This window comes from Streptomyces sp. RK62 (assembly GCF_018070255.1).
In the GTDB taxonomy this organism is placed as follows: domain Bacteria; phylum Actinomycetota; class Actinomycetes; order Streptomycetales; family Streptomycetaceae; genus Streptomyces; species Streptomyces nigra.
This window is the reverse complement of sequence record NZ_JAGPYD010000001.1, coordinates 229955-287007: the sequence shown is the minus strand read 5'-3', so window position 1 is coordinate 287007 and position 57053 is coordinate 229955. Positions and strand designations below refer to the sequence as shown.

Here is a 57053-nt window from a genome sequence, read left to right as displayed (position 1 = left end):
CCACGCCTCGACCGGCACATCCCCCGCCGGCTCGAACGGCTGACCGGGCCGTGGGAACGCCACCGTCTGGCCGACGTCGTCACCGGCGTCCTTCATCCACTCCCCCGGCTCCGCCCACGGGTGCGGCGCGAGGTTGAACGTCCCCCAGTGGATGGGCAGCAGCACCCCGCCCGGGACGCCCTTCTGCAGATCCAGATGGGTCCGCACGCCCTGTGCGGGCGTCATATGGATGTCCGGCCAGAAGTCGGAATAGGCCCCGACCTGGATCATCGTGGCGTCGAACGGCCCGTGCGCGGCGCCGATGTCCTTGAAGCCGTCGAAGTAGCCGGTGTCGCCGCTGTGGTAGATCCGGTGCTCCTGCGAGGCGACCACCCAGGAGGCCCAGAGCGTGTGCTGGGTGTTGCGCAGACCACGGCCGCAGAAGTGGCGGGCCGGGGTGGCGGTGAGGGTGAGGCCGCCGATCTTCGTCGTCTCGTGCCAGTCAAGTTCGCGCAGCCGGTCGGCGGGGACGCCCCAGTGTTCGAGGTGGGCGCCGACGCCGAGCGGGACGGCGAACAGCGTGTCGGTGCCGGCCAGCGCCTTGATCGTGGGGAGGTCGAGGTGGTCGTAGTGGTCGTGCGAGATGACGACGACGTCGACCGGGCCGAGCGCGGCGAGCGGCAGCGGCGCGGGGTGCAGCCGCTTGGGCCCGGCGAACGGGAACGGTGAGCAGCGCTCGCCCCAGACGGGGTCGAAGAGCACCCGGTGGCCGTCGATCTCGGCGAGGACGCTGGAGTGCCCCATCCAGGTCAGGCGCAGTCCGGTGGCCGGCGGTTTCGCCAGGTCGGCGTAGGTGGTGGGGTGGACCGGAACAGTGCCCCTCGGCACCCGGAGGGGCCGGGTGTCCTTGTCGAAGAAGACCTTGGCGAACTCCAGCATCGAGCCGGACGGTCTGGTCCGCGCGGCTCCTCCTGGGTTCTGGAACAATCCGTCGCCGAAGTGCGGCGATCTGCGGATGCGCTCCATGCGCTCACCGCTGGGGTCCACGCCGAACGCCGTGGGCCGCAGGACGTTCAGCCCGGCGCTCGGGAAGCGGGAACCGGCCACGGTACCTCCAGATGGAGTCGGTGAGGCTTCCATTATGGGCGGCCCCACCGACAGTCCCCGGCGGTGCGGGCCGACAGCCCCTGTCCTTGCGAACGCCGGGTCCGCGATGTTCGTTCCCGTGTCCCGGTGAGTGCGCGTGCCGTTCCCGTTGACATGTCCGTGCCTTCCTCGTGATACTGACCCGTCGTTCAGGAGCGATGCGGCTCTCCCGGCCCGGGCGCCTCCGCCACCTCGCGGACGACCGCCCCAGCCCTCGCCGACCCCGGAGTTCCGCATGCCCTCGCCCTTCCTGTCGCTCACCTGGACCGACGACGTCACGGGCCGCCAGGGCTTCCTGGTCGTGGACCGGCTGGTGCGCGGCGTCTCCAGCGGCGGGCTGCGCATGCGGCCGGGCTGCACGCTGGAGGAGATCGCGGGGCTGGCCGCGGGCATGACGCTCAAGGAGGCGCTGCACTACGACCCGGACGCCCGTTACGTCCCGCTGGGCGGCGCCAAGGGCGGTATCGACTGCGATCCGCGGGACCCGGAGGCGTACGGGGTCCTGGTGCGCTACCTGCGGGCGATGCGGCCGTACATCGAGACCATGTGGACCACGGGCGAGGACCTGGGGCTCAGCCAGGACGTGGTGGACCGGGCCGCCCGCGAGGTCGGGCTCGTCTCGTCCGTGCAGGCGGTCTATCCGCTGCTGGACGACGAGGCGGCGGCCCGCCGTCGGCTTGCGGAGGCCTTCGAGGTGGGCGTCGACGGCATCGGGCTCGACGAGCTGGTGGGCGGCTGCGGCGTGGCCGAGTCGGTGCTCACCGCACTGGACCGGGCCGGGGCGCCGCGCTGGCGGACCCGTGTCGCACTGCAGGGCCTGGGCACGATGGGCGGGGCGACGGCGCGGTTCCTCGCGCGCGCGGGGCTCACCGTGGTGGCCGTCGCCGACATCAAGGGGACCGTCGCCAACCCCGCGGGTCTCGACGTCGAGGCGCTGCTGGCGGCGCGGGACGCCTACGGGACGGTGGACCGCGCGGCGCTGCGCCCCGGGGACCGTGAGCTGCCGGGGGACGCCTGGCTGGCGACGGAGGCGGAGGTGCTGGTGCCGGCGGCCGTGTCGTACGCGGTGGACACCGCCAACCAGGGGCGGATCACCGCCCGCTGGATCGCGGAGGCCGCGAACATGCCCGTCCGTCCGGAGGCGGAGGCGCTCCTGGCCGCGCGCGGCGTCACCGTGCTGCCGGACGTCGTCGTCAACTCCGCCACGAACGCCTGGTGGTGGTGGACGCTGTTCGGGGACATCGGCCCGGACGCGGAGGAGGCTTTCGCGTACACGCGGCGCGCCATGCGGGCGCTGACCGACCTGACGCTGGCCCGCGCGGAGGCCGACGGGACGACACCGAGGGCCGCCGCCCACGCGCTGGCCGCCGACCGGCTCCCGGTGATCGCCGAACGGTTCGGCCGGCACCACTGACCTCCGGGCGACCGGAGGCCACGGGCCGGGTCGGCGCGGGCCGTTAGGGTGACGGCGTGGCGAGGGCGAGAGTGCGGTTGAGCGTGGCGGAGCGGCGGACGGACCTGCTGCGGGCCGCCGTGGAGCAGATAGAGGCGCGGGGCGTGGCGGCGGTCAGGATCGCCGACGTGGCCTCGGCGCTCGGGGTGAGCAACGCCCTGGTGCTCTATCACTTCGACACCAAGGAGAAGCTGGTCGCCGCCGCGTTCGCCCACGCGGCCGAGGGCGACCTGGCGCGGCTGCGCGGCATCCTGGGCCGCCGTACGACGGCGGTACGGCGGCTGCGGGCGGCCGTGCGCTGGTACGCGCCGACCGGCCAGGCCAAGGGCTGGCGGCTGTGGATCGAGGGCTGGGCGGCCGCGTTGCGCGAGCCCGCCCTGCGGGAGGTCACCCGTGAGCTGGACCGGCAGTGGAAGAGCGCCCTCGCCGGGGTCCTCGCCGAGGGTGCGGAGGCGGGCGAGTTCGCGTGCCCGGACCCGGCGGCCGCCGCGCTGCGCCTGAGCGCCCTCCTGGACGGGCTCGCCGTCCAGCTGACGTCGTACCCCGGGTCGCTGTCCCGCGCGCGGGCGCAGGAGTGGGTGGACGAGGCGCTGGCCCGGGAACTGGGCCTGGACCGGACGGCGTTGACGGCCTCGCCGCGCTGAGCGGCCGCCGCCCGCGACCGGCAGGGTCCCCGGGCGGCACCGCGCTCCCCCGTCCGTCCCCCCGGGTCAGGCCACCGATTCGATCCGCATCTTGATGTCGTACGCCGAGAGCGCGCCCTTGGCCGTCACATGGTCGCCGGACGACTGGCCGCGCAGCCGCCGTCCGATCCACGGCACCAGGTACTCGCGCGCCCACTGGACGTCGTCGCGGCGGATCTCCAGCGTCCCCCGGGGCGGCAGCGGCGGCCAGGGCTGGTCCGGGTCGGCCGGGATCTCCAGGCCCAGGACCTGGCCCGCGCGCAGCGCCACGCGCGTGTGCCCCTCGGGAGAGAGGTGGAGCCGGTCGCTGTCCCAGGCCCGGCGGTCCTGGACGGTCCTCAGGGACCACAGGTCGAGCACCGGGCAGCCGTAGCGGTCGGCGATGGCGCGGACGTGCCCGTTGTAGGTGGCGATCTTGCCGCGCAGGTGCTTCAGCACGGGGACGCCACGGGTGTCGAAGCCGGTCGTCACCATCACGGTGCCGGCGGCCGAGGTGAGCCGGACGACGGCCCGCTCGAACCGTTCGGCGACCTCGTCGGGGTCGGTGCCGGGCCGCAGGATGTCGTTGCCGCCCGCGCAGAACGACACCAGGTCCGGGGCGAGTTCGACGGCCTTGGGGACCTGTTCCGCCACGATCTGGTCCAGCAGTCGCCCGCGCACGGCGAGGTTGGCGTACCGGAAGTCGCCCTCGGGGCGCCGGTCGGCCAGAAGGACCGCGAACCGGTCGGCCCAGCCGACGAACGACCCGTCGGGGCCGGGGTCGCCGACGCCCTCGGTGAAGCTGTCCCCCACCGCGACGTACGACCCGATCACTGCTCTGCTGTCACTCTTCGAATCGTCTGTCACGTCGGGACATGATTCACCTTCCGATGTGACCTACGCGACCGTAGGAAGGGGTTGACGAGCGGTGAGATAAGCCACTGCCAAAGCCTTCGCCAAGTCCGGAATACGGCTCCGGACAGGGGCGTTGACCGCCGAAACGCTCGCGCGTGCGCCCGCGGGCGCACGACGACGACAGGCCGAAGGCCGGACCCGGGGGTGGGGTCCGGCCTTCGGCGTGCGTGTCAGGCAGGTGGTGCGCATGCGTGTCAGGGAGGTGGTGCGCGCCGTGTGCGGGGGTCAGCCGATGGCGACGCCCTTGGAGCGGAGGTAGGCCACCGGGTCCACGTCGGAGCCGTAGCCCGGCGCGGTGCGGATCTCGAAGTGCAGGTGCGGGCCGGTCACGTTGCCGGTCGCGCCGGAGAGGCCGATCTGCTGGCCCGCGGTCACCGTCTGGCCGCTGGAGACGGACAGCGAGGACAGGTGGGCGTACTGGGCGTAGTAGCCGTCGGCGAGCCGGATGACGACCTGGTTGCCGTAGGCGCCGCCCCAGCCGGCGGAGACGACGGTGCCGGCGCCGACCGCCTTCAGGGGGGTGCCGGTGGGGGCGGAGAAGTCCACACCGGTGTGGTAGCCGCTGGACCACATGCTGCCCGCGACCTTGTACGAGGTGCCGACGGCGGCGGCGGAGACCGGGGCGCTGAAGCCGTTGACGGTGCTCGCCTCGTCGGCGCTCTGGGCGGCCGGGGCGGCCTTCTGCGGCGCGGCGGGCTTGGCGGCGGGCTTCGCCGAGGACTTCGACGCGGACGGGGCCGGGGCGGACGCCTTCGGGGCGGCGCTCTCGGCCTTGGTGCCGATCGACAGCTTCAGACCCGGGTGGATGAGCGACGGGTCGGCGCCGACGGCCTCGCGGTTGTCGGCGTAGAGCTTCTTCCAGCCGCCGCGGACGTCCTGCTGGTCGGCGATCTTCGCGAGGTAGTCGCCGCGCTTCACCTCGTAGGTGCGCGTCTTCTGGGCGGAGGTCTTCTGCGCCGGCGCCTTCTTGGCCGCGACCTGGACGGACTGGACCGCCTTCTCCGGGACGGACTGGCCGGTCGCGGCGTTTGCGCCGGTGGCCCCGATCAGCGGCAGCGCGAGAGCGGCGCCACCGGTTCCGGCGACGGCGATCGTCCGGGTGAAGCGCAGGGACTTGGGACGGCGGTGCTTACCCTTCGCGGGCATGACGAATTCCTCTCCGGCGCCTACGAGGTGAGCTGTCGGGTGCGGGCTGGAGATGCCCGGTCGCGTCGGGACGCGACTTGACCCCAAGCCTGTTCCGGAGACCGGAACAGGCGAAGTACCTGTGGGTCCCCCGCTCCTGCCGTGTACGGGTGGGTGTGCGCGGATTCCGGTCGGCGGCAGGATTAGGCGTCCGTCCGGATTGGTGGCGAACGTAAGCGAGAGAGACGCAAGGGAACAAGTGAGGGGTTCCGCCCGAATGCGCTCACCTTGATCCCTTACGGCATTCAACGGTCACCCTGCGTGCATTTCGAAGGGGCCTGATTGCTCGAAGTCCCGGGAAAAGCATGATGATTACGTGGACATGACGGGCGACACACCGTCACGGATATGACGCTCCTCACGTGACGCTGCTCCAGCTTTCCTTATTACGGAGCGAGTTGGAATGAAGGCATCAATTCGGACAGAAACCCTAGATGCGACGCCGGTGGATATCCGACCCATTGAACCTTCCCGTCGATTCCGATCCGAATACGACATGAGGTGCGCGCAAAACCGGACGAAGCACCCGCTCGCAAAGATGACATCAGACGACTTTCGCCCGTTTCGACCCATTGCCACCGAGTCATCCCCTGTGGACAACTGAATGGCGCACGCAGCCATGTCGTATCGTCGGAGTCGCACCTCGCCGGCCTCATCGCCGAGCCGCGCCGGCGGGGCCGACCGGGAGGAGCCCCCGTGACGCAGCAGATCCCGTCGACCGAGCCCGAACTGGCCGGTGTGCGCAACTTCCGCGACGTGGGCGGCCTGCCCACCGTGGACGGACGACGGGTGCGGCACGGCGTGCTGTTCCGCAGCGGCCACCTCGCCCACGCCACCCCCGAGGACGCCGCCTTCCTCGACTCGCTGGGCCTGCACACGATCTTCGACTTCCGCAATGCGGCGGACCAGAAGCTGGAGGGTCCCGACGTCGAGCTGCCGGGCGTCCGCAATGTGAATCTGCCGCTGTCGGACCCGGCGGACGGCGCGGAGTTCTGGAAGATGGTCCGGGACGGCGACCTCGACCAGCTGCGGGGGATCCTGGCCGACGGCAAGGGCGCCGACCGGATGATCGCCTCCTACCGCTCGATGGTCACGGACCGGACCGCCGAGCACTCCCGGATCCTGCACTCCCTGGTGGAGGACAGCGTCCCGGCCCTGATGCACTGCGCGGCCGGCAAGGACCGGGCTGGCCTGTCGGTCGCGGTGACGCTGCTCGCCGTCGGCGTCGAGCGCGAGGCGATCGTCACCGACTACCTGAAGTCCAACGAGAAGCACCGCCGCTACAAGGTGCGGCGCAGCGGCAGCAACCCCTCGGCCTACTCGCCCGAGGTCATGGAGCTGCTGAGCCCGCTGTTCGACGCGCGGGCGGAGTACCTGACGGCGGCCTTCGACACGATCGACGCGACCTGGGGCGACGTCGACACCTACCTGGAGCAGGGCCTGCGGCTCACGCCGGAGGCCCGGGAGCGCCTGCGGGAGCGCCTGCTCGACTGAGGGACGCGGGATACGACCCTAGGGACACGGGGTACGTCTACTGCCCGCCGCCCGCCTCGAAGAGGAAGTAGATGAAGGCGGCGAAGACGTGCCCCACCGCGATGTAGATGATGAGCCGCACCCACAGGGCGCGCGGGAACTTCTCCTCCATGTCTCTCATGGCGTCACTCCAGGGGTCGGGCCCAGGCACAGGGTGGCCGTGGGGCTCTGCAACAGGGTGTGGACGAACAGCAGCTCGACCCCGCCGTCGTCCTCGGCGGCGATGCGGTGCGGGGTGAGCGAGTCGAAGTGCGCGCTGTCCCCGGGGGCGAGCCGGTGGATGGTGTCGCCGAGGCGCAGCCGCAGCCGCCCCTTGAGGACGTGGAGCCACTCCTCGCCGGGATGCACCCGCACGATGTCGCCCTGCGACCCGTACGGCACATGGACCCGCAGGGCCTGCATGGCGCGGCCGGAGACCCCGGCCTGCCAGTAGGTCCAGCCGCCGGCGGCGGTGGGTTCCATGTCGGCGGCGCGCACGACGGCGTCCCGGTCGGGGACCCTCTCGCCCAGCAGCTCGCCGACCGTCGTACCGTAGACACGGGCAAGCGCGAGCAGCATCGGCAGCGACGGCTGCCGCTGACCGGTCTCCAGCCGGGAGAGATGCGCGGGCGACAGCCCGGCGGCACGGGCCGCGCTCTCCAGGGTGAGGGCCGCCTGGCGGCGCAGCGCCCGCAGCTGCGGCGCGACGGCCGGCAGGGCGGCCTCGGCCGGTCCGGCCGCCCCGTGACCGGGCGGGTTCTCGGAGGAGCTCATGCTCCCATTCAGCCGCAGCCTTACCTCAGGGGCAAATTTGTTGCCTCAGAGGCAAAGCGCGGCGAGGCCCCTCACCGGTTGGCGACCGCCTGCTTGATCAGTGTCTTGCCGAAGTCCCACATCAGGCCTCCGCCGCTGTGCGCGTCGTCCATGACGTCCGTGAAGGCGTCGACGAACCGGTCCACCTCCCGTTCCCCGATGATCAGCGGCGGGATCAGCTTGATGACCTCCAGATGGTCCCCGGAGACCTGGGTGAGGATCCTGTGCCGCCGCAGCAGCGGCACCACGACCATCTGGGCGAACAGACCCTTGCGGGCGGCCTGGAGCATCGTCCAGCGGCTGCGCAGCTTCAGCGAGTCGGGGCGGCCGAACTCGATGCCGATCATCAGGCCGCGCCCGCGTACGTCGGCGAGCAGCTCGTACTTGTCGGTGAGGGCGGCCAGCCGTGACTTCAGCAGCTCGCCGGTGGCCCGTACGCCCGCGACGATCTGCTCGTCCTCCATGACGGACAGCACGGCGAGCCCGGCCGCCATGGCCTGCGCGTTGGAGCCGAAGCTCGCCGAATGGACGAGCACCCGGTCCATGGACGAGTAGACCTTCTTGAAGATCCAGTCCTTGCCGAGGGTGGCGCCGACCGGCACATAACCGCCGGACAGGGCCTTCGCCACACAGACCAGGTCCGGCTCTACGCCCTCCTCGTGCTGGTAGGCGTAGAAGTCGCCGGTCCGGCCGAGGCCGGTCTGCACCTCGTCGGCGATGAGCAGCGCCTTGTGCCGGTGCAGCAGCTCCTGGGCGGCCCGCAGATAGCCGGGCGGGGCCTCGTGCACGCCCTTGCCCTGGATCGGTTCGACGATCAGCGCGGCGACGTCGCCCTTCCTCAGCTCGCGTGCCAGGGCGTCGAGGTCGCCGAGCGGGACGGCCGTGTCGGGCAGCAGCGGCGCGAAGCCGTCCCGGAAGCCGGACTCGCCGTTGACGGACAGGGAGCCGGTGGTCAGCCCGTGGAAGGCGTGGTCGCAGTACAGCACCCTGGGCCGGCCGGTGACGAACCGCGCGAACTTCAGCGCGGTCTCCACGGCCTCCGTGCCGCTGTTTCCGAAGAACACCCGGTCCAGATGAGGGCTGTGGGCGAGCAGCTTCTCCGCCAGCAGCCCGGGCAGCGGCTGGCAGTCGAAGCGGGTGAGGTCGGCGAGCTGGGCGTCCAGGACGTCGTGCAGCGCCTTGCGGACGACGGGGTGATGGCGGCCCAGGCCCATCACCCCGAACCCGGCGAGCATGTCGAGGTAGTCCTCGCCGTCGGTGTCCCAGAAGTAGGCGCCCTCGGCCCGCTCGTACACCTTGTCGAAGCCGATGGTGTGCAGCATGCGCGGGAGCTGGTGGTTGAGGTACCGCGTGTGCAGCTCGTAGCGCTCGGCTCCGCGCTCGGCGAGCAGCCGCCCGAGGTCGAACTCGGTGGTCATTCAGCCTTCTCCTTGACTGACGCGACGGAACGGCCCGTGGGGCGGCCGGTGTTCGCCGGGCCGCCGGACGCCCCGTCGCCGTCGGACGGGTCGGACGAGCCGGCCGCGGCTTCCTTCAGCGCCAGGCTGGCGCTGATCCGGCCGGCGACCTCGACGGGTGTGAGCCCGATGTCGGCCAGCACCTCGCCCCGCTTGGCGTGCGCGAGGAACTGCTCCGGGATGCCGAACCGCCGTACGGGCACGTCGACATCGGCGTCGCCGAGCGCGAGCGCCACGGCGCTTCCGACCCCGGCCGAGCGGCTGTTGTCCTCGACGACGGCCACCAGCCGGTGCTGCGCGGCCAGCGGGGCGAGCGCCGGGTCGACGGGCTTGACCCAGCGGGGGTCGACGACGGTGCAGCCGATACCGCGCGAGGCGAGCAGGTCGGCCGCCTGGAGGCACACGGGGGCCATCACGCCGACGGCGACGAGGAGGACGTCCGGCTCCGGTCCGCCGCGGTGCAGGACGTCGAGCCCGCCCACCCGGTCGACGGCCGGGATCGTGGGTCCGACCGACTCCTTCGGGAACCGCACCAGCGTCGGGGCGTCGTCCACGGCGACAGCCTCCCGCAGCTGCGCCCGCAGCTGGTCGGCGTCCCGGGGCGCGGCGATCCTGAGCCCGGGGACGACCTGGAGGACGGACATGTCCCACATGCCGTTGTGGGAGGCGCCGTCGACGCCGGTGACCCCGGCCCGGTCCAGGACGAACGTCACGCCGCAGCCGTGCAGGGCGACGTCCATCAGCAGCTGGTCGAAGGCGCGGTTGAGGAAGGTGGCGTAGACGGCGACGACCGGGTGCAGTCCGCCCGTCGCGAGGCCCGCCGCGGAGACGGCAGCGTGCTGCTCGGCGATCCCGACGTCCCAGACCCGGTCCGGGAACCGCTCGGCGAACTTGCCGAGGCCGACGGGGTGCAGCATGGCCGCCGTGATCGCGACGACGTCCTCGCGCTCCTCGCCGATCCGGACGATCTCGTCGCCGAACACCGACGTCCAGGACGGTCCGTTGGACGGCGCGAGCGGCTCGCAGGTCAGCGGGTCCATCACGCCGACGGTGTGGAAGTGGTCCTCCTCGTGGGCGAGGGCGGGTTCGTAGCCGCGGCCCTTCTCCGTGAGGCAGTGGATCAGCACCGGGCCGTGGAAGCGCTTGGCGCGGCGCAGCGCGGACTCGACGGCGCCGACGTCGTGCCCGTCGATGGGGCCGACGTACTTCAGGCCCAGGTCCTCGAACATGCCCTGGGGTGCGAAGGCGTCCTTGAAGCCCTTCTTCGCGCCGTGCAGGGACTCGTAGAGGGTGTGGCCGACGAGCGGGGTGCGCAGCAGGACGTCCTTGCCCCAGGCCAGGACCTTCTCGTAGCCGTCGGTGGTCCGCAGGGTCGCCAGATGGTTGGCGAGGCCGCCGATGGTCGGGGCGTACGAGCGCTCGTTGTCGTTGACGACGATGATCAGCGGGCGGTCCTTGGCGGCCGCGATGTTGTTCAGCGCCTCCCAGGCCATGCCGCCGGTCAGCGCCCCGTCGCCGATGACCGCGACGACGTGCCCCTTCTCCCCCTGCACCTGGCGGGCCTTGGCGAGCCCGTCGGCCCAGCCGAGGGCGGTGGAGGCGTGGCTGTTCTCCACGATGTCGTGCTCGGACTCCTCGCGGGAGGGGTAGCCGGACAGGCCGCCCTTGCCCCGCAGCTTCGAGAAGTCCTGGCGTCCCGTCAGCAGCTTGTGCACATAGCTCTGGTGGCCGGTGTCCCAGACGATGCGGTCGACCGGCGACTCGAAGACCCGATGGAGCGCGATGGACAGTTCCACCACCCCCAGGTTGGGCCCGAGGTGACCGCCGGTCCTGGCGACCGCGTGCACCAGGAACTCCCGGATCTCGTCGGACAGTTCACCGAGTTCCGCCTCGGACAGCGCCTTCAGGTCACGTGGTCCCCGGATGCTCTCCAGAATCGTCATGCTCGGGCCCCCTCTCGGTCCGTGCCGTGCTTCAACTCACCGTCACTGCCGGTTTCCCCGTGCCGGTGGGGACGCCCGATGCGGCGCCGTCCTGTTCCATCTGCTCGGCGATCTTCATCGCCTCCTCGATCAGGGTCTCGACGATCTTCGACTCGGGGACGGTCTTGACGACCTCGCCCTTCACGAAGATCTGACCCTTGCCGTTGCCGGAGGCGACCCCCAGATCGGCCTCCCGGGCCTCACCGGGCCCGTTGACGACACAGCCCATGACGGCGACCCTCAGGGGCACCTCCATGCCGTCCAGACCGGCCGTGACCTCTTCGGCCAGCTTGTAGACGTCGACCTGGGCGCGGCCGCAGGACGGGCAGGACACGATCTCCAGCCGCCGGTCCCGCAGCCCGAGCGACTGCAGGATCTGCGTGCCGACCTTGACCTCCTCCACGGGCGGAGCGCTCAGCGACACCCGGATGGTGTCGCCGATGCCCTGGGAGAGGAGCGCGCCGAAGGCGACGGCGGACTTGATGGTGCCCTGGAAGGCCGGGCCCGCCTCGGTCACACCGAGGTGCAGTGGGTAGTCGCACTGGGCCGCGAGCTGCTTGTACGCCTCGATCATCACGACCGGGTCGTTGTGTTTCACGGAGATCTTGATGTCCCGGAAGTCGTGCTCCTCGAAGAGCGACGCCTCCCACAGCGCCGACTCCACCAGCGCCTCCGGCGTCGCCTTGCCGTACTTCTGCAGCAGGCGCCGGTCCAGGGAGCCGGCGTTGACGCCGATACGGATCGGGGTGCCGTGGTCCTTCGCGGCCCCCGCGATCTCCTTGACCTTGTCGTCGAACTGCTTGATGTTGCCCGGGTTCACCCGGACCGCCGCACAGCCCGCCTCGATCGCCGCGAACACGTACTTCGGCTGGAAGTGAATGTCCGCGATCACCGGGATCTGCGACTTCCGCGCGATCGTCGACAGCGCGTCCGCGTCGTCCTGCGTCGGGCAGGCGACCCGCACGATCTGGCAGCCCGACGCCGTCAGCTCCGCGATCTGCTGCAGGGTGGCACCGATGTCCGACGTCCGGGTCGTCGTCATCGACTGCACCGAGACCGGGGCACCGCCCCCGACCGCCACCGGACCGACGTGGATCTGCCGCGACACACGCCGCTCGGCGATCGGCCGGGCCGGTACCTCGGGGACGCCCAAGGAGATGGCGGTCATGGCGTCACTCCCGGTTTCCGGAGACGGTCTCACGCATGGCGCGCAGCGACTCCTTGAGGGAGCCCATGGTCGCGAGGACGGCGGTGGGCTCGTAGCCGCAGTGCGCCATGCAGTTGGCGCAGCGCGGGTCTTTGCCCCGGCCGTACTTGTCCCAGTCGGTGTCCTCGATCAGCTCGCGGTACGTCGGGACGTAGCCGTCGCTCATCAGATAGCAGGGGCGCTGCCAGCCGAAGAGGGAGTAGTTGGGGATCGCCCAGGCCGTGCAGGGGAAGTCGACCTTGCCCTCGAGGAAGTCGAGGAACAGCGGCGAGTGGTTGAGCCGCCACTTGCGGCGGTTGCCGCCGGCGAAGGCCTTCTTGAACAGTTCGCGGGTCTGCTCGACGCCGAGGAAGTGCTCCTGGTCCGGAGCCTTCTCGTAGGCGTAGGCGGGCGAGATCATCATCTCGTCGACCTGGAGGTCGTCGTTGAGGAAGTTGAGCACCTCGATGATGGTCTGCGGGGTGTCGGTGTTGAAGAACGTCGAGTTGGTGGTGACCCGGAAGCCGCGCCGCTTGGCCTCCTTGATCGCCTCGACGGCCTCGTCGAAGACGCCCTCCTTCGCCACGGACTCGTCGTGGCGCTCCCGCAGGCCGTCGATGTGCACGGCGAACGCGAAGTACGGGGAGGGCGTGAACTTGTCCATCTTCTTGCGCAGCAGCATGGCGTTGGTGCACAGGAAGACGTACTTGCGCTTGGCCACGAGCTGTCGCACGATCTCGTCGATCTGCGGGTGCATCAGCGGCTCGCCGCCGGCGATGGACACCATCGGCGCCCCGGACTCCAGCACCGCGCCCACGGCCTGCGCCACGGGCATGCGCTGCTTCAGGACCCCCGCCGGGTGCTGGATCTTGCCACAGCCCTCGCATTTGAGGTTGCACGCGAACAGGGGTTCCAGCTCGACGATGAGCGGGAACTTGTCACGCCTGCGGAGCTTCTGTTCGGCCAAGTAAGTAGCGACCTTGATGGACTGGCGCAGCGGCATGGCCATCTGGCTCACCTCCTGGGGAGCAGCAAGGAACGGTGCCATTCGTAGAAAGCAGGCAGAACGGAACGAAGAACGCGGAAGGCCGATATTCCACCGCGCAATGTGCCGATCCGGACGAGTTCATGTTCTGGAGCGTCCACGACCACCCGGACGGCCGCAACCGGGCGCTCGCCCGCGCGGACGGCGCTCAGGAGCGTGGCCGCGGACTCCATGTCGACCGCGATCGCGCCGGTCGTGAGCAGATCGGACCGTTCCTGACCGCGGACCACATGGTCCGAGCCGGTGAGCGGTCCGGTGTGGACGGTGCGGCCCGGGACGGACCGCGTGAGTGCTTTGACCAGGAAGTCGCTTCCGGTGCACGGAACGGTTCCCGCCGGATCCCGGGTCTCCTCGGCGACCACGAGGTCGCCGGGGTGCATCCCGGGGGCGAGGCCCGCGCAGAAGCCGGTGGCGAGGACGGCGGCGCCGGCCAGCGCCGGGTCGGCCAGCAGACGGGTCACGGCGCGCTCGGCCGAACGGGGGCCCATGCCGGTGCGCACCACGGTGACGGGCCCGCCGGCCCCGCCCCGGTCGCCGGTGCGCAGGGCGATCTGCTCGATGCCGAGCGCACAGGCGATCAGCAGCGGGGCCGGGGCGGGCTGTGGGTTCATCCGCTCCCCTCGGCCTCGGTCGCCGGCACGGTCGCCTTGCCGGCGAAGGGCTCCCCGTGCAGGAACCGGCCGAGCGCGGTCAGCGGGAAGACCTGCCGGTAGAGGTGGTAGTTGATCGAGAAGTCCCAGGGGAAGCCGGTGCCGGTGAAGTACGGCTCGTCCCAGGAGCCGTCCGGCCGCTGGGTGATCGCCAGCCACTCGATGCCGCGTTCGACGGCCTTGGATTCCCTCTCCCCCGCCGCGAGGAGCGCCATCAGCGCCCAGGCCGTCTGCGAGGCCGTCGAGGCGCCCTTGCCGCTCCACTCCTCGGCGTACTTGTAGGAGCGCAGGTCCTCGCCCCAGCCGCCGTCCTCGTTCTGGACGGACTCCAGCCAGTCGACGGCCCGGCGGATCGCCGGATGGGAGCCGGGGAGGCCGGCGGCCGTCAGGGCGGGGACCACGGACCCGGTGCCGTAGACGTAGTTGACGCCCCAGCGGCCGAACCACGCGCCGTTCGGCTCCTGTTCGGCGAGGAGCCAGGCGATGCCGCGCCGGGTGCGCGGGTCGTGGGCGAGCCCCTCGACGGCGAGCATCTCGACGACGTGCGCGGTGACGTCCGCCGACGGCGGGTCGATGACCTCCCCGAAGTCGCAGAACGGCAGCCGGTTCGGGAAGGGGCTGGTGTTGTCGACGTCGAAGGCGCCCCAGGCCCCGTTGCGGGACTGCATACCGAGGTTCCAGCGCACCCCGCGCCCGATGGCGCGTTCCATCCGCTCGGGCTCGGGATGGCGGACCCGGCGCAGTGCGAGGACCACCTCGGCGGTGTCGTCGATGTCGGGGTAGTTGTCGTTGTGGAACTCGAACGCCCAGCCACCGGGCGGGAGTTGGGGGCGCCGGACCGCCCAGTCGCCGGGCCGGACGATCTCCTCGCCCAGCATCCAGTCGGCGGCCTTGACGAGTTGCGGATGGTCGGCGGGCAGGCCCGCGTCGACCAGTGCGATGGTGGCCAGACAGGTGTCCCACACCGGTGACTGGCACGCCTCGATCATCCGGGCGCCGTCCTCGCGCCACACGGCGAAGCGGTCGAGCGACGCCAGGCCCTCGCGCATCACCGGGTGCTGGAGGTCGTAGCCGAGCAGGTGGAGCGCGATGATCGAGTACACCGCCGGGGGCTGGATGCCGCCCCAGCAGCCGTCGTTCTCCTGGCGCTCGATGATCCAGCGGGCGGCGGTGTTCATCGCCGCCTTGCGCAGTCTGCGCGGGGCGACCTTGCGCAGCTGGTGCAGGGCCTTGTCCAGCCGCTGGAAGGCGCCGTCCCAACTCCTCATCGGCGCGAGGGGCTTGGGAGGATTGGGGTTCGCCGGATCGGTGTGGAGCTCGTCGAGCGGGAAGGGCGCGGGCCGTACCGGGCGCTTCGCGGAGACGATCGTCAGCGGGACGATGGTCTGCCGGGCCCAGCAGCCGAAGTCGTAGATGTTGAGCGGCACCCAGGTGGGGAAGTAGATGAGTTCCGGCGGGAGTTCGGGCAGGTCTTCCCACTTCCACCAGCCGAACAGGGCCAGCCAGATCCGGGTGAAGACGCGGGACGCGGCGATGCCGCCCTGGTCGCGGATCCAGGCGGAGGCCTTCGCCATGTGGGGGGCGTCGGGCGCGTCACCGGCCAGCCGCAGTGCGACGTACGCCTCGATGGTGGCGGACAGTTCGCCGGGCCCGCCGTAGAAGGTGGCCCAGGTGCCGTCGTCGCGCTGTTCGCCGCGGATGAAGAGGGCGGCGGCCTGGGTGGTCTTCTCGTCCCGGATGCCGAGGAACTGACGCAGCAGCAGATCCTCGGCGTCCATGGTCACGTTGGTCTCGAGGTCGCCCTTCCACCAGCCCGCGGGGTCCTGGCGGGCCAGCAGGAAGTCGGTGGCGCGCCGGGCGGCGCGTTCGGCGGCCTCGTACACCCCGGCCGCCAGAGGGGTCTCGCTGTGGATGTCACTGGCCGCGGCGGCCCGGGGCGGCAGGGCCCCGGTGCTTCCGTCGGTCGTCGCTGTCATGGCTTCCCCTTCGTGCAGTGCTGCAAGCGGTGCGTCTGCTGTGGGTCCGCCGTCGGCCGGGGCGCTGCGTCCAGCGCCGCCGGCCGGCGACTACGCGAGGACTATTCGACCGATATGGATCATCTCTCTTCCCCCGACGGTGTTCATCTCTTGCGGACGACGACGAAGTCGGCGAGCGCCGTGAACTGCGCCCGCACGCGCTCGGGCATGTCGACGGCGTCGAGGGCCTCGACGGCGACGGTGTGCTGGCGGCGGGCCTCCTGGGCCGTCCACTCGCGGCCGCCGGCCTCCTCGATGAGGGCGGCGCGGGCGGCGAACTCCTCCTCGGAGAAGTTCGCGAAGTCGCTGCTCTTGGCGTCGGCGGCGAGGATCTCGCCGAGCCGCTCGGAGGCGCTGCCGCCCGCCGCGAGCGCGGCGACGACCGGCAGGGACTTCTTGCGCTGACGCAGATCGCTCCAGGTCTGCTTGCCGGTGGCGTCCGGGTCGCCCCAGATGCCGAGGAGGTCGTCGACGGCCTGGAAGGCGAGGCCCAGGTGGTAGCCGTACTTCTCCAGGGTGTCGGCGGTGCGCTCGTCGGCGCCGCCGAGGACGGCGCCGATCGAGCTGGCGCAGGCCAGCAGGGCGCCGGTCTTGTTGCCCTCCATCTCCAGGCACTCCTCGACGCTGACGCGGTCGCGGTGCTCGTAGGAGATGTCCTGCGCCTGACCGTCGATCAGGGCGCGGGTGGCGGTGGTGAGCCGGCGGGTGGCGCGGCCGGCCTCGACGGTGCCGAGCTCCAGCAGGACCTCGTTGGCGAGGGCGAACAGGGCGTCGCCGACCAGGATGGCCTGCGCGGGGCCGTGCACCTTCCACACGGTGTCGCGGTGCCGGCGCTGCTCGTCGCCGTCCATCAGGTCGTCGTGCAGCAGCGAGAAGTTGTGGACCAGTTCGACGGCGACGGCGCCGGGGACGCCGACCTCGGGCGCGGCGCCGGTGACCTCGGCGGACAGCACCGCGAGGGCGGGGCGTACGGCCTTGCCGCCGTCGCCGGCCGTCGGGTTGCCGTGGGCGTCGATCCATCCGAAGTGGTAGGCGGAGACGGTGTCCATGGGAGGGGCCAGACGGTCGATCGCCGTCCGCAGCACCGGTGTGGCCAGGGTCCTCCCGCGCTCCAGGAGCGCGGTCACGTCGACCGCGGTCTCTCGAGCGGCCTTCTCGGCCGGGGGCACAGTGGGCACGGTCTCTCCTCTTGTTGCGGTACCGGGGGTGCGGGGGCCTGCCACCGCGTGCTCGGCCGCCATCAGGCCGCCTCCTCGACGGCGAAGAGATGGCGGGGGCGGGGCCGGCCGAGGGCGCCGAGCGCGGCCTCGGCCGCACCGACGCCGCTGCGGACCGCACTCTCCATGGTCGCGGGCCACCCGGTGGCGGTCCACGCTCCGGCCAGGTACAGGCCGGGTGCCTTGGTACGGGCGCCGGGCCGCAGCCGCCCGACGCCGGGGGTGGGGGCGAACGTCGCGGTGCGTTCGCGGGTGACGAAGAAGTCGAGCACCCGGGCGTCGCGGGCCCGGGGCAGCAGCCGCTCCAGCTCGGGCAGATAGCGCTCGCGCAGGGTGGCCACGGGGGTGTCGATCTCGTCCTGGGCGGCCGACTGGGAGACGGCGAGGTACTGGCCGGAGCGGAGTCCGGAGGCGTCGGTGCGGTCGAACACCCACTGCAGCGGGGTTCCGAGAGCCGTCAGGAAGGGCGCGGCGAGCACCTGGCGGTCGTAGACGACGTGGACGTTGAGGATCGGCGCGGTGCCGATGCCCAGCAGCCGGCCGGGGTCGTCGAGGGCGCCCTCGGGCAGCAGCGCGTGGGCCTCCTGCTGGGGTACGGCGAGCACGACGGCGTCCGCGCGGAGCGTCTCGCCGGGCACCTGGACGCTCCAGCGTCCGTCGGCGTCACGGGAGAGCGAGCCGGCGCGGGTGCGCAGCTCGGTGCGGACGCCCGCCGAGTCGAGGGCCTTGCGGGCCAGCCCGTCGTGCAGGTCGCCGAGGGGGACGCGGGACCAGCCGATGTCGGCGGCGCCCGGTTCGGACAGCAGCCCGGTCTTGAACACCATGGCGGCCAGCCCCAGCGAGGCGTCGCCCGCGACGGCGTTGAGGGTGGCGACGCCGACCAGGTCCCACAGGGCCTCGACGGCGCGCGGGGACTGGCCGTGCGCGGCGAGCCAGCTGCCGAAGTCCTGCTCGTCGAGGGCGGGGTCGGCCGGGTCGAGCCCCTTGAGCGCGAGCGCGGCGCGGCCCACCCTGGCGCGTTCGGCGAGCGACAGGTGCGGATAGGCGGCGAGACTGCGGCCGAGGTGCAGGGGGACGGGCAGCGGGTCGCGCCGCAGCCGGCCGAGCCGGCGTCCCTCGGGCTTGCCGAGATCGACGACGGGCACGTCGAGACGTTCCTGCAGGGGCGCGAGCGCGGCCCCGTCGATCCGGTCGAGGAACCAGCGGTAGGCGGTGCAGCAGCGCAGGTAGACGTGCTGTCCGTTGTCGACGGTCAGCTCGCCGCGCCGGAAGGAGAAGGCGAGGCCGCCGAGCCGGGGCCGGCCCTCCAGCAGGGTGACGCGTACGCCGGCGTCGGCGAGGGCGAGCGCGGCGGTGACGCCGGCGAGCCCGCCGCCGATGACGACGGCGTCCCGCCCGGAGCGGTCCGGGGTACCGGCGAGCGGCCCGTCGGGCCGTGTGCCGTCGGTCATGGCGCGCCCTCCCCCGTGCGACCGCCGTGGCATCCGGACGCCATCCGGCCGGTCGTCGTGGTCAGGGACGCGGTACGGGCGCGGAGGGTTGCCCGCCGTTTTTCGCCGGGCGCGTCACCTCGGAACGCAGGCTCCATCAGGCACGCCTCCTGACCGCTCGCCGCGTCACATGCCGGGTGTCGAGACCGGACAGACCGCGGACGGCGACATAGGCCTTCTCCCGGCCGGGCAGGGAGACACGGCCGCGCAGCACGGCCTCCGGGTCGCGTTCGATGCGGTCCAGGAGACGGCGGTAGATGCCGGCCATGGCGGCGACGCAGGCGCCGCTGCGCCGGTCGAGCATGGGGAGCAGCCGGTAGCCCTCGGCGAACAGGGCGCGGGCCCGGCGCACCTCGAAGTGGACGAGCCCGGCGAAGTCGGAGCCCTCCGGCGGGGTCGGCCCGTGGAAGCCGGCCGAGCAGCCGAACTTGGCGAGGTCGTCCGAGGGCAGATAGGTACGGCCGCCCTCGCCGTCCTCGCGGACGTCCCGCAGGATGTTGGTGAGCTGCAGGGCGAGGCCCAGGGTGTCGGCGTACTCGGGGGCGCGTTCGGCGCCGCGCGCGTACGGTTCGGTGCCGAAGACGCCGAGCGAGAGGCGGCCGATGGCGCCCGCGACACAGCGGCAGTAGACCTTCAGGTCGTCCCAGGTCTCGTAGGTCTCGCCCCGGACGTCCATCAGCACGCCGTCGATCAGCTCGTCGAGTCCGCCGAGCGGGATCGGGAAGGTGGCGGCGGCGTGCGCGAGCGCGACGGCGACGGGGTCGGTGTCGTCCTCGTCGATCTCGCCCTCGCGGATCCGGGTCAGCACGCCGCGGGTGTCCTCGAGCCGCGCGGTCTTGACGTCGCCGGGCAGGGCGCCGTCGCCGATGTCGTCGACCCGGCGCGAGAACGCATAGAGCGCCGACATCGCCCGGCGCTTGGGCGTGGGCAGCAGCCGGATGCCGTAGGCGAAGTTCCGGGCCTGCCGTCCGGTGACGGCCTCGCAGTAGCTGTAGGCGGCGAGTACCGGTGCGGACACGTGTGGTGCAGACTCCACGGTCCGGATCACCCCTCTCCTCGCAGGGTCCCGCCCACCTCGCGCAGCAGCCGGAGCTTGCCGGCCTTGGGCGGGCCTGTGAGTACGTCGTATTCGGCGGCGGCGATCGCTTCGACGGCCGCCCTTCCCCCCGCCACGAAACCCGCCAGCAGCAGCTTGAGCCTGCCGTGGACGCTACCCACGAGGGGAGTGCCTTCATTCAGGAGGTTCCGGGCGCGTTCGGCTTCGTATGCAACCAGTGCGCGCACCGATGCGCCCGCTGTTTTCGCCGCCAGGTCGGTTTCGTCGACGTGGAAGCGCTTCATGTCCTCGGCGGGCAGATAGATCCGGTCACGCCGGAGGTCCTCGGCGACGTCCTGGAGGTGCTCGACGATCTGCAGTGCGGTGCACACCGCGTCGGAGCGGCGGACACGCTCGGGCGTGCCGGTCCCCGTGACGGCGAGGACGAGCCGGCCGACGGGGTTGGCGGAGAGTTCGCAGTAGGCGAGCAGGTCGTCGTAGGTCTCGTAGCGGCCGACGAGCTGGTCCTGGCGGTTGGCGGCGATCAGGCCGAGGAACGGCCCGGGGGTCAGCGCGTGCCGGCGGACGGTCGGCTGGAGGCGGCGCAGCAGGGGGTGGCGCGGGGTGCCGTCGAAGACGCGGCGCAGGTCGTCCTCGAAGGCGTCGAGCAGCACGAGGCGGTCGTCGGCGTCGGCGCCGGTCACGCCGAGCAGGCGGGCGTCGGCGCCGCCGGGGGCGAGGTCGCCGTCGCCGATGTCGTCGACGAGGCGGGCGAAGCCGTAGACGGCCATGAGGTCGGTGCGCCAGGCCCTGGGCAGGAAGAACGGCGCCACGGGGAAGTTCTCCGCGGCGGCCTTGTCGAGGGTGGTGCGCTCGGGATCGGCGGTGAGCGCGTCGGCACCCGTCATCGGGGACTGCCCGGCGCGAGGACGGCGCACGCTGCGTGGAGCTGGGGAGTTTCCGTAGCCATTGCCGTCACATCTCCCGTTCTACACCGCAGAGCCGATGCGCACTATTTCGGACACGCCGCCCGGGCCTCCGTGCCGCGGCCCGGAGGCGGGCATCACGCCTTATCGCCCCACTTGCGTGTTTCGGTACCGGTACAGCTTACGTTGTACAACACTGCACGGCCCCTGGGGGTGTCCCGCACATCACGAGAACACACCGATCGGCGCCAAGATTCCTCGCGCCAGGCGGAGTTGACGTTTCCTTTGCAGACGCGGGGCCCCGCCGGAGCAGTTCCGGCGGGGCCCTGCGAAGCGTTCTGGGCCGCACGGCCCACCACGGGGTGGACTACTTGCCCGTGAACTTCTCGTACTCCTTGAGGACCTCGTCCGTCGGTCCGTCCATCCGGAGCTCGCCGCGTTCCAGCCACAGGACGCGGTTGCAGGTGTCGCGGATCGACTTGTTGTTGTGGCTGACGAGGAAGACCGTGCCGGCCTCCTTGCGCAGCTCGCGGATGCGGTTCTCGGAGCGCTTCTGGAACTTGCGGTCGCCGGTGGCCAGCGCCTCGTCGATCATGAGGACGTCGTGGTCCTTGGCGGCGGCGATGGAGAACCGCAGCCGGGCGGCCATGCCGGACGAGTAGGTGCGCATCGGCAGGGTGATGAAGTCGCCCTTCTCGTTGATCCCGGAGAAGTCGACGATGTCCTGGTAGCGCGCCTTGATCTGCTCGCGGGTCATGCCCATGGCGAGCCCGCCCAATATGACGTTGCGCTCGCCGGTGAGGTCGTTCATCAGGGCGGCGTTCACGCCGAGCAGCGAGGGCTGCCCGTCGGTGTAGACCCGGCCCTTCTCGGCCGGGAGCAGCCCGGCGATGGCCCGCAGCAGGGTGGACTTGCCGGAGCCGTTGGAGCCGATGAGGCCGATGGCCTCGCCCCGGTAGGCGACGAAGGAGACACCGCGCACGGCGTGCACCTTGCGCACCCCGCGCTCCTCGCCGCGCTTGAGGATGCGGCTCAGGGCGGCGGTGGCGCTGCCCTTGCCGGACTTGGCGCCGTTGACGCGGTACACGATGTGCAGCTCGTCGGCGATGACGGTGGGGATGCGCTCCCCCGGGTTCTGCTCAGCCACGGCCGTACCTCTCCTCCGCCTTCCAGAAGTACACGAAGCCGCCGGCGGCGAACAGCAGGGACCAGCCGAGCGCGACCATCCAGACGTGGTCCGGCAGGTTGGAGGAGCCGTAGCCGTCGATGAGGGCGAAGCGCATCAGGTCCATGTAGATCGCCGCCGGGTTCCACTGCAGGACCGTGGCGATCCACTCCGGCTTGCCCTCCAGCATGATCGAGATGGAGAACATCACGCCGGACGCGTACATCCAGGTGCGCATCACGAACGGCATCAGCTGGGCGAGGTCCGGGGTCTTGGCGCCCGCGCGGGCCATGATCATCGCGAGCCCTGTGTTGAAGAAGAACTGCAGCACCAGCACCGGGACGATCAGCAGCCAGGACAGCGAGGGGTAGCTGCCGAAGGCGACCGCCACCACGAACAGCACGATCATCGAGAACAGCAGCTGCTGGAGCTGCTGCAGCGCGAAGGAGATGGGCAGCGAGGCCCGCGGGAAGTGCAGGGCGCGGACCAGCCCGAGGTTTCCGGAGATCGCGCGGACGCCCGCCATCACCGAGCTCTGGGTGAAGGTGAACACGAAGACGCCCGTGACCAGGAAGGGCACGTACACCTCACGGGACATGCCCCGGTCGGCCTCGAGGATCAGACCGAAGATGAGGAAGTACACGGCCGCGTTCAGCAGCGGGGTGGCCACCTGCCAGAGCTGCCCGAGCTTGGCCTGGCTGTACTGGGCGGTCAGCTTCGCCCGCGAGAACGCGAGGATGAAGTGCCGGCGGTCCCAGAGCTGGCGGACGTACTCGAACAGCGAGGGCCGGGCGCCGCTCACGGACAGCCCGTACTTGGCGGCCAGCTCGGCCGCCGTGAGTCCCTCGTCGGGCGACGGCGGCGCGCTCACCGCGACCGGGCCGTCGTGCGTTGTCTCACTCACCAGTTGAAACTTTCGTCATCGAGATGCGCAGCCTGTGGGTCTGGCATGTGCCTGCGGCCGGGGTGCGGGCCGGTGGTCCTCGGGGCCGGGCCTGTCAGATGACAGGGGGCCGGCCCAGTCGGGTCAGCCGCCACACCGTACGCCACTTCATGGGCCGGCGGGGACCGCACGAAGTCGTCCATCCTTCCCGGAAACCCCCGAACCATGCCTTCAGCGCGGCCCCCGAGGGGCGCCGCAGAAGGGTGAGCAGCATCCACACGCCCAGATAGACCGGGACCAGTGGCGCGGGCAGGTTGCGGCGGGCGAGCCAGACCCGGTTGCGGGCGACCATGCGGTGGTAGACCGCGTGCCGGGAGGGCGCGGTCGTGGGGTGGTACAGCACCATGTCGGACCGGTAGTCGATCATCCAGCCCGCGTCGAGGGCCCGCCATGCCAGATCGGTTTCCTCATGCGCGTAGAAGAATGCGTCCGGCAGGCCGCCGACTTCCGCGAGGACCTGGGTGCGTACGGCGTTGGCGCCGCCGAGGAAGGTGGTGACCCGGGAGGAGCGCATCGGGTCGGAGGCACGCAGCCGCGGCACATGGCGGCGCTGGGTGACCCCCGTCTCCGGGTCGGCGATGCGGAAGCTGATGATGCCCAGCTTCGGGTCGGCCTCGAAGGCCTCGCGGCACAGCTCGGCGGTGTCGTGCCGGGCCAGCAGGCCGTCGTCGTCGAGGAAGAGCAGCACGTCGACGTCGCGGCCGCTCGGGCCGAACGCCTCGATGCCGACGTTGCGGCCGCCGGGGATGCCGAGGTTCTCGGGCAGCTCGATGGTGCGGACGCCCTCGGGGACGTCCGGCACGGGTGAGCCGTTGCCGACCACGACGACCTGGACCCGGTCGCCGTCCTGCTTGGCGACCGAGTCGAGCAGGGCGCGCAGCTCCTCGGGCCGGTTGCCCATCGTGATGATGACCGCGCCGACCTTCATGGCGCTCACTTCAGCCTGCTCGACGCGAGGATGGAGACCAGGTGCAGCAGGGTCTGCACGAGGGCGATGCCGGCCAGCACGGCGACGCCGAGCCGGGAGAAGAACAGGTCGCCGCGGACCTGGTCGGCGATGGCGAGGACCAGGATGAGCAGCGACGCCTCGATGCCGAGGATCAGCCGGTGGAACTTCAGGGCGGCGGCGGCCTTGCGGGCCAGCGCCATGCCCGAGGAGCGCATCTCGGCGGCGGCCTCCTTGACGGGCTCCTTGCCGGTCTGGTGGCGGGCGACGCCGACGAGGTCGGTCTCGGCCTTGATCAGGATGGCGCCGAGCGCGGCGAGCGTGCCGAGGAAGGCCCACAGCCAGTCGATACGGCCGCTGCCCCACAGGTCGGCGGCGCGCAGGCCGAAGCCGGTGAGCACCGCGGCGTCGGTGAGGTAGGCGCCGACCCGGTCCAGGTAGACGCCGCTGAGGGAGTACTGCTTGCGCCAGCGCGCGATCTCGCCGTCGACGCAGTCGAGCAGCAGGTACATCTGGACGCAGACGACGCCCAGCACGGCGCCCGGGATCCCCGGCACGAGAAGTGCCGGGGCCGCGAGCACACCGAATACGGTCATCAGGTATGTGAGCTGGTTGGGCGTGACCCTGGTGTTCACCAGGTAGCGGTCGACCCGCAGGGACACCTCACGCATGTAGAGGCGTCCCATCCAGTGCTCACCGCTGCGCCGGTCCTTCACCCCCGCGGGGTGGACGACGGGGCGTAGTTCAGCTACCGATGGCCTTGACATAGTCGGCGTAGACGTCCTTGATCTGGTCGGTTGTCAGGTCGAGGTGTTCGAGGATCGTGTACCGGCCGGGCCGGGTCTGCGGAGCGAACTCCACGGCTCGCACGAACTCGTCGTCCGTGAAGCCGATCTCCCGCGGCAGCACGGGCAGGCCGTGCCGACGCAGCACCTCGGCCATGAAGGCCGACTCCTCGTGCGCCCCGCGCAGGTACATGGCGAAGGCCGCGCCCAGTCCGCACTGCTCGCCGTGGGCGGCGGCGCGCTTCGGGAACAGCAGGTCGAAGGCGTGGTTGATCTCGTGGCACGCGCCGGAGGAGGGGCGGGAGTCGCCCGACACCGACATGGCGATACCGCTGAGCACCAGCGCCTCGGCCAGCACCTGGAGGAAGCCGGTGTCCCCTATGCCGCCGGGGTGCCGCAGGACCGCCTCGCCGGCCTGGCGGGCGATCGCGGCGGCGAGGCCGTCGATCTTCTCGCCCTTGACGCGGTGGGCGAGCTCCCAGTCGGCGATGGCGGAGATGTTGGAGATCGCGTCCCCGATGCCGGCGCGCACGAAGCGGGCCGGGGCCTCGTGGATGACGTCGAGGTCGATGACGACCGCGATCGGGTTCGGCACGCCGTAGGAGCCGCGCCCGGCGTCGTTGTCGAGCGTGGCGACCGGCGAGCAGAGACCGTCGTGGGCGAGGTTCGTCGGTACGGCGACGAGGGGCAGGCCCACGCGCGCGGCGGCGAACTTGGCGCAGTCGATGATCTTGCCGCCGCCGAGTCCGACGACCGCGTCGTAGTGGCCGGCCTTTATGTCGCCGGCCAGCCGGACCGCGTCGTCCAGGGTGCCGCCGCCGACCTCGTACCAGGAGGCGCCGGGCAGCGCGGGGGCGAGCCGCTCCCGCAGCCGGGCGCCGGAGCCGTTGCTGACGGCGACGGCGAGCTTGCCGGAGTGGGAGATGCGTTCGTCGGCGAGGACGCAGGCCAGATCGTCGAGGGCACCCGGGCGGATGTCCACGACGACCGGCGAGGGGATCAGCCGGGTCAGTACTGGCACGCGATCTCCCGTCCACGGGCGAGGTCGTCGTGGTTGTCGATCTCCACCCACTTGACGTCGCCGATCGGCGCCACGTCGATCCGGAAGCCGCGGTTCACGAGCTCCTGGTAGCCGTGCTCGTAGAACTGCTGCGGGTCGGTCTCCCAGACGGTCTTCAGGGCGTCGGCCAGCTCGGGGGCGGCGTCGCCCTCGATGAGGGTGACCCCGATGTACTCGCCGGTGGCCTCGGAGGGGTCCATCAGCTTGGTGATCTTCGTCATCCCCTTGGCGGGGTCGACGACGACCTTCATCTCCTCGTCGGCCAGCGACTTCACCGTGTCCAGGGCGAGGATGATCTTCTTGCCGTCGCCACGGGCGGCGAGCAGCGTCTTCTCGACGGAGACCGGGTGCACGGTGTCGCCGTTGGCGAGGATCACGCCGTCCTTGAGGGCGTCACGGCCGCACCACAGGGAGTAGGCGTTGTTCCACTCCTCGGCCTTGTCGTTGTCGATCAGGGTCAGCTTGAGGCCGTACTTCGCCTCCAGCGCCGCCTTGCGCTCGTACACGGCCTCCTTGCGGTAGCCGACGATGATCGCGACCTCGGTGAGGCCGATCTCGGCGAAGTTGCCGAGGGTGAGGTCGAGAACCGTCGGTTCGCCCTCTATGCCCGCGGGGCCCACCGGCACCAGAGCCTTGGGGAGGCTGTCGGTGTAGGGGCGCAGACGCCGTCCGGCGCCGGCCGCCAGCACGAGGCCGATCATGCGGGTTCTCCTTCATCGTGTACGGCGGGTGCGCCGCCCTTGTGGGCGGTCACCCAGAAGCGGATGCTCTCGACGAGCACCACCAGGGCCACGGCCACGGCGAGAGCCGTGAGCGCGACCGTGAACTGCGACGCGGTGAGCACCGCGGCGAGGAGGGTGACGAGCAGGGTCCGTCCTTCGTGCCCCCCGATGGTGCGCACCAGCCAGGCCGGGGGCGCGCCGGCGCCACCGCGGATGCGGTACACCGTGTCGTAGTGATGGTAGGCGACGGCCGCCACCAGGCCGAAAGCCGCAGGAAGGGCTCCGTTCACGTCCGCCTGGGCGGCCAGGACGAGGACGGTGCAGTACTCCGCGGCGCGGAAGACGGGCGGGACCAGCCAGTCGAGGGCGCCCTTGAGGGGGCGGGCGACGGCGATGCCCGAGGTCACGGCGTAGACGAGGGCGGCGAGGGGCGGCCAGGGGGTGCCGGGTCCGGTCGCGGCGGAGACGGCGACGACCAGGGCGCCGCCGAGGAGGGCCACGGCCGGGACGGCGAACCCGGGCAGCCTGCGGGCGGGCTTCTTCAGTACGGCGGCGAAGCCGAGGCCGCGCTCCCCCGAGTCGGCGAGGTCGGCGAGCGCCTGGGCGGCCCGGTCGGTACGGCGGGCCTTGCGGGTCAGGGAGCGCAGCACGCGTCCGGCCGTGGTGTACGTCGCCGCGAAGGCGCACCCGATGAGCAGCGCGTAGAAGGTGATGCGGGGCGTGGTGACGGCCGTGAGGACCGCGATCATCGCCCAGCGCTCGCCGATGGGCAGCACGATCATCCGGCGCAGCCACACCGTCCAGCCGACGCTGTCGAGCTTGTCGGAGAGGGCGGCGGTGGGGCTGGTGTTCGCGGTGGCGTCGTGGTTGGCCTCGTTGAACGAGAAGTCCACGACGTGCCGGCAGGTCTGGAGGATCATCGCGCCGAGGGCGAGCGCCCACACGTCGTCGCCGCCGCGGGCCGCGCCGAGGGCGAGACCGGCGTAGTAGGCGTACTCCTTGGCCCGGTCGAAGGTGGCGTCGAGCCAGGCGCCGAGCGTGGAGTACTGCAGCGAGTAGCGGGCGAGCTGCCCGTCGGTGCAGTCGAGCACGAACGAGAAGATCAGCAGCAGGCCGGCCGCGACGAACCCGACGCGGGTGCCGGTGGCCGCGCAGCCCGCCGCGATCAGCGCGGTGATCAGGGACGCGGTGGTGACCTGGTTGGGGGTCAGGCCGCGCCGTGCGCACCAGCGGGCGATGTAGCGCGAGTAGGGGCTGATGCAGAAGGTCGTGAAGAAGCCGTCGCGGGCCTTCACGGCCGACTTCAGGCGTATGGCCTCGTCGTCGACGGAGGCGACGGCCTGCCGGGCCTCGTTGCGGGCCTGCGGGTCGGCCGGGACGGCGGCGACGAGGCTGCCGAGCTCGGGGCGGTGCACATCGGTGCCCTCGCCGTCGAGAGCGGTGGCGACGCGGTCCGCGAGGCTGTCCACGACCACAGAGGTGCCGCCGCCGGCGGAGGTCTCGCGGGCCACGGCGCGGGTGAGCGCCTGCCGGCCGGCGGGCTGCGCGGTGACGGCGCCCGGGACCGCCGCGAGCGGAAAGCGGGGGTCGGTCAGGCCGAGACGCAGGGCGTGCAGATGGCCGACGAAGCGGGCGTCGACCAGGGCGACGCGCTGGTCACCGGGGACCTGGGCGAGAAGGGTCTCGGCGTCGGCCGGGTCCGCGGCGGTCCGGACGTCGTAGCCGAGGGACCGCAGATCGCCCTCGATCGACGATCCGGGGACCGGCTGACCGGTGAGGATGGCGGTCGGCAACCGAACTCACTCCCTGGGTGCCGGCGTGCTCGCGCCGGTCATGTGCATGGTGGCGGCGCCCCTTGCCGGTGGCGTCCGGGCGGCGTGTCGGCAGAGGCTATCGGATGACGGGAAGCCGACGTTCACCGGCCGTTCGGCGTGATGATCGACGTGGTTCGCCCTCTGCCGCGCCGCGATCATCATCGGGGATCGCGGGGGCCGCCCACAAACCCGGCCGTCCAGACCGGGGCAACGGGGACATTGCACGGGGCCGCCGCGCCTCGGCATAGGGTGGACGACCATGACATGGCTGATCACAGGCGGGGCCGGCTACATCGGAGCACATGTGGCGCGGGTCATGACGGACGCCGGGGAGCGGGTCCTCGCCCTGGACGACCTCTCGGCCGGGTACCCGGCGCGACTGCCGGCCGAGGTGCCGCTGGTGCGCGGTTCCTCCCTCGACGGCGACCTGCTCAAGCGGGTGTTCGCCGAGCACGAGGTGACCGGTGTGGTGCATCTCGCGGCCCGCAAGCAGGTCGCGGAGTCGGTGGCGCAGCCCACCCGCTACTACCGGGAGAACGTCGGCGGTCTCGCCACGCTCCTGGACGCGGTCGCCGAGGCCGGGATCCGCAGGCTGCTGTTCTCGTCGTCCGCGGCCGTGTACGGCAACCCCGATGTGGACCTCATCACCGAGCGGACCCCGTGCGCCCCGGTGAACCCGTACGGCGAGACCAAGCTGGCCGGGGAGTGGCTGGTGCGGGCGGCGGGGCAGGCGCACGGCATCGCGACGGTGTGCCTGCGCTACTTCAACGTGGCGGGCGCCGCCGCGCCGGAGCTCGCGGACACCGGCGTCTTCAACATCGTCCCCATGGTCTTCGACCGGCTCACCCGCGACGAGGCGCCGCGGATCTTCGGCGACGACTACCCGACACCGGACGGCACCTGCGTCCGGGACTACATCCATGTCGCCGATCTCGCCGAGGCGCATCTGGCGGCGGTCCGGCGGCTGTCCTCGGCGGACGCGGGCGGCGATCTCACGCTGAACATCGGCAGCGGCGAGGGGGTCTCCGTGCGCGAGCTGATCGAGGTGATCGGTGAGGTGACCGGCGACCGGCGTACGCCCGTGGTCGAGGAGCGCCGGCCCGGGGACGCGCCGCGCGCGGTGGCCTCGGCCGAGCTGGCCGCCCGGGAGCTCGGGTGGACGGCCCGGCGCGGGGTACGCGAGATGGTCGAGTCGGCGTGGCGGGGCTGGCAGCACCACCACGGGGGCTGAGCGGCGCGCACGGCGCTGACCTGCGGATCGTTTGCGCAGGTCAGCGCATATGACAACGGTTTTCGACGCCGCGTTGCCCGATACCCCCGCCCCGTAGTTGACTGTCATCCCGGACGGGCGGTTGCGATCGTCGTACGACCAGAAGGGCGGCTTCCCATGGGGGCTGGGCACGACCACGGGCACGCGCACGGGCCCCCGGCCGGTACGGCGGCCGCCGCCTACCGGGGGCGGCTGCGGATCGCGCTGGGGATCACGCTCGCCGTCATGGTGGTGCAGATCGTCGGCGGGGTGGCCGCGGACTCGCTGGCCCTGGTCGCGGACGCGGCGCACATGGCGACGGACGCGGTGGGCCTCGCCATGGCCCTGCTCGCGATCCACTTCGCGAACCGGCCGGCGAGCACGACCCGCACCTTCGGTTTCGCCCGCGCGGAGATCCTCGCCGCCCTCGCCAACTGTCTGCTGCTGCTCGGCGTCGGCGGGTACGTCCTGTACGAGGCGATCGAGCGGTTCTTCACACCGGCCCACACCGAGGGCGGTCTGATGATCGTGTTCGGCGCGATCGGCCTGATCGCCAACCTGATCTCGCTGTCCCTGCTGATGCGGGGCCAGAAGGAGAGCCTGAACGTACGCGGCGCCTTCCTGGAGGTGGCCGCGGACACCCTCGGTTCGCTGACGGTGATCGTCTCCGCGGCTGTGATCCTGGGCACGGGCTGGCAGGCCGCCGACCCGATCGCCTCCCTGGTCATCGGCGTGATGATCGTGCCGCGCACGCTGAGGCTGCTGCGCGAGACCCTGGACGTCCTGCTGGAGTCGGCGCCGAAGGGTGTCGACATGGACTCGGTGCGGGCCCACATCCTGGACGTGGACGGGGTCGAGGACGTCCACGATCTGCACGCGTGGACGATCACCTCGGGGATGCCGGTGCTCTCGGCCCATGTGGTGGTGCGCTCCGACGTCCTGAACGCCATCGGTCACGAGAAGGTGCTGCACGAGTTGCAGGGCTGCCTCGGCGACCACTTCGACGTGGAGCACTGCACCTTCCAGCTGGAGCCGGCGGGCCACGCGCAGCACGAGTCCCGGCTCTGTCACTGACCGGTCGGAACAGGCGTGCGGCCCCCGGCGGGCGGTTCCCCGGCCGCCGCGCCGGGCACGATCACTTGCCGGGAGTGTCTGATTCGTACGGCACACTTGGGGCGCAACACCGATGTGAAGGATGGGTATGCCGATCACACCTGCCACCTCGACGCAGAGTCCGTCGAAGGGCGCCGCTGACGCGATTCTGCTGGAACTGGTCGACGAGAACGGTGTGACGATCGGCACCGCGGAGAAGCTCGCCGCCCATCAGCCGCCCGGGCAGCTGCACCGCGCCTTCTCCGTGTTCCTCTTCGACGAGCACGGCCGGCTGCTGCTGCAGCAGCGGGCGCTCGGCAAGTACCACTCCCCCGGTGTCTGGTCCAACACGTGCTGCGGTCACCCCTACCCCGGGGAGGCCCCCTTCGCGGCGGCGGCCCGGCGTACGTTCGAGGAACTCGGCGTCTCGCCGTCGCTGCTGGCCGAGGCGGGCACGGTCCGCTACAACCACCCGGACCCCGAGTCGGGCCTGGTGGAGCAGGAGTACAACCATCTGTTCGTCGGCCTGGTGCAGGCCGCGCCCCGGCCGGACCCGGAGGAGATCGGCGAGATCGCCTTCGTCACGGCGGCCGAGCTGGCCGAGCGGCACGCCAAGGAGCCGTTCTCGGCCTGGTTCATGACCGTGCTGGACGCGGCCCGTCCGGCCGTCCGCGAGCTGACGGGCCCGTCGGCCGGCTGGTGACACCCCCGCCGGGCCCGTCGGGGCCCGGCCTAGAGGTACGGCTCCGGGACCGGTTTGAGGGGGACGGCGGCCCAGATCACCTTGCCGCCGGTCGCCGTGTGCTCGACGTCGCAGACGCCGCCCGCCTCCCGGGTGATCTCGCGGACCAGGAGCAGCCCCCGGCCCCCGGTCTGGCCGTGGTCGGCCTCCAGGGCGGTCGGCCGGTAGGGGTGGTTGTCCTCGACGGACACCCGCAGCCACTCCGCTCCGACGGCGACCTCCACGGCGAGCATCGGGGACAGCAGCGCCGCGTGCCGTACGGCGTTCGTCACCAGCTCCGAGACGATCAGCAGCAGCCCCTGGACCAGATCGTCCGGGACCGGTACGCCCTGGCGGTACAGCAGGTCCCGCACGGCGTGCCGTGCCTGCGGGACCGACGCCTCCACGGCGGGGGCGGTGAACCGCCAGACGCCTTCGTACGGCAGCGGGTCCGGCGGCCGCGGCTCGAGGGAGTCCTCCGCGCCGCCCGCTGGGCGTGGGCCGGACCCGCGCCCGTGGTTCTCCATCGTCCGGTCGCCACCCTTGCGCTCGATTGTCACCACACGTCGAGTGTTGGGAACGCATCGGTCCGGACCGTACTACTGAACAGAAGTCAGCAGGTATCGAGCGTTTGTGACCGTTGGCGTATGACACGGTCAGATGTGGGACCACTGTTGACCCGCCGGATGCCGACTTGGCGAACTATTCGGGTTGTACGGGTTTGGGCGCGTGCGCGGCGCCGGCCGTCCCCCGGTCGCGGGACCCTCCGCGCGGGGCCGTCCGGTGCCGCTGGATAGCATCCGGCGCATGGAGCCCCAGCTGCTGCACCGCGTCGCCGACGCGGTCGCCACCGTCGTCGTCCACCATCCGGCCAAGCGCAACGCGATGACGGCCGCGATGTGGCGTGCGCTGCCCCCGCTGCTCGACTCCCTGGCCGTCGACCCGGCCGTCCGGGCGCTGGTGCTGACCGGCGAGGGCGGGACGTTCTGCGCGGGCGCCGACATCTCGACGCTCCAGGGGTCCCCACGCGAGGCGCAGGAGCTGGCCGTGGCCGCCGAGGAGGCGCTGGCGGCCTTCCCCAAGCCGACGCTGGCGGCGATCCGCGGGCACTGCGTGGGCGGCGGGTCCCAGCTGGCGGCGGCCTGCGACCTGCGGTTCGCGCAGGAGGGCGCCCTGTTCGGGGTGACGCCCGCGAAGCTCGGGATCGTCTACCCGGCCTCCTCCACCCGGCGGCTGGTGTCGCTGGTGGGGCCGGCCACCGCCAAGTACCTGCTGTTCTCGGGTGAGTTGATCGACGCGGACCGGGCGCTGCGCACCGGCTTGGTCGACGAGGTGCTGCCCGAGGACGAACTGGACGCGCGGGTCGCGGAGTTCACCCGGGCCCTGGTGTCGCGGTCGCAGCTGACGCAGGCCGCCGCCAAGGAGTTCGCGAACGGGCGCACCGACCGCGACGGCCACTGGGCGCAGCGGGCGCGCGAGAGCGGCGACACCGCGGAGGGGGTCGCCGCCTTCCTGGAGCGCAGGCAGCCGCGCTTCACCTGGGCCGTGCCTACGCCAGGATGAACCGGCTGTCGGTGCGGAACTCCTCGACGAGGTGCGCGGGCGCCTTCAGCGGCGAGCCGGCGTCGTAGGGCGGCTGCGGGTCGTACTCGGTCAGCAGCTGGACGGCCTGGGCGTGCTCGTCGCCGGCGACCCTGCCGACCAGAGTGAGCGCCATGTCGATGCCGGCGGAGACGCCGGCCCCCGTGACGTACTTGCCGTCGACGACGACCCGGTCGGCGGTCGGTTCGGCGCCGTACTGGGGCAGGAAGTCCAGGGTCAGCCAGTGCGATGCGGCGCGGCGGCCCCGGAGCAGTCCGGCGGCGGCCAGGAGCAGCGAGCCGGAGCACACGGAGGTCGTCCAGGCGGTCGTGGCGTCGGCGGTCCTGAGCCAGTCCAGCAGCTTCTCGTTCTCGAGCTCGGTGAAGGTGCCGGGGCCGCCGGGCACGACGACGACGTCGGGGTGCGGCACGTCGGCCAGCGCCCGGTCGGCCACGAGGCTGAGGAAGCCGGTGTCGGCGCGGACCGGTCCCGCCGTCTCGGCGACGAAGTCGACCCGGGCGTCCGGGATGCGGCTCAGCGCCTCGTAGGGGCCGACGATGTCGAGGGCGGTGAAGCGGTCGTACAGGACCATCGCGATGTGCATGACGTTTCCTTTCGGGTGGGGCTGGGTTCAGGGCGTGGACGCGGGGCGGAAGCGGCGGCGGTACTCGGCCGGCGACACCCCGAGGGTGCGGACGAAGGCGCGGCGCATGGCCTCGGGGGTGCCGTAGCCGCCGGCCCGGGAGATCTCCTCGATGCCGTCCGTGGTGTCCTCAAGCAGCCGGCGGGCGTGTTCGAGGCGGACCCGGTCGACGTACCGGCCGGGTGTCGTGCCGGTCTCGTGCTGGAAGGCGCGGGCGAAGTGGCGTGGGGAGAGGCTGGCGCGGGCGGCGAGCGTCTCGACCGCGAGGTCGGCCTCGGGGTGCTCGGTGATCCAGCGCTGGACCTCGCGCAGCGGCTCGCGGCGGGCGGTCTGGGCGGCGAGCTGGGCGCTGAACTGCGCCTGGTTGCCGGGCCGGCGCAGGAAGACGACGAGGTGGCGGGCGATGGCGAGGGCGATGTCCCGGCCGAGGTCCTCCTCGACCAGGGCGAGCGCGAGATCGATGCCGGAGGTGACCCCGGCGGAGGTGGACACCTGCCCGTCGCGCACATAGATGGGGTCGGGTTCCACGGCGACCGCCGGGTGGTCGCGGGCGAGCTTGTCGCAGTACGCCCAGTGGGTCGTGGCCCGGCGTCCGTCCAGGAGGCCCGCGCCGGCCAGCAGCAGGGAGCCGGTGCAGACGGAGACGAGGCGTTCGGCGGAGCGGGCGTGGGCGCGCAGCCAGTCGACGAGTGCGGGCTCGGGGTCGCGGGTGCCCTGACCTCCGGGGACGACGAGGGTGTGCGCGTCGAGTCCGTCGCCGAGCGCCTGGTCCGGTACGAGGGTCAGACCGCCGGAGGTGCGGACGGGGCCGCCGTCCAGGGAGGCCGTACGGAGGCGGTAGGTGCCCGGACGGTAGGTCTCGGCCCCGGCGAAGACCTCCAGCGGACCGCTGACGTCCAGGCTCAGGACCCCGTCGAAGAGGACGAAGAGAACGGTTCGCTGGTCCATGCCCTCGATTCTTCGGGGCCCGGTGGACGTCCGCAATGACGAGGAACCCACCTTTCCTGCCATGACGGACACGACCCCCTGGCGACGTACCAAGCGGTTGGTAACCTCGGGCCATGACTACTGCCGCCCTGGAGCCGCGTGCCGGCCGCCGCTGCCAGAACATGCTCAACTCCCTGCACTCGACGCTGTACTTCGCGCCCGAGACGCGTGAGGAGCTGGGCGCGCTCGGGATCACGCACCCCAAGGCCGTCAACTTCGCGGTGCGGGCGGCGGCGATGGGCCCCGTCGGCGCGGGCCCGGTCACGGCGGCGTTCTACAACTACAAGTACGAGGCCGTCGCCCGGCATGTGCCCGCCGTGTGGGAGGTCGCCTCGCCCGAGGCCGTCCTGGCGGCCCGCTCGCGGGCGGTGGACCGGACGCTGCGCCGCCTCCTCGGCGAGGACGTGGTGACGTCGGCGGAGATGACTGAGGCGGCCCGGCTCGCGCTGCGCGCCGGCGAGGCGTGCTCCCGCAGCGCCCGGCCGCTGTACTCGGCGTACGCGGACCTTCCCGTGCCCGAGCAGCCGCATCTCGCGTACTTCCACGCCACGACGCTGCTGCGCGAGCACCGGGGCGACGGGCATCTGGCCATGCTGATGTCGGCGGAGCTGGACGGTCTGGAGGCCGTCGTGACCCACACCGCGACCGGCAAGGGCATGACGCCGAAGTGGGTGTTCGCCACCCGGGGCTGGTCCCAGGAGGACTGGGACGCGGCCTGCGGACGGCTGCGGGAGCGCGGTCTGCTCGACGACGCGGGCGAGCTGACGCCCGAGGGGGTCGCGCTGCGCACGGAGATCGAGGCCGGCACGGACCGCCTCGACCAGGCGCCGTACCGGCACCTCGGGGCCGAGGGCGTGGCACGGCTGACGGAGCTGGGCGCCGGATTCGCGCGCGCGGCGGCCGGCGCCGGGGCGTTCCCGGCGGATCTGCTCGGCAAGGGCTGAGGCACCCGGAGCCGCCCCGCGGGTATGACGCGGACGCAGCGAGGTACCCGTCCACCCGACGGCCGACCGGCGGCCGCATGAGGAAGGGTGTGAACAACAGTGTTCCGTGCCATCGCAGACGTCCTGCGCCAGATCGGCGGCGCCATCGCCACCGTGGTGACGCTTCCGTTCCGGGCGCTCGCCCGGCTGTTCGGCGGGGCGTCGGGCAGCGCCCGCGGCCGCCGCGCCTGACCCCGCCCCGCCACGACGGGCCCGGGGGCCCGCCCTGATCCCCGGTTGTCGGCGCCACCTGCCACAATTGCCGCGCAACCTCAGTCAGAAGGCGGGACGGGATCGTGACGACACCCCTCGTAGGGTCCATCGAAGGCAGGATCGCCGCGGAGCTCGGCGTACGGGAGCGGCAGGTGAAGGCTGCCGTGGAGCTGCTCGACGGCGGTTCGACGGTGCCTTTCATCGCCCGCTACCGCAAGGAGGCGACCGAGACCCTCGACGACGCGCAGCTGCGCACGATCGAGGAGCGGCTGCGCTATCTGCGGGAGCTGGAGGAGCGGCGGACGGCGATCCTCGACTCGGTGCGGGAGCAGGGCAAGCTCACCGAGGAGCTGGAGGCGCGGATCCGCGGCGCGGAGACCAAGGCCCGCCTCGAGGACATCTATCTGCCGTTCAAGCCGAAGCGGCGCACCAAGGCGCAGATCGCCCGTGAGGCCGGTCTCGAGCCGCTGGCGGAGGGGCTGCTCACCGATCCGACGGTCGACCCCCTGGCCGCCGCGTCCGCGTTCGTGGACGCCGACAAGGGCGTGGCCGACCCGCAGGCCGCCCTGGACGGCGCCCGGGCCATCCTGACGGAGCGCTTCTCCGAGGACGCCGACCTGATCGGCGAGCTGCGCGAGCGCATGTGGACGCGCGGGCGGCTGGCCGCGAAGGTGCGCGAGGGCAAGGAGGAGGCGGGCGCCAAGTTCGCCGACTACTTCGACTTCGCCGAGCCGTTCACCGAGCTGCCCTCGCACCGGATCCTGGCGATGCTCCGCGGTGAGAAGGAGGAGGTCCTCGACCTCGTCCTGGAGCCGGAGGAGCCGACCGACGGACCGTCCTCGTACGAGGGGATGATCGCGCACCGGTTCCAGATCGCCGACCGGGGCCGCCCCGCCGACAAGTGGCTGCTGGACACGGTCCGCTGGGCCTGGCGCACCCGCGTCCTCGTCCATCTCGGCATCGACCTGCGGCTGCGGCTGCGCACGGCCGCCGAGGACGACGCCGTCGGCGTGTTCGCCGCCAACCTCCGCGATCTGCTGCTGGCCGCCCCGGCCGGCACCCGGGCCACGCTGGGCCTCGACCCCGGCTTCCGCACCGGTGTGAAGGTCGCCGTCGTCGACGCCACCGGCAAGGTCGTCGCCACCGATGTCATCCACCCGCACGTCCCGGCCAACCGCTGGGACGAGGCCATCGCCAAGCTGGCCCGGCTGGCGAAGGAGCACGCGGTCGAGCTGGTCGCCATCGGCAACGGCACGGCGTCCCGGGAGACGGACAAGCTCGCCGGTGAACTCATCACCAAGCACCCTGAGCTGAAGCTGACGAAGGTGATGGTGTCCGAGGCGGGCGCCTCGGTGTACTCGGCGTCCGCCTTCGCCTCGCAGGAACTGCCCGACATGGATGTGTCGCTGCGCGGCGCGGTGTCGATCGCCCGCCGGCTGCAGGACCCGCTGGCCGAGCTGGTGAAGATCGACCCGAAGTCGATCGGCGTCGGCCAGTACCAGCACGACCTGTCCGAGGTGAAGCTGTCGCGTTCGCTGGACGCGGTCGTCGAGGACTGTGTGAACGGCGTGGGTGTGGACGTCAACACCGCGTCGGCGCCGCTGCTCGCGCGGGTCTCCGGCATCACCTCGGGACTCGCCGAGAACATCGTGTCCCACCGGGACGCCAACGGACCCTTCACGTCGCGCTCGGAGCTCAAGAAGGTGGCGCGGCTCGGCCCGAAGGCGTACGAGCAGTGCGCGGGCTTCCTGCGCATCCGCGGCGGCGACGACCCGCTGGACGCGTCCAGCGTCCACCCCGAGTCCTACCCAGTGGTGCGGCGGATCGTGAAGACGTCCGGCCAGGACGTGGCCGCGCTGATCGGCAACACCGGGGTGCTGCGCTCGCTGCGGCCCGACGACTTCGTGGACGAGACGTTCGGTCTGCCGACGGTGACGGACATCCTCAAGGAGCTGGAGAAGCCCGGACGCGACCCGCGCCCGGCGTTCCGGACGGCCACCTTCAAGGAAGGCGTCGAGAAGATCTCCGACCTCGCCTCGGGGATGATCCTGGAAGGTGTCGTCACCAATGTGGCGGCGTTCGGGGCGTTCATCGACATCGGCGTCCACCAGGACGGTCTCGCGCATGTCTCCGCGCTGTCGAAGACGTTCGTGAAGGACCCGCGGGACGTCGTGAAGCCCGGCGACATCGTCAAGGTGAAGGTCCTCGACGTGGACATCCCGCGCAAGCGGATCTCGCTGACGCTCCGGCTGGACGACGAGGCCGCCCCGCAGGACCGGCAGGGCGGCGGTGAGCGCCGGCAGCGCGGCGGGCGTCCGCCGCAGCAGCGGCAGCGCCAGGGCGGCGGCCAGGGCGGCCGCGGTGGCCAGGGCGGTGGCTCGCGGCAGGCTCCGCCCCCGGCCAACAGCGCGATGGCGGACGCCCTGCGCAAGGCGGGTCTCCTCGGCGGGAAGAACGGCAAGCGCTGACCGGCGGGTGCCGGGGTGGGCGGGACTCCCCCGCCCACCCCGGGCCGTTCAGCGTTCCGTCACCTTGCCGTCGGCGACCTCCAGGCGGCGGGTGACATGGACGGCGTCGAGCATGCGGCGGTCGTGGGTGACCAGCAGCAGGGTGCCCTCGTAGGCGTCCAGGGCCTGCTCCAGCTGCTCGATGGCCGGCAGGTCGAGATGGTTGGTGGGCTCGTCCAGGACCAGGAGGTTGACGCCCCGGCCCTGGAGGAGCGCCAGCGCCGCCCGGGTCCGCTCCCCCGGTGAGAGGGTGACGGCCGGGCGCAGGACGTGCTCCGACTTCAGGCCGAACTTGGCCAGCAGGGTGCGTACGTCGACCGGATCGGTGTCGGGGACGGCCGCGCGGAAGGCGTCCAGCAGGGACTCCTCGCCGTGGAACAGCTTGCGTGCCTGGTCGACCTCGCCGATCAGGACGCCCGCGCCGAGGTGGGCCTGGCCGGCGTCCAGCGGGACCCGGCCGAGCAGGGCGGCCAGCAGGGTGGACTTGCCCGCGCCGTTGGCCCCGGTGACCGCCACCCGGTCCGCCCAGTCGATCTGGAGGGAGACCGGGCCCAGGGTGAAGCCGGCGCGGCGGACCTCGGCCTCGCGCAGGGTCGCGACCACCGCGCCGGAGCGGGGCGCCGACGCGATCTCCATGCGCAGTTCCCACTCCTTGCGCGGTTCCTCGACGACCTCCAGGCGCTCGATCATGCGCTGGGTCTGCCGGGCCTTCGCGGCCTGCTTCTCGCTGGCCTCGCTGCGGAACTTGCGGCCGATCTTGTCGTTGTCGTTGCCCGCCTTGCGCCGGGCGTTCTTCACGCCCTTGTCCATCCAGGAGCGCTGCGTCTGGGCGCGGTCGTGGAGGGCGGCCTTCTTGTCGGCGTACTCCTCGAAGTCGTCACGGGCATGGCGGCGGGCCACCTCGCGCTCCTCCAGGTAGGCGTCGTAGCCGCCTCCGTAGAGGTTGATCTGCCGTTGCGCCAGGTCGAGTTCGAGGACCTTGGTGACCGTGCGGGTGAGGAACTCGCGGTCGTGGCTGACGACGACCGTGCCGGCGCGCAGGCCGGTGACGAAGCGTTCCAGCCGCTCCAGGCCGTCGAGGTCGAGGTCGTTGGTGGGCTCGTCGAGCAGGAAGACGTCGTAGCGGGAGAGCAGCAGCGACGCCAGTCCGGCTCGGGCCGCCTGGCCGCCGGACAGGGACGTCATGGGCTGGTCGAGGTCGACGGCGAGGCCGAGGGAGTCGGCGACCTCGTCCGCCCGCTCGTCGAGGTCGGCGCCGCCGAGGCCGAGCCAGCGCTCCAGGGCGGTCGCGTACGCGTCGTCGGCGCCGGGCGCCCCGTCGACGAGGGCCTGGGTCGCCTCGTCCATCACGTGCTGGGCCTCGGCGACCCCGGTACGGCGGGCCAGGAACTGCCGGACGGTCTCGCCGGGGCGGCGCTCGGGCTCCTGCGGGAGGTGACCCACGGTCGCGGCCGGCGGGGACAGGCGCAGTTCGCCCTCCTCGGGGGTGGCGAGGCCCGCGAGCAGGCGCAGCAGCGTGGACTTGCCGGCGCCGTTGGCCCCGACCAGGCCGATCACGTCGCCGGGGGCCACGACGAGGTCGAGCCCGCTGAACAGGGTGCGGTCGCCGTGGCCGGCGGCGAGGTTCTTGGCGACGAGGGTGGCGGTCACAGGGAGCGATCCTAACGGCCCGGCCGGGCGGGGGTCGCCGGGAATGTGTTCGCCCGGGGCGTCAGCGGGCCATGGGCTCCACGAGGACGCTGCCCGAGGTCCGGGCGACCACGAACGCCTCGCCCTTCACGGCTTTCGCGTCCAGCGGGATGCGGTGGCGGCCCGGCTCCAGGACGCCGTCGAAGACCTCGTGGGTGTGGGTGCGGTACAGGCGGTCGAGGCGGTACGCGGTGAGCTGGACCCGGCACGGGGAGGTGACCTCGACCCCGGCCTCCCCGTCGGCGGCCACCAGGCGGGTCAGCCGGCGCCGGTCGAGCGGACTGCGGTCCAGGGCGTGCTCGATCTGTGCGACGAGCAGCGGCACGATCGGCGCGAGCCCGTCGACGTACGTGACGTCGACCCCGGCGTCGGTGAACGCCCGGCGGATCCTGGCGCGCTGCTCCTCGCCGACCGCGCGCCCGAAGGCCACGGCGCCGTAGGCGCGCAGTTCGTCGGCGGGTACGCCGTCGACGTCGTCGGTGATGTCGGCGCCTACGCCGATGGTGCGCAGGGCGGCGGCGAGCCGGGCGAGCAGGGCGACCCGGGCGCCGACGAGGAGCACCCGGCGGCGCGGTGCCTCGGCGGCCTCGCGCAGCAGGGAGCCGAGGGCGGCGCGGTACTCGTCGCCCTGGAAGCGGAACGGGCCTATGCCGTGGTAGCCGTTGAGCTCCAGGTCGGCGTGTTCGTCGGTCTGCCAGGCGAAGTCCTGCCAGATGTAGTCGTCACCGTCCCGGGCGATGGCCGCGGTGACGGCTCCGCAGGCGAGGTCGGCACAGTCGGGGCAGCCGTAGATGACGTACCGTCCGCCGGGCAGCGGGGCGTCGGCCTCCAGCAGCAGGCTGCGGACCTGGGCGGTGAAGATGGCGGGCGGGACGTCGGAGGCGAGCGGGGAGACTGCGTCGAGGTCGGAGAGCTGGAACAGCAGCGGGCGACCGTCGACGATGAAGTCGACGAAGTCCCGGTGCACCTGGAAGACCCCGTTGGCGAGGACGCCACCGGCACGCATCGCCGGTGCCAGGCCGAAGGTCGCGTACGCGGCAGACATGGTGTGAGTATCCCCAGAGCGGGACCGGTATGAGCGCGGCATGACATATTCCGCTCTGTCCGGTTCGGGGGGCCGAACGCACGCGCGGGCGCGAGGGGTTGTTCGAGGGCACGAAGGGGTCCTTGGGGGCGCGCGGGAGGCGGACGGACCGCCTCCCCCACGTCGACGCGCCCCTCAGCTGTGGTCGTGGCCCAGGGGGTCTCCGCTGGTCTCGGTACCGGGGCCCGGGCCGACCTTGATCTCGAACTCCCCGTCGTACCGCTTGTGTCCCTCGATCACCGCGAGGTCGATGGCCTCGGAGCCGATCTCGCCGCGCACGATGACCGGGTCCCGCCGCAGATCGCGCATGAGGGCCACACACATCCCGATCATCACCAGGACGAAGGGTGCCGCCGCCAGGATCGTGAGGTTCTGAAGCCCGGTCAGGGCGTCGCCCTGGCCGCTGCCGACGAGCAGCATGATGGCCGCCACGGCACCGGTGACCACACCCCAGAAGACGACGACGAAGCGGCCCGGCTCCAGGGCGCCCTTCTGGGAGAGCGTCCCCATCACGATGGACGCCGCGTCGGCTCCGGACACGAAGAAGATGCCGACCAGGATCATCACCAGCAGGCTGGTGACGGTGGCGATCGGGAACTCCTGGAGGAGGCCGAAGAGCTGGCCCTCGGGGGTGTCCTTCCCGGCGAGACCGCCGCCCTCCTTCACCTTCATCGCGGAACCGCCGAAGATCGCGAACCAGACGAGGCTGACCGTGCTGGGCACGAGGATGACACCGCCGACGAACTGGCGGATGGTGCGCCCGCGGCTGATGCGGGCGATGAACATGCCGACGAACGGCGTCCAGGAGATCCACCACGCCCAGTAGAAGACCGTCCAGCTGCCGAGCCACGCGGCGACACCCTCGCCGCCGCTGGCCTCGGTACGCCCGGCCAGCTGGGGCAGGTCGCCGAGGTAGGAGAAGACCGAGGTGGGCAGCAGGTCCAGCACGATGATCGTCGGGCCCGCGATGAACACGAACACCGCGAGGATCAGGGCGAGCACCATGTTGATGTTCGACAGCCACTGGATGCCCCGCTCGATGCCGGAGACGGCCGAGGCGACGAAGGCCAGCGTCAGCACCGCGATGATCGCGACGAGCAGACCGGTGCTCACGTCGTCCATCCAGTCCAGCTCCTGGAAGCCGGAGCCGATCTGCAGGGCGCCGAGGCCCAGGGAGGCCGCGGAGCCGAAGACGGTCGCGATGATCGCGAGGATGTCGATCACGCGTCCCGTGACGCCGTTCGCGTGCCGTTCCCCGATCAGCGGGGTGAAGACCGCGCTGATCGTCTGGCGCCGGCGCTTGCGGAAGGTGCTGTAGGCGATGGCGAGCCCGACCACCGCGTAGATCGCCCACGGATGCAGCGTCCAGTGGAAGAGGGTGGTGGCCATCGCCGTCTCCATGCGCTCACCGGAGTTGGCGGGGTCGGTGCCCGGGGGCGGTGTCGTGTAGTGCGCGAGCGGCTCGCTGACGCCGTAGAACATCAGGCCGATGCCCATGCCGGCGCTGAACATCATGGCGACCCAGGACACCGTCTTGAACTCGGGCTCCTCGCCCTCGGCACCCAGGTGGATCCGCCCGTACCGGCTGATGGCGAGCCAGAGCGCGAACACCACGAACGCGGAGGCGGCCAGCATGAACGCCCAGCCGCCGTTGTGGATCAGGCCGTCGAGGAGCGTCGAGGACGCGCTCTCCAGCGAGTCCGTCCCCGTCGCTCCCCAGATCACGAAGGCCAGGGTGATGGCCGCGGTGACACCGAACACCACTCGGTCGGTACGGCGGGCGGAAGCGCCCGCGGACGCTTCCGGACCGTCACCGCCTCTCTGCTTCAGATCGTCAGTCATCTGCGGCACCTTCCCCTGGAAACGGTGGATACGCCGGTCACCACGTGTTTTCCAGGACCTACCACAGAAACCGCCACGCGGACCCCGTTCAGCAGCCGGTGTCGGGCTCACCCTCCGTGAGGTGGTACGGCGCACGCTCGTCCAGGAGCAGCGGGACCAGCGCGCGCAGTGGCTGGCGCAGGGGCACATAGGTGCCCCGGGTGCGTACTCCGTGGAGCGCGAGCTCGTCCTTGACCTGCGCGTACTGGGCCTCGGTCAGCCGGTAGCCGCAGGGCGGGTCCGCGATCACCTCCGCCGGTCCGGGCGGGTCGTTGTCGGCGCCGCCCACGTACACCGGTCCGCGGTCGGCCCAGCCGGCGAGCCGGGCGGAGGTGGTGGCCCGTTCGACGCGCCCGCGCTCCTCGCCGGCGAACCGGAACAGCCCGCCGAGCGCCGCGAGCTGCGAGCCCACCCGGCGCCGGTGGTTCAGGGCCGGGTCGTCCCGTTCGGCGTCGGTGAGGGCGTCGACCCGGCTCTCGATGAGCAGGCCCACCGCGTGCTTGACGCCGGTCATGTTCCGCAGGATGCGCTCCTGGCCGTCCCCGGCGACCTGCCGGACCGGCTCGCCGGTCACCGGGTCGGTCCAGATACCGTACGTCCCCGTGGTGTGGCCCGCTCGGGCCGCCGCGGGGCGCACATACGCCTCCGACAGGGTGCGGGCGGCGTCGTGGACGGCGCCGTCCGTGTTGAGGTTGCGCGGCCACAGGTCGAACAGGTCCTTGTCGTAGTACGGCGGGGTGGCGCCGTACTCGTGCAGGTCGTAGACGATGTCGGGCCGTTCGTCGCGGACGACGGCGGCCATGGCGCGGCCCTCGGCGGTGGCGAGCGCGAGATGGTCGCGGTTGACGTCGACGCCGTCACCGTTGCCGCGGGTGTCGGCGGCCCGGCCGTCGGGGTTGGCGGTGGGCACGACCAGCACAGTGGTGCGCTCCAGGAACCGTCGGGTGGCCCGGTCGTTCGCGTAGGCCAGGTCGCGGACGGTGGACAGACAGGCCTCGCGGCCCGACGGTTCGTCACCGTGCTGGCTGCACACCAGCATCACCTTGTGCGCGGCCCCGCGTTCCCCGATGCGGACGAGCTGGAGGGGGCGGCCCTGGCCGGTGGTGCCGATCCGGGCGACGGAGACCCGGTCGCTCGCCCGGTCGACGGTGGCCAGCAGCGACTGTTCCTCGGGCTGGGTGGTCCAGCGGGCCCCGTCCGACTGCTCGAAGCCGGTGCGGGGCGGCGCGGGCGTGGCGTGGGCGGGGCCGGCCACCAGGCAGGCGGCGAGGGCGGCCCCGGTCAGGACGAGTGCTCCGGCGCGGCTCATCGGCCTCCCTCCGGAATCCGCCCGGCGCGCTGGGACGGACCCGACACCCCGTCGAGGTGCCCGGTGGGCGAGGCGCTGGGCGAGCCTGCGGTGGCGCGGGCGAACGCGGCGGCGCCCCCGACGAACGGCACCCGGGCCTTGGTGCGGGACAGGTCGAGGGTGAGGGTGGGCCTGGTCGACGGCGGGTCGATGAGGTCCTTGTCGGTGCCGGCGACGATCAGGGCGAGCCGGTGGCCGGCCGGGACGACGTGGTCGGTGGCCGCCAGGTCGAGGGTGATCGTGTACGCCTTGCCCGGGGTGAGCGGCCCGCCCTGGTGGGCGGAGGCGTGGGTGCCGAGATCGGCCCAGCCGCGGCTGACGACCGTGTGCTCGACATCGGTGGTGTCGGCGGCCGTCCGCAGGAAGCAGGCGCTGTCGCCGGTGGTGCTCGCGCCCCAGCAGTCGCGGTCGGTGAGCGTGGTGACGCCCTCGCCGCTCGCGGCGTAGTCGCGGATCGTGGCGGGGCCGAGGTCGACCAGGACGGCCGAGAGATGGGCCGTGGCGGTGCTCGGGGTCGCGGTGACGGTGACCTTCGAGGAGCCGGACAGCCGCAGGTCGCGGGTGAACGGACCGGTCACGAAGCCGGCCTTGTCGGCGGTGGCGCTGTCGATCCGGGCGGCCCAGTCGGTCTCGCCGCTCCGCGGGTCGTCGGTGAACGTCTCGGTGCCGCGGCCCTTGCGCAGGCCCAGGGTGCCGACGCCGGGTTGCTCGCCGTGCGCGGGGCGCAGGGTGGTGGCGGCGGTGCCGCGGGGCGGCCAGACCGGGGAGGTGACCCACTGGTCGGGGGCACGCTCGATGTCGGCCATCGGCTCACGGTCGATGCCGTTGTCGTAGCCGAGGAGTTCGTGGTCGAACCAGCGGTGCAGGGTCTTCACCCACTCGGCGCGGCGGAAGTCGAACGGGTCGACGTGGCCGGTCTGAGCGAGCCAGATCTTGCGCTCGACGCCGTTCCTCGCGAGGGCGTCCCACCATTGGCCGACGTGCTTCATCCGGACGTTGAGGTCCTGTGCGCCGTGGACGAGGAAGACGCTCGCCCGCACCTTGCGCGCGTCCTTGACGTAGTCGCGCTCGGTCCACAGGGGCGTCCAGTCGCCGGTGCGCGGGGCCCCGTCGACGAGCTTCTGCTGGACGGCGGCGCACGTGGCGCGGGCGTCGGGGCTGTTCACGTAGTCGGAGAGCCAGTCGGGGCCGGAGTCGTAGAGCGGGGCGCCCTGCTGGAAGTAGTAGTCGTACCAGGAGGAGATCGCGCTGATCGGGACGATCGTCTTCAGGCCCTTCACACCGGTGGCGGCGACGCCGTTGGCGATGGTGCCGTCCCAGCTCTTGCCGATCATGCCGGTGCGGCCGTTCGTCCAGGTCGCCTTGGCGCGGGTGGTGCCGGTGCGGGTCGTGTACGCCGTGGCGCGGCCGTTCAGCCAGTCGACGACGGCCTTCGCGGAGAGGATGTCGGAGCGGCCGCCGACGTCCACGCAGCCGTCGGAGCGGTTGGTGCCGGCGAGGTCGACGCCGACGACGGCGTAGCCGCGCGGCACGAAGTAGTTGTCGTAGAACAGCGGCATCCGTACGACGTCGCCGTTCGCGTCGTACGTCTTCTTCTGGCTCTCGTTGCCGCGTCCGCAGCACGAGTAGTACGGGCTGGCGTCCATGATGACGGGCACCTTGCGGCCCTGGGCGGCGGCCTCGCGGGGCCGGACGATGTCGACGGCGACCCGGTCGGGGCGGCCGTCGCGGTCGGCGTCGAGTCCGGTGTCCACCCAGACGGCCTCGCGGACGGCGTTCTCGTAGGAGTGGACGGGTCGGCTCTCGCGCGGGGCCGGGTGGGCCGTCGTGGGCGCGAGGAACGTGGCCAGGAGGGCGGCGGTGGCCGCCGTCGTGAGCGGTCTCCAGATCGTCGAGCGCGTACGGTTCGGCATGCGCGGACGGTACATCGGTCAACTCCCGTGCAGAAGAGGGCGACTGACGGCACGTGAGGACCGGCGGGCCTCGAGTGGCCTCGGGTGGCCGATAACCGCCCCCGGGGCGGCGCGGCACGTGTCGGCCGGATGGCGATCGTGTGACGGCGGTGGCCATGGACACACCGGGGACACAGGGGGTGAATAGGCTCCCGACAGACTTCGGTCCCCTACGACTTGGAGCTTTCGTGCACCGCAGATTCATGGCGCCGGGCGCCCTCGCGGCCGCCTCCCTGATGCTGGTGATCCCGGCCTCGGCGGCGGGTCACGCCCCTGGCGCCCCGGGCATCGGCGACCCCTACTACCCGGCCTACGGCAACGGCGGATACGACGTCTCCCACTACGACCTCCGGCTGACGTACCGGCCGGCCACGGACGAGCTGGAGGGCACCGCGACGCTGCTCGCGCGCACCACGCGGGACCTGTCCCGGCTGAACCTGGACTTCCTGCTGGACGTCGGGGAGGTCCGCGTCAACGGCGCGAAGGCGGCGTTCGCCACGTCCGGGGAGCACGAGCTGGAGATCACCCCGAAGAAGCCGATGGACAAGGGCACGGACCTCACGATCGTCGTGCGCTACAAGGGTGTGCCGTCCTCGAAGAAGGCCTACGGCTTCACCAGCTGGCACCGCACCCCGGACGGCGGGGTCGCCGCGAACGAGCCCGAGGCGGCCTGGTGGTGGTTCCCCAGCAACGACCATCCGCTGGACAAGGCGACCTACGACGTCTCGGTGCAGGTCCCGGACGGCACCCAGGCCATCTCCAACGGCACGCTGCAGGCGACGAGTTCACGCCTGGGCTGGACCCGCTACAACTGGCGGTCCAGTAAGCCGCAGGCGACCTATCTCGCCACGCTCGCCGTCGGCCGGTTCGACGTGACGACGGGGACGAGCGACAGCGGCATCCCGGTGGTCAACGCGTACAGCAAGGACCTTGGGCCGCACTACGGCGCCGCGCGGGCCAGCGTCGAGCGGACCGGTGAGATCGCGGACTGGCTGAGCGAGTTCTTCGGGCCGTATCCCTTCGACGCGCTCGGCGGCTATGTGCCGAACACCGACACGGGCTATGCGCTGGAGACGCAGACCCGGCCGTTCTACAGCCCGCGGCAGTTCGCGAACGGGTCGAACACCAGCGTCGTCGTGCACGAGCTGGCCCACCAGTGGTACGGCGACTCGGTGTCCGTGAAGGGCTGGAAGGACATCTGGATCAACGAGGGCTTCGCGCGGTACGCGCAGTGGCTGTGGTCGGAGCACGAGGGCGAGGGGACGGCGAGCGAGATCGCCGCCTACACGTACGCCTCCCGGCCGGCCGACGACCCGTTCTGGACGGTGAAGCCCGGTGACCCGGGTCCGGAGAACCAGTTCCACGGGGCGGTCTACGACCGGGGCGCGCTGGCCCTGCAGGCGCTGCGCGACACGATCGGGGACGACGCGTTCTTCACGATCGTGAAGGGCTGGACCGCGAAGCACGCCTACGGCAACGCGTCGGTGGCCGACTTCCGCCGGTACGCGGAGGAGGTGTCCGGGCAGCCGCTCGCGGCGCTGTTCGACACCTGGCTGTTCCAGCCGTCGAAGCCGTCCGCGTCGGTGGCGCGGGCCGCCTCCGTCGCCGGACCGCAGGCCCCGGAGCGGCCGAGGTCGTGGAAGAAGATCGCCGCGACGAACGGGGTGCACGCGCACTGACCTTCTAGAGGTCTGCGGCGCGGACGCGCAGATCGTCCAGGCCTATCGCCGTCGTCTCCGTGGCCGGCACCGTGCAGGCGTGGGCGCCGGCGATCGTGCCGAACAGGGCGCTGCGCAGCGGTGTCTCGCGGTTCAGCCAGGCGTGCAGGAACGCGGCGGCGAAGGCGTCGCCCGCGCCGTTGGAGTCGACCACCGGCGCGGGCGGCGTCACGGCGGGCAGCCGCGTCAGCTCGTCGTCCGCGAGGACGAAGGCGCCCTGGGCTCCCGCCGTGGCGACGACCACCTCGGCCCTCCCCCGCTCGGCGATCCGGCGCATGGCGCGCTCCGGGTCGCCGAGTGCGGCGGCGGAGAGGAACACCACGTCGGCGGCGTACGCGAACGGCTCGTGGTACGAGTTCTCCCCGTCCCAGTCGTGCAGGTCGGTGGAGAGCGTGACGCCCGTATCGCGCAGCACGGGGAGGGCGTGCGCGCAGGGTTGGGTGAGGGAGACGTGCGCGTGACGGCTCGCGCCGGCGAGGGCGCGCAGCGTGTCCTCGGGGAACCGGTCGTCGGGGTGCGCCCTGCTGGTGTCGTACAGGGAGAGCCGCCGGCCGTCGGGCCCGACGAGGTTGACGGCGCGCTTGGTGCCGGCGGGCTGCGGTACGGCGGTGAGGGGGATGCCGTGCTCGCGGTGCAGGGCGCGGACGAGGTCGCCCTCGGGGTCGTCGCCGAGGAAGTCGAGGTGGTGGGTGCGTAGGCCGAGGGCGGTCAGGGCGACGGCCACGAAGTCCCCGGTCTGCCCGGCCCGGGTCCGGATACCGCTGTCGATCATGTAGCTGTCGGCGTACGGGAGCGGCAGCTCCGGCACCCGCACGATGGTGTCGACCCCGGCCCCGCCCAGCACCAGGACGTCGATGGCGCGGCCGGCGGTGGCGTCACCCGGGACATACGTGATCTCCGACATGACGCCACCGTAGCGGCCCCCACCGACAACGCCGTCCGCTAGGAGGTGGCCACCCGGCGGCGGACCGCGAACCAGCCCGCGACGAGTAGCGCGGCGATGACGGGGATGAGGAGCAGGGTCTTGCGGCCGACCTCGGGGTCGTTGGCCATCATGCCCAGGCAGACCAGCAGGAAGGCGATCGTGGCGATCTCCGTGACCGGGCTGCCGGGGAGGCGGAAGGACGGGCGGCGCAGCAGGCCGGCCCGGGCCCGGCGGACGAAGACCAGGTGGCAGATCATGATGATCACCCAGGTGGAGATGATGCCCAGGGACGCCACGTTCAGGACGATCTCGAAGGCCTTGCTCGGCACGAGGTAGTTCAGGCCGACGCCGAGCACGCAGACGGCGCAGGTGAGCAGGATGCCGCCGTAGGGGACCTGGCTGCGGTTCATCCGGGCGGTGAACTTCGGGGCGGAGCCCGCCGTCGCCATGGAGCGCAGGATGCGGCCCGTGGAGTAGAGGCCGGAGTTCAGCGAGGACATCGCCGCCGTCAGGACGACGAGGTTCATCACGTCGCCGGCCGCCGGGACGCCGATCTTCGACAGGACGGTGACGAAGGGGCTCTCGTCGGCCGAGTACACCGAGCCGGGCAGCAGCAGGGCGAGCAGGACGACGGAGCCGCAGTAGAAGAGGCCGACCCGCCACATGATCGAGTTCACCGCGCGCGGGACGACCTTCTCCGGTTCGGCGGTCTCGCCCGCTGCGACGCCGACGAGTTCCAGGGCGGCGTACGCGAAGATCACGCCCTGCATGACCAGGACGACGGGCATCGCGCCGTGCGGGAGGATGCCGCCGTTGTCGGTGATCACGCTGAGACCGGGCGTGGTGCCGCCGACCTCGTGCCGGGTGGCGAGCAGGAAGACGCCGACCAGCATGAAGGCGACGAGGGTGGCGACCTTGACGATCGCGAACCAGAACTCCATCTCGCCGAAGATCTTCACCGAGATCAGGTTCACGGCCAGGACGACCGCCAGGGCGGCCAGGGCCAGCAGCCACTGCGGGATGTCGGTGAACAGGCTCCAGTAGTGGGTGTAGAGCGCGATCGCGGTGATGTCGGCGATCCCGGTCGTCGACCAGTTCAGGAAGTACATCCAGCCGGCGACATAGGCGCCCTTCTCGCCGAGGAACTCGCGCGCGTACGACACGAAGGAGCCCGACGAGGGCCGGTACAGGACGAGCTCGCCGAGCGCGCGCACCACGAAGAAGGCGAAGACGCCGCAGACGAGGTAGGCCAGGGCGAGTGCGGGTCCCGCGCTCTGCAGGCGTCCGCCCGCGCCGAGGAAGAGGCCGGTGCCGATGGCCCCGCCGATGGCGATCATGTTGACGTGGCGGGCCTTGAGGTCCTTGCTGTAACCGGCGTCGCCCGCGTCCGCGGGCGTCTGGGCCGCGGGTTCGGGGGTCGCGGCCACTGCCGTGTCCACGGCGTCCTTGCTCACGGGAGGATCCACTCTCTGGTGCGCCCGAGCAGACCTCACTCGGGTTCCGGACGTACGAGCGGCCCGTGCACCGGGGGCGGGCGCGGACCGACGGGGCGCCTTCCCACGCGCGAACCGATCACACGGTGGCGTGTGTCACAGAGCGTGACGTCTCCCCGGCCGGGACCCTCCGGTGGGTCACGGGAGGTGTCACGACACGAGAGGTGTTACAGCGCGAGAGGTGTCACAGCATTGGTGAGACAGCGATACTGCTGCACATGACGACCGGCACCGGGGATTCGACCCTCACGATCGACGAGCTGGCCGCGCGCGCGGGGACGACGGTCCGCACGGTGCGGTTCTACGGCACCAAGGGCCTGCTGCCGCCCCCGGTGCTCGGCCCCCGCCGGGTCGGGCGCTACGGGCGCGAGCATCTGGCCCGGCTGGCGCTGATCGAGGAGCTGCAGCACCAGGGCATGACGCTGGCGGCCATCGAGCGGTACCTCCAGCAGCTCCCGCCGGATCTGGACGCGCACGATCTCGCGGTGCACCGGGCCGTCGTGGCGTCCTGGGCGCCGGAGAGCGTGGAGACGGTCGCGCGGGCCGAGCTGGAGCGGCGGGCCGGGCGCGCGCTCGGCGACGCGGAGCTGGAGCGGCTGACCGCGATGGGGGTCGTCCTGGACGGCGACGGCGACACCTACCGCGTGGACCCGGGGCTGCTGCGGCTCGGGGTGCAGTTGCTGGACGTGCCGCTGTCCTCGGAGGCGATCCTCGCCTCGCGCAAGGTCCTCATCGAGCACGCGCGCGAGGCGGCGCGGGAGCTGTCGCGGCTCTTCCGGCAGGAGGTCGAGCAGCGGGCCGCGCAGGACGTGAAGTCGCTGTCCGCGTCGATGCAGCCGCTGGTGGTGCAGGCCATGCTGACGGCCTTCCAGCGGTCGCTGCGCGAGGACCTGCGGGAGTGGCTGGGCGGCGGCACCCGGACGGACGGCGAGGCCCCGGCGGACGGCGCTCCCTGACGGCCGGGGTCCCCGGGCGCAGCGCCCGGGGACCCCGTATCCGAAAGTGGGACGTCACCCTCCGTCGGTGAACGTCTCCCCCTTCTCCGCCTTCTCCACCAGCAGCGCCGGCGGCGTGAACCGCTCGCCGTACGCCTCCGCCAGCTCGCGGGCGCGGGCCGTGAAGCCGGCCACCCCGCCCTCGTAGCCGTTGATGTACTGGAGCACGCCGCCCGTCCAGCCGGGGAAGCCGATGCCCAGGATGGAGCCGATGTTGGCGTCGGCGACGGACGTCAGGACGCCCTCCTCCAGCAGCCGCACGGTGTCCAGCGCCTCGGCGAACAGCATGCGCTCCTGCATGTCCCGGAACGGGATCTCCGCGCCCTCGCGGGTGAAGTGCTCGCGCAGCCCCGGCCACAGACCGGCCCGCTTGCCGCTCTCGTCGTAGTCGTAGAAGCCCTTGCCGCCGCTGCGGCCCGGCCGGTCGAACTCGTCGACCATACGGTCGATGACGGCCTCGGCGGGGTGCGGCGTCCAGGTGCCGCCCGCCTCCTCCACGGCCCGCTGGGACTCGTTGCGGATCTTGCGCGGGAGGGTCAGGGTCAGCTCGTCCATCAGGGACAGGACCTTGGCGGGGTAGCCGGCCTGCGCCGCCGCCTGCTCGACCGACGCGGGCTCGACGCCCTCGCCGACCATGGCGACGCCCTCGTTGATGAACTGGCCGATGACACGGGAGGTGAAGAAGCCGCGCGAGTCGTTGACGACGATCGGCGTCTTGTTGATCTGCCGGACCAGGTCGAACGCGCGCGCGAGCGCCTCCTCCCCCGTCTTCTCGCCCTTGATGATCTCGACGAGCGGCATCTTGTCGACGGGCGAGAAGAAGTGCAGCCCGATGAAGTCGGCCTGGCGCTCCACGCCCTCGGCGAGGACGGTGATCGGCAGCGTCGAGGTGTTGGAGCACAGCAGCGCGTCCGGCTCGACGATGTGCTGGATCTCCTGGAACACCTTGTGCTTGAGCTCGGGGTTCTCGAACACGGCCTCGATGACCGCGTCGCAGCCGGCCACGTCCTGCGGGTCGGCCGTCGGGGTGATGCGGGCCAGCAGCGCGTCGGCCTTCTCCCGCGTCGTACGGCCCCGGGAGACCGCCTTCGTGCACAGCGTCTCCGAGTAGCCCTTGCCCTTGACGGCGGCTTCCAGCGTCACGTCCTTCAGGACGACCTCGATGCCGGCGCGGGCGCAGGAGTACGCGATGCCCGCGCCCATCATCCCGGCGCCGAGGACGGCGACCTTGCGGACCTTGCGGGGCTCGACGCCCTTCGGCCGGTTGGCGCCGGAGTTGACGGCCTGGAGGTCGAAGAAGAACGCCTGGATCATGTTCTTGGAGGTCTGGCCGGCCGCCAGCTCCACGAAGTAGCGCGCCTCGATGACCTGCGCGGTCTCGAAGTCGACCTGGGCGCCCTCGACGGCGGCCGCGAGGATGTTGCGGGGCGCCGGGTAGGGGGCGCCGCCGGTCTGCTTGCGCAGGTTGGCCGGGAAGGCGGGGAGGTTCGCCGCGAACTTGGGGTTCGACGGGGTGCCGCCGGGGATGCGGTAGCCGGGCCGGTCCCAGGGCTGCTGGGACTCGGGGTGGGCGTCGATGTAGGCGCGGGCCTTGGCGAGCAGTTCCTCGCGGGTGCCGGCGACGTCGTCGACGAGGCCGTTCTCCAGGGCGCGCTGCGGGGTGTACTGGGTGCCCTGGAGGAGGACCTTCAGCAGGGCGTCGGCGATGCCGAGCAGGCGGACGGTGCGGACGACGCCGCCTCCGCCGGGCAGCAGGCCGAGGGTGACCTCGGGGCAGCCGATCTTGGAGCCGGGCGCGTCGAGCGCGATGCGGTGGTGGCAGGCGAGGGCGATCTCGTAACCGCCGCCGAGGGCCGCGCCGTTGAGGGCGGCGACGACCGGCTTGCCGAGGGTCTCGATACGGCGCAGTTGGCGCTTGATCGCCATGCCGCCCTCGAACAGGTCCTGCGCGGTCTCCGGGGTGACCCGGATGAGGTCGCGCAGGTCGCCGCCCGCGAAGAAGGTCTTCTTGGCGGAGGTGACGATGACACCGCGGATGGTGTCCTTCTCCGCCTCCAGCCGGTCCGTGACTGCGGCGAGCGAGTCGCGGAACGCCTGGTTCATGGTGTTGGCGGACTGGCTGGGGTCGTCCAGGACGAGGGTGACGACGCCGGTGTCGTCCTGCTCCCAGCGGATGGTGGTGGATTCAGTGCTCATGTGAGGAGTGCTCCGTGTGATCCGTCGTATCCGTCGGGAGGGGGTCAGATGCGCTCGACGATGGTGGCGATGCCCATGCCGCCGCCGACGCAGAGCGTGGCGAGGCCGTACCGCTTGTCCTGGCGCTCGAGTTCGTCGACGAGCGTGCCGAGGATCATGGCGCCGGTGGCGCCGAGCGGGTGGCCGAGGGCGATGGCGCCGCCGTTGACGTTGACCTTGTCCAGCGACAGGCCCATGTCCTTGACGAAGCGCAGGACGACCGCCGCGAACGCCTCGTTGATCTCGACGAGGTCGATGTCGTCGATGGTCAGGCCGGCCTTGGCGAGCGCCTTGCGGGTGGCGGGCGCCGGGCCGGTGAGCATGATGGTGGGCTCGGAGCCGGAGACGGCGGCGGAGACGATCCGCGCGCGGGGCGTGAGGCCGTGGCGCTCGCCGACCTCCTTGCTGCCGACGGCGACGAGCGAGGCGCCGTCCACGATGCCGGAGGAGTTGCCCGCGTGGTGGACGTGGTCGATCTTCTCCACCCAGTGGTACTTCTGCAGGGCGACGGCGTCGAAGCCGCCGAGGTCGCCGATGTCCGCGAAGGACGGCTTGAGCTTGCCGAGGGAGTCGGCGGTGGTGCCGGGGCGCATGTGCTCGTCGTGGTCGAGGACGACGAGGCCGTTGCGGTCCTTGACCGGGACGACGGACCGGTCGAAGCGGCCCTCCTTCCAGGCCGTCGCCGCCCGCTCCTGGGACAGGGCCGCGTACTCGTCGACGTCGCGGCGGGTGAAGCCCTCGATGGTGGCGATGAGGTCGGCGCCGATGCCCTGGGGCACGAAGTTGGTGTCCAGGTTGGTCATCGGGTCGTTGAACCAGGCGCCGCCGTCCGAGGCCATCGGCACCCGGGACATGGACTCCACGCCGCCCGCGAGGACCAGGTCCTCCCAGCCGGAACGGACCTTCATCGCGGCCAGGTTGACGGCTTCCAGGCCGGAGGCGCAGAAGCGGTTCTCCTGGACGCCGGCCACCGTGTCGGGCAGTCCGGCCGCGATGGCGGCGATCCGGGCGATGTCGGAGCCCTGGTCGCCGACGGGGCCGACGACGCCGAGCACGATGTCGTCGATGGCCCCCGGGTCGAGGTCCGGGAAGCGGTCGCGGATCTCGTGGATCAGCCCGACGACCAGATCGACGGGCTTGGTGCCGTGCAGGGCGCCGTTCGCCTTGCCACGGCCGCGCGGGGTGCGGATCGCGTCGTACAGATACGCTTCGGTGCTCACAGTCAAGCCTTTCGGGGTGAGGGTCAGCCCAGCAGGGAACGGCCGATGATCTCCTTCATGATCTCGGTCGTCCCGCCGTAGATGGTCTGGATGCGGCCGTCCGTGAAGGCCCGTGCCACCGGGTGTTCGTTCATGTAGCCGTACCCGCCGTGCAGTTGCAGACAGCGGTCGGCGACGCGCTTCTGGAGCTCGGTCGCCCACCACTTGGCCATCGAGGCGTGCACGGCGTCGAGCTCGCCGCGGTCGTGGTCCGCTATGCAGCGGTCCAGGAAGGTGCGGGTGACCGCGCACTCGGTGGCCATCTCGGCCACCTCGAAGCGGATGTGCTGCTTGGTCGCCAGGGGGCGGCCGAACGCCTCGCGCTCCTTGACGTACGCGGTGGTGATCTCCAGCAGGTGCTCGGCGGCGGCGATCGCGGAGACGGCGATGCTGAGGCGCTCCTGCGCGAGGTTCGTCATCAGGTGCACGAACGCGCCGTCGAGCTCGCCGAGCAGGTTCTCCTTGGGGACGCGGACGTCGTGGAAGAACAGCTCGGCGGTGTCCTGGGCCTTCTGGCCGATCTTGTCGAGGTTGCGGCCGCGTTCGAAGCCCTCCATGCCGCGCTCGACCACGAGCAGCGACAGCCCGCGGGCGCCGCCCTCGGGGGTGGTCTTCGCGACGACGATCACCAGGTCGGCGAGGATGCCGTTGGAGATGAACGTCTTGGAGCCGTTGAGCAGCCAGTGGTCGCCGTGGTCCTCGGCGTGGGTGCGGATGCCCTGCAGGTCGGAGCCGGCCCCCGGCTCGGTCATGGCGATGGCCGTGATCAGCGTGCCGTCGCAGAAGCCGGGCAGCCAGCGGCGCTTCTGCTCGTCGGTGGCGAGGCCGGTCAGATAGGGGCCGATGATGTCGTTGTGCAGCCCGAGGGCGAGTCCCGGGGTGCCGGCGCGGGTGAACTCCTCGGCGAGGACGGCGCTGTAGCGGAAGTCGTCGGTGCCGCCGCCTCCGTACTCCTCGGGGACGGCGAAGCCGAGCAGGCCCTGCTTGCCGGCCGCGCGCCAGGCGTCACGGGAGACGACGCCGTCCTTCTCCCACTGCGCGTAGTGCGGCAGCACCTCCCTGGCGAGGAAGGCGCGCACGGTCTCCCGGAACGCGTCGTGCTCGGGGGCGAAGATCTGCCGCTTCATGCGAGGCCTTTCGTGGGTTCGGGGTGCGGGGCCGGGGCGGGCAGGTCCCAGTCGCGGGCCACGTCCGCCGCGTCGGCGCCCGGCCGCGCCGGTCCGGTGCGTACGGCGGTGGGGGTGGCCGAGAAGCGGGGTGCCGGGGCCGGCTGGGTGATGCCGTCGTGGTCGGTGAAGGTGCCGCGGGCGGCGAGGTGCGGATGGTGCGGGGCCTCACCCAGGGTGAGGACGGGGGCCACACAGGCGTCGGTGCCCTCGAAGACGGCCGTCCACTCGTCGCGGGTACGGGTCCGGAACCGGGCGGCGACCGCCTCGCGCAGCTCGCCCCAGCGGCGGACGTCCATACGGGCGTCGATGTGCTCCGGCAGGCCGAGCAGGGTGACGAACTCCTCGTAGAACTGCGGCTCCAGGGCCCCGACGGCGATGTACCGGCCGTCGGCGGTCTCGTAGGTGCCGTAGTAGGGGCAGCCGCCGTCGAGGAGGTTGGCGCCGCGCCGGTCCTGCCAGCCGCCGGCGGCCAGCATGCCGTGGATCATCGCGGAGAGGTGGGCGGTGCCGTCGACGATGGCGGCGTCGACGACCTGTCCCTCGCCGGTCGCGCGCGCGTGGTGCAGGGCGGCGAGGAGACCGACGACGAGGTACAGGGAGCCGCCCGCGTAGTCGCCGAGGAGGTTGGCGGGGACGACGGGCGGTTCGCCGGGGGCGCCGATCATGCCGAGGGTGCCGGTGAGGGCGATGTAGCCGATGTCGTGGCCGGCGCGGTCGGCGAGCGGGCCGTCCTGGCCCCAGCCGGTCATCCGGCCGTACACCAGCCGGGGGTTGCGGGCGTGGCAGTCCCCGGGACCGACGCCGAGGCGCTCGGCCACGCCGGGGCGGTAGCTCTCGATGAGCAGGTCGGCGCGTTCGACGAGGTCGAGGACGCGGGCGGCGCCGTCCGGGGCTTTGAGGTCGACGATCACCGAGCGCTTGTTGCGGTTGGTGATGTCGTAGGCGGGGTCGATCCCCAGGCCGGGGCCGCCGGGGCGGTCCACGCGGACGACGTCCGCGCCCAGGTCGGCGAGGAGCATGGCGGCGAACGGGCCAGGCCCGATCCCGGCCAGCTCGACCACACGCACGCCGGTGAGCGGGCCCTGTCCTGCTGTCGTCCCCATCCTGCCCTCACTTGTGTGTGACACAACCGCTGTAACACCAGTGATGCTAAGAAGGTGCGCCGGTCGGCACAAGAGCAAGCGCTTAGAAAGTTTGCCGCCGTTCCTGGCCACCGGCCCGGCTG

The 57053-nt window shown here is 71.9% G+C and carries 49 protein-coding genes and 1 riboswitch (1 of these 50 cut by a window edge); of the genes, 12 read left to right on the top strand and 37 right to left on the bottom strand.

Annotation, left to right across the window (positions count from 1 at the left end):
• Nucleotides 1-1086: the 5' portion of an MBL fold metallo-hydrolase gene (locus KBY32_RS01150; protein ID WP_210978479.1), read on the bottom strand. 108 nt of this gene lie to the left of the window's left edge; only the first 1086 of its 1194 coding nucleotides appear in the window; the start codon lies at nt 1084-1086; its stop codon lies off the left edge, out of view.
• 274 nt (nt 1087-1360) lie between these two features.
• Between KBY32_RS01150 and KBY32_RS01145 the strand changes: the two genes are divergently transcribed.
• Together KBY32_RS01145 and KBY32_RS01140 are read left to right on the top strand one after the other, a co-directional pair.
• The gene (locus KBY32_RS01145) at nt 1361-2539 is read left to right on the top strand and encodes a Glu/Leu/Phe/Val dehydrogenase dimerization domain-containing protein (RefSeq protein ID WP_210978478.1); all 1179 of its coding nucleotides are present in this window, start codon (nt 1361-1363) and stop codon (nt 2537-2539) included.
• Nucleotides 2540-2610: 71 nt separating this feature from the next.
• Nucleotides 2611-3222, top strand: coding sequence for a TetR/AcrR family transcriptional regulator (locus KBY32_RS01140; RefSeq protein ID WP_210978859.1), 612 nt, complete (start codon nt 2611-2613; stop codon nt 3220-3222).
• A gap of 66 nt (nt 3223-3288) precedes the next feature.
• Here the strand turns inward: KBY32_RS01140 and KBY32_RS01135 are convergent, their stop codons facing one another.
• Together KBY32_RS01135 and KBY32_RS01130 are read right to left on the bottom strand one after the other, a co-directional pair.
• Nucleotides 3289-4074 carry an SGNH/GDSL hydrolase family protein gene (locus KBY32_RS01135; protein WP_210978858.1) on the bottom strand — a complete coding sequence of 262 codons (786 nt, stop codon included), beginning with the start codon at nt 4072-4074 and terminating at the stop codon, nt 3289-3291.
• Nucleotides 4075-4380: 306 nt separating this feature from the next.
• On the bottom strand, nt 4381-5301 hold the full coding sequence (locus KBY32_RS01130; protein ID WP_055619140.1) for a LysM peptidoglycan-binding domain-containing M23 family metallopeptidase: 921 nt from the start codon (nt 5299-5301) through the stop codon (nt 4381-4383).
• A gap of 4 nt (nt 5302-5305) precedes the next feature.
• Nucleotides 5306-5467: riboswitch (cyclic di-AMP (ydaO/yuaA leader) on the bottom strand.
• Between the two features lie 569 nt (nt 5468-6036).
• On the opposite strand from KBY32_RS01130, the gene KBY32_RS01125 reads away from it, so the two are divergent.
• Nucleotides 6037-6834: a tyrosine-protein phosphatase gene (locus KBY32_RS01125; protein WP_055619141.1), complete on the top strand. Its 798-nt coding sequence runs from the start codon at nt 6037-6039 to the stop codon at nt 6832-6834.
• Between the two features lie 37 nt (nt 6835-6871).
• Here KBY32_RS01125 and KBY32_RS01120 read toward each other — a convergent pair whose 3' ends face one another.
• From KBY32_RS01120 to KBY32_RS01030, 20 genes are all read right to left on the bottom strand, one after another.
• On the bottom strand, nt 6872-6994 hold the full coding sequence (locus KBY32_RS01120; RefSeq protein WP_055619142.1) for a DUF6126 family protein: 123 nt from the start codon (nt 6992-6994) through the stop codon (nt 6872-6874).
• The gene (locus KBY32_RS01115; RefSeq protein WP_115505795.1) at nt 6991-7626 is read right to left on the bottom strand and encodes a helix-turn-helix domain-containing protein; all 636 of its coding nucleotides are present in this window, start codon (nt 7624-7626) and stop codon (nt 6991-6993) included. Before KBY32_RS01115 ends, KBY32_RS01120 begins: the two co-directional genes overlap by 4 nt.
• A gap of 71 nt (nt 7627-7697) precedes the next feature.
• Complete coding sequence (locus tag KBY32_RS01110; RefSeq protein ID WP_115505794.1) at nt 7698-9083, bottom strand: aspartate aminotransferase family protein; 1386 nt, start codon at nt 9081-9083, stop codon at nt 7698-7700.
• Nucleotides 9080-11065 (bottom strand): 1-deoxy-D-xylulose-5-phosphate synthase, encoded by a 1986-nt coding sequence (dxs, locus tag KBY32_RS01105; protein WP_210978477.1) that lies wholly within the window; start codon nt 11063-11065, stop codon nt 9080-9082. The genes KBY32_RS01110 and dxs overlap by 4 nt, the downstream gene beginning before the upstream one ends.
• A 31-nt stretch (nt 11066-11096) precedes the next feature.
• Complete coding sequence (ispG, locus tag KBY32_RS01100) at nt 11097-12272, bottom strand: flavodoxin-dependent (E)-4-hydroxy-3-methylbut-2-enyl-diphosphate synthase (RefSeq protein ID WP_210978476.1); 1176 nt, start codon at nt 12270-12272, stop codon at nt 11097-11099.
• Nucleotides 12273-12276: 4 nt separating this feature from the next.
• Entirely contained in the window at nt 12277-13299 is a 1023-nt protein-coding gene (gene hpnH / locus KBY32_RS01095) for an adenosyl-hopene transferase HpnH (protein WP_055619147.1), read from the bottom strand.
• A 5-nt stretch (nt 13300-13304) separates the two neighbouring features.
• Nucleotides 13305-13946 carry a 1-hydroxy-2-methyl-2-butenyl 4-diphosphate reductase gene (locus tag KBY32_RS01090; protein WP_055619148.1) on the bottom strand — a complete coding sequence of 214 codons (642 nt, stop codon included), beginning with the start codon at nt 13944-13946 and terminating at the stop codon, nt 13305-13307.
• Nucleotides 13943-15961, bottom strand: a complete 2019-nt coding sequence (gene shc, locus KBY32_RS01085) for a squalene--hopene cyclase (RefSeq protein ID WP_210978475.1) — start codon at nt 15959-15961, stop codon at nt 13943-13945. Before shc ends, KBY32_RS01090 begins: the two co-directional genes overlap by 4 nt.
• A gap of 143 nt (nt 15962-16104) precedes the next feature.
• Nucleotides 16105-17169: a polyprenyl synthetase family protein gene (locus tag KBY32_RS01080; RefSeq protein ID WP_079033398.1), complete on the bottom strand. Its 1065-nt coding sequence runs from the start codon at nt 17167-17169 to the stop codon at nt 16105-16107.
• Nucleotides 17170-17240: 71 nt separating this feature from the next.
• On the bottom strand, nt 17241-18668 hold the full coding sequence (hpnE, locus tag KBY32_RS01075; protein WP_210978474.1) for a hydroxysqualene dehydroxylase HpnE: 1428 nt from the start codon (nt 18666-18668) through the stop codon (nt 17241-17243).
• Complete coding sequence (locus KBY32_RS35910; protein WP_374224881.1) at nt 18665-18805, bottom strand: DUF6380 family protein; 141 nt, start codon at nt 18803-18805, stop codon at nt 18665-18667. Before KBY32_RS35910 ends, hpnE begins: the two co-directional genes overlap by 4 nt.
• Nucleotides 18805-19755, bottom strand: a complete 951-nt coding sequence (gene hpnD / locus KBY32_RS01070) for a presqualene diphosphate synthase HpnD (protein ID WP_115505788.1) — start codon at nt 19753-19755, stop codon at nt 18805-18807. The genes KBY32_RS35910 and hpnD overlap by 1 nt, the downstream gene beginning before the upstream one ends.
• Complete coding sequence (gene hpnC / locus KBY32_RS01065; RefSeq protein WP_210978473.1) at nt 19752-20651, bottom strand: squalene synthase HpnC; 900 nt, start codon at nt 20649-20651, stop codon at nt 19752-19754. Before hpnC ends, hpnD begins: the two co-directional genes overlap by 4 nt.
• Before the next feature lie 385 nt (nt 20652-21036).
• Nucleotides 21037-21816 (bottom strand): ABC transporter ATP-binding protein, encoded by a 780-nt coding sequence (locus tag KBY32_RS01060; protein WP_108709593.1) that lies wholly within the window; start codon nt 21814-21816, stop codon nt 21037-21039.
• Nucleotides 21809-22738: an ABC transporter permease gene (locus KBY32_RS01055; RefSeq protein WP_210978472.1), complete on the bottom strand. Its 930-nt coding sequence runs from the start codon at nt 22736-22738 to the stop codon at nt 21809-21811. The genes KBY32_RS01060 and KBY32_RS01055 overlap by 8 nt, the downstream gene beginning before the upstream one ends.
• Nucleotides 22739-22832: 94 nt before the next feature.
• A complete protein-coding gene (locus KBY32_RS01050) occupies nt 22833-23705 on the bottom strand; it encodes a glycosyltransferase family 2 protein (RefSeq protein WP_210978857.1) in 873 nt (290 codons plus the stop codon).
• A gap of 5 nt (nt 23706-23710) precedes the next feature.
• A complete protein-coding gene (locus KBY32_RS01045) occupies nt 23711-24490 on the bottom strand; it encodes a CDP-alcohol phosphatidyltransferase family protein (protein WP_079033399.1) in 780 nt (259 codons plus the stop codon).
• Nucleotides 24468-25529 carry an iron-containing alcohol dehydrogenase family protein gene (locus KBY32_RS01040; RefSeq protein ID WP_055619158.1) on the bottom strand — a complete coding sequence of 354 codons (1062 nt, stop codon included), beginning with the start codon at nt 25527-25529 and terminating at the stop codon, nt 24468-24470. Before KBY32_RS01040 ends, KBY32_RS01045 begins: the two co-directional genes overlap by 23 nt.
• Nucleotides 25517-26269 carry a sugar phosphate nucleotidyltransferase gene (locus KBY32_RS01035; protein WP_055619159.1) on the bottom strand — a complete coding sequence of 251 codons (753 nt, stop codon included), beginning with the start codon at nt 26267-26269 and terminating at the stop codon, nt 25517-25519. The genes KBY32_RS01040 and KBY32_RS01035 overlap by 13 nt, the downstream gene beginning before the upstream one ends.
• A complete protein-coding gene (locus tag KBY32_RS01030) occupies nt 26266-28083 on the bottom strand; it encodes a DUF5941 domain-containing protein (protein WP_055619160.1) in 1818 nt (605 codons plus the stop codon). Before KBY32_RS01030 ends, KBY32_RS01035 begins: the two co-directional genes overlap by 4 nt.
• A 280-nt stretch (nt 28084-28363) precedes the next feature.
• Between KBY32_RS01030 and galE the strand changes: the two genes are divergently transcribed.
• The 3 genes from galE (at nt 28364) to idi (ending at nt 31148) form a co-directional block, all read left to right on the top strand.
• Nucleotides 28364-29335 (top strand): UDP-glucose 4-epimerase GalE, encoded by a 972-nt coding sequence (gene galE, locus KBY32_RS01025; protein WP_210978471.1) that lies wholly within the window; start codon nt 28364-28366, stop codon nt 29333-29335.
• A gap of 156 nt (nt 29336-29491) precedes the next feature.
• Nucleotides 29492-30427 (top strand): cation diffusion facilitator family transporter, encoded by a 936-nt coding sequence (locus tag KBY32_RS01020; RefSeq protein WP_210978470.1) that lies wholly within the window; start codon nt 29492-29494, stop codon nt 30425-30427.
• Nucleotides 30428-30554: 127 nt separating this feature from the next.
• Nucleotides 30555-31148 (top strand): isopentenyl-diphosphate Delta-isomerase, encoded by a 594-nt coding sequence (gene idi, locus KBY32_RS01015; protein ID WP_055619163.1) that lies wholly within the window; start codon nt 30555-30557, stop codon nt 31146-31148.
• A 29-nt stretch (nt 31149-31177) separates the two neighbouring features.
• Here idi and KBY32_RS01010 read toward each other — a convergent pair whose 3' ends face one another.
• Nucleotides 31178-31693: an ATP-binding protein gene (locus KBY32_RS01010; protein WP_055619164.1), complete on the bottom strand. Its 516-nt coding sequence runs from the start codon at nt 31691-31693 to the stop codon at nt 31178-31180.
• A gap of 280 nt (nt 31694-31973) precedes the next feature.
• Here KBY32_RS01010 and KBY32_RS01005 point away from each other — a divergent pair, with 280 nt between their 5' ends.
• On the top strand, nt 31974-32729 hold the full coding sequence (locus tag KBY32_RS01005; RefSeq protein ID WP_210978469.1) for an enoyl-CoA hydratase/isomerase family protein: 756 nt from the start codon (nt 31974-31976) through the stop codon (nt 32727-32729).
• On the opposite strand, the gene KBY32_RS01000 is transcribed toward KBY32_RS01005, so the two are convergent.
• Both KBY32_RS01000 and KBY32_RS00995 read right to left on the bottom strand, forming a co-directional pair.
• Nucleotides 32716-33351, bottom strand: coding sequence for a DJ-1/PfpI family protein (locus tag KBY32_RS01000; RefSeq protein WP_055619166.1), 636 nt, complete (start codon nt 33349-33351; stop codon nt 32716-32718). The two genes, KBY32_RS01005 and KBY32_RS01000, sit on opposite strands and share 14 nt — an antisense overlap.
• A gap of 27 nt (nt 33352-33378) precedes the next feature.
• Nucleotides 33379-34338 carry a GlxA family transcriptional regulator gene (locus KBY32_RS00995; protein WP_210978468.1) on the bottom strand — a complete coding sequence of 320 codons (960 nt, stop codon included), beginning with the start codon at nt 34336-34338 and terminating at the stop codon, nt 33379-33381.
• Nucleotides 34339-34451: 113 nt separating this feature from the next.
• Here KBY32_RS00995 and KBY32_RS00990 point away from each other — a divergent pair, with 113 nt between their 5' ends.
• The 3 genes from KBY32_RS00990 to KBY32_RS00985 all read left to right on the top strand — a co-directional run bounded on the left by KBY32_RS00990 (nt 34452) and on the right by KBY32_RS00985 (nt 38041).
• Entirely contained in the window at nt 34452-35321 is an 870-nt protein-coding gene (locus tag KBY32_RS00990) for a hypothetical protein (RefSeq protein ID WP_055619168.1), read from the top strand.
• 99 nt (nt 35322-35420) lie between these two features.
• Nucleotides 35421-35552, top strand: coding sequence for an LPFR motif small protein (locus tag KBY32_RS35620; protein WP_256959483.1), 132 nt, complete (start codon nt 35421-35423; stop codon nt 35550-35552).
• Between the two features lie 104 nt (nt 35553-35656).
• Nucleotides 35657-38041 (top strand): Tex family protein, encoded by a 2385-nt coding sequence (locus KBY32_RS00985; RefSeq protein WP_210978467.1) that lies wholly within the window; start codon nt 35657-35659, stop codon nt 38039-38041.
• Nucleotides 38042-38089: 48 nt separating this feature from the next.
• Here KBY32_RS00985 and KBY32_RS00980 read toward each other — a convergent pair whose 3' ends face one another.
• The 5 genes from KBY32_RS00980 to KBY32_RS00960 all read right to left on the bottom strand — a co-directional run bounded on the left by KBY32_RS00980 (nt 38090) and on the right by KBY32_RS00960 (nt 45995).
• A complete protein-coding gene (locus KBY32_RS00980; RefSeq protein WP_210978466.1) occupies nt 38090-39730 on the bottom strand; it encodes an ABC-F family ATP-binding cassette domain-containing protein in 1641 nt (546 codons plus the stop codon).
• 61 nt (nt 39731-39791) lie between these two features.
• Nucleotides 39792-40814, bottom strand: a complete 1023-nt coding sequence (locus KBY32_RS00975) for a hypothetical protein (protein ID WP_055619171.1) — start codon at nt 40812-40814, stop codon at nt 39792-39794.
• Nucleotides 40815-40988: 174 nt separating this feature from the next.
• Complete coding sequence (locus KBY32_RS00970) at nt 40989-42695, bottom strand: BCCT family transporter (RefSeq protein WP_210978465.1); 1707 nt, start codon at nt 42693-42695, stop codon at nt 40989-40991.
• A gap of 88 nt (nt 42696-42783) precedes the next feature.
• Nucleotides 42784-44043 (bottom strand): M14 family metallocarboxypeptidase, encoded by a 1260-nt coding sequence (locus tag KBY32_RS00965; protein WP_210978464.1) that lies wholly within the window; start codon nt 44041-44043, stop codon nt 42784-42786.
• A complete protein-coding gene (locus KBY32_RS00960) occupies nt 44040-45995 on the bottom strand; it encodes a Xaa-Pro dipeptidyl-peptidase (protein WP_210978463.1) in 1956 nt (651 codons plus the stop codon). The genes KBY32_RS00965 and KBY32_RS00960 overlap by 4 nt, the downstream gene beginning before the upstream one ends.
• 227 nt (nt 45996-46222) lie before the next feature.
• On the opposite strand from KBY32_RS00960, the gene KBY32_RS00955 reads away from it, so the two are divergent.
• Nucleotides 46223-47713: a M1 family metallopeptidase gene (locus KBY32_RS00955; protein WP_210978462.1), complete on the top strand. Its 1491-nt coding sequence runs from the start codon at nt 46223-46225 to the stop codon at nt 47711-47713.
• Between the two features lie 4 nt (nt 47714-47717).
• On the opposite strand, the gene KBY32_RS00950 is transcribed toward KBY32_RS00955, so the two are convergent.
• Together KBY32_RS00950 and KBY32_RS00945 are read right to left on the bottom strand one after the other, a co-directional pair.
• Nucleotides 47718-48656 carry a PfkB family carbohydrate kinase gene (locus KBY32_RS00950; protein WP_210978461.1) on the bottom strand — a complete coding sequence of 313 codons (939 nt, stop codon included), beginning with the start codon at nt 48654-48656 and terminating at the stop codon, nt 47718-47720.
• 38 nt (nt 48657-48694) lie between these two features.
• Nucleotides 48695-50131 (bottom strand): amino acid permease, encoded by a 1437-nt coding sequence (locus KBY32_RS00945; RefSeq protein ID WP_210978460.1) that lies wholly within the window; start codon nt 50129-50131, stop codon nt 48695-48697.
• Nucleotides 50132-50388: 257 nt separating this feature from the next.
• On the opposite strand from KBY32_RS00945, the gene KBY32_RS00940 reads away from it, so the two are divergent.
• A complete protein-coding gene (locus KBY32_RS00940; protein WP_210978459.1) occupies nt 50389-51126 on the top strand; it encodes a MerR family transcriptional regulator in 738 nt (245 codons plus the stop codon).
• A 54-nt stretch (nt 51127-51180) separates the two neighbouring features.
• On the opposite strand, the gene KBY32_RS00935 is transcribed toward KBY32_RS00940, so the two are convergent.
• Genes KBY32_RS00935 through KBY32_RS00920 form a run of 4 tightly spaced genes read right to left on the bottom strand, consistent with a single transcriptional unit; the run spans nt 51181 to nt 56931 of the window.
• Entirely contained in the window at nt 51181-53361 is a 2181-nt protein-coding gene (locus KBY32_RS00935; RefSeq protein ID WP_210978458.1) for a 3-hydroxyacyl-CoA dehydrogenase NAD-binding domain-containing protein, read from the bottom strand.
• A 44-nt stretch (nt 53362-53405) separates the two neighbouring features.
• Nucleotides 53406-54620: an acetyl-CoA C-acetyltransferase gene (locus KBY32_RS00930; protein ID WP_115505766.1), complete on the bottom strand. Its 1215-nt coding sequence runs from the start codon at nt 54618-54620 to the stop codon at nt 53406-53408.
• Nucleotides 54621-54643: 23 nt separating this feature from the next.
• Nucleotides 54644-55786 (bottom strand): acyl-CoA dehydrogenase family protein, encoded by a 1143-nt coding sequence (locus KBY32_RS00925; RefSeq protein WP_055619181.1) that lies wholly within the window; start codon nt 55784-55786, stop codon nt 54644-54646.
• A complete protein-coding gene (locus KBY32_RS00920) occupies nt 55783-56931 on the bottom strand; it encodes a CaiB/BaiF CoA-transferase family protein (RefSeq protein WP_210978457.1) in 1149 nt (382 codons plus the stop codon). The genes KBY32_RS00925 and KBY32_RS00920 overlap by 4 nt, the downstream gene beginning before the upstream one ends.
• Between the last annotated feature and the right edge of the window lie 122 nt (nt 56932-57053).

Excerpts from the sequence above, each read along its gene's own strand:
- KBY32_RS00990 (WP_055619168.1), top strand. The coding sequence starts at position 34,452 with ATGACTACTGCCGCCCTGGAGCCGCGTGCCGGCCGCCGCTGCCAGAAC.
- KBY32_RS00960 (WP_210978463.1), bottom strand. The coding sequence starts at position 45,995 with ATGCCGAACCGTACGCGCTCGACGATCTGGAGACCGCTCACGACGGCG.
- KBY32_RS01005 (WP_210978469.1), top strand. The coding sequence starts at position 31,974 with ATGGAGCCCCAGCTGCTGCACCGCGTCGCCGACGCGGTCGCCACCGTC.
- KBY32_RS01035 (WP_055619159.1), bottom strand. The coding sequence starts at position 26,269 with ATGATCGGCCTCGTGCTGGCGGCCGGCGCCGGACGGCGTCTGCGCCCC.
- KBY32_RS00940 (WP_210978459.1), top strand. The coding sequence starts at position 50,389 with ATGACGACCGGCACCGGGGATTCGACCCTCACGATCGACGAGCTGGCC.
- KBY32_RS00965 (WP_210978464.1), bottom strand. The coding sequence starts at position 44,043 with ATGAGCCGCGCCGGAGCACTCGTCCTGACCGGGGCCGCCCTCGCCGCC.
- KBY32_RS01110 (WP_115505794.1), bottom strand. The coding sequence starts at position 9,083 with ATGACCACCGAGTTCGACCTCGGGCGGCTGCTCGCCGAGCGCGGAGCC.
- KBY32_RS01115 (WP_115505795.1), bottom strand. The coding sequence starts at position 7,626 with ATGAGCTCCTCCGAGAACCCGCCCGGTCACGGGGCGGCCGGACCGGCC.
- KBY32_RS00975 (WP_055619171.1), bottom strand. The coding sequence starts at position 40,814 with ATGTCTGCCGCGTACGCGACCTTCGGCCTGGCACCGGCGATGCGTGCC.
- dxs (WP_210978477.1), bottom strand. The coding sequence starts at position 11,065 with ATGACGATTCTGGAGAGCATCCGGGGACCACGTGACCTGAAGGCGCTG.
- KBY32_RS00935 (WP_210978458.1), bottom strand. The coding sequence starts at position 53,361 with ATGAGCACTGAATCCACCACCATCCGCTGGGAGCAGGACGACACCGGC.
- KBY32_RS00970 (WP_210978465.1), bottom strand. The coding sequence starts at position 42,695 with ATGACTGACGATCTGAAGCAGAGAGGCGGTGACGGTCCGGAAGCGTCC.
- KBY32_RS00925 (WP_055619181.1), bottom strand. The coding sequence starts at position 55,786 with ATGAAGCGGCAGATCTTCGCCCCCGAGCACGACGCGTTCCGGGAGACC.
- KBY32_RS00920 (WP_210978457.1), bottom strand. The coding sequence starts at position 56,931 with ATGGGGACGACAGCAGGACAGGGCCCGCTCACCGGCGTGCGTGTGGTC.
- KBY32_RS01090 (WP_055619148.1), bottom strand. The coding sequence starts at position 13,946 with ATGAACCCACAGCCCGCCCCGGCCCCGCTGCTGATCGCCTGTGCGCTC.
- hpnE (WP_210978474.1), bottom strand. The coding sequence starts at position 18,668 with ATGACCGACGGCACACGGCCCGACGGGCCGCTCGCCGGTACCCCGGAC.
- KBY32_RS01010 (WP_055619164.1), bottom strand. The coding sequence starts at position 31,693 with ATGGAGAACCACGGGCGCGGGTCCGGCCCACGCCCAGCGGGCGGCGCG.
- KBY32_RS01020 (WP_210978470.1), top strand. The coding sequence starts at position 29,492 with ATGGGGGCTGGGCACGACCACGGGCACGCGCACGGGCCCCCGGCCGGT.
- KBY32_RS01120 (WP_055619142.1), bottom strand. The coding sequence starts at position 6,994 with ATGAGAGACATGGAGGAGAAGTTCCCGCGCGCCCTGTGGGTGCGGCTC.
- shc (WP_210978475.1), bottom strand. The coding sequence starts at position 15,961 with ATGACAGCGACGACCGACGGAAGCACCGGGGCCCTGCCGCCCCGGGCC.
- hpnH (WP_055619147.1), bottom strand. The coding sequence starts at position 13,299 with ATGGCCATGCCGCTGCGCCAGTCCATCAAGGTCGCTACTTACTTGGCC.
- KBY32_RS00995 (WP_210978468.1), bottom strand. The coding sequence starts at position 34,338 with ATGGACCAGCGAACCGTTCTCTTCGTCCTCTTCGACGGGGTCCTGAGC.
- ispG (WP_210978476.1), bottom strand. The coding sequence starts at position 12,272 with ATGACCGCCATCTCCTTGGGCGTCCCCGAGGTACCGGCCCGGCCGATC.
- KBY32_RS01130 (WP_055619140.1), bottom strand. The coding sequence starts at position 5,301 with ATGCCCGCGAAGGGTAAGCACCGCCGTCCCAAGTCCCTGCGCTTCACC.
- KBY32_RS01050 (WP_210978857.1), bottom strand. The coding sequence starts at position 23,705 with ATGAAGGTCGGCGCGGTCATCATCACGATGGGCAACCGGCCCGAGGAG.
- KBY32_RS00950 (WP_210978461.1), bottom strand. The coding sequence starts at position 48,656 with ATGTCGGAGATCACGTATGTCCCGGGTGACGCCACCGCCGGCCGCGCC.
- idi (WP_055619163.1), top strand. The coding sequence starts at position 30,555 with ATGCCGATCACACCTGCCACCTCGACGCAGAGTCCGTCGAAGGGCGCC.
- galE (WP_210978471.1), top strand. The coding sequence starts at position 28,364 with ATGACATGGCTGATCACAGGCGGGGCCGGCTACATCGGAGCACATGTG.
- KBY32_RS01145 (WP_210978478.1), top strand. The coding sequence starts at position 1,361 with ATGCCCTCGCCCTTCCTGTCGCTCACCTGGACCGACGACGTCACGGGC.
- KBY32_RS01045 (WP_079033399.1), bottom strand. The coding sequence starts at position 24,490 with ATGTCAAGGCCATCGGTAGCTGAACTACGCCCCGTCGTCCACCCCGCG.
- KBY32_RS35910 (WP_374224881.1), bottom strand. The coding sequence starts at position 18,805 with ATGGAGCCTGCGTTCCGAGGTGACGCGCCCGGCGAAAAACGGCGGGCA.
- KBY32_RS01000 (WP_055619166.1), bottom strand. The coding sequence starts at position 33,351 with ATGCACATCGCGATGGTCCTGTACGACCGCTTCACCGCCCTCGACATC.
- hpnC (WP_210978473.1), bottom strand. The coding sequence starts at position 20,651 with ATGACGGGTGCCGACGCGCTCACCGCCGATCCCGAGCGCACCACCCTC.